Raw genomic sequence first — 57,671 nt, 5'->3', positions numbered from 1 at the left:
TCCCTGTGATTCCCTAACTCTATACGCGGGGCCAAAACCTCTATCTCGGGAATATTCCGCTTTAAGATCTCGGCATCCTCTATACGGAAGTTTATCCTTCTACCTCGTTCAAATCCTTTATAAGGTTCCGATGTAGAGCGGCTCCATACAAAAAGGCTATTTGAAGCGGTACCAGCGAAGACCTTATCAAAACCGTTGCTCATACCATTGGCAGACCCCAGTAGCAGCACCAGAATGATCATGGCGAAGATCACCCCCAGCATGGTCAGGAAAGTGCGAAACATGTTCTTCCCGAGGGTGTGAAAGATCTCAATCCATAAATCTCTGTCAAACAACCACATACTATCAGCTATTTATCACTTAATGCTACAATTGGTTTAACATTTGCCGCCTTTACCGCAGGGATCAGTCCTGCTAAAACTCCTGCAATGATGAGGATGATCGTCGCTGTCACCACGGTAGACAGGTCTACGGACGGATTACTAAAAGCCGGTAAATCAAAATTAGGTCCGATTATCGATAATAATATCCAAGCAAAGGTCAATCCGATAAATCCGGAAAGCGCGGTAATGAAGGTAGATTCCAGCAATACCAGGTTAATGATCTGGCTGGGCTTGGCGCCAAGTGCCTTCCGCACCCCTATTTCCTTAGTCCGCTCTTTAATAGTAAATACCATAATGTTACCAATACCTACTATCCCGGCGATAAGGATCAAAAAACCTACCGCGATACTTATGGTACTTAATACCGCGGAAAAACTACTGATATCGCTAAAGGCCTGGGCATAGTTCCAGACATTCAGCCCTGACTGATCTTCCGGGGAGATCTTAAGCCTTCTTTTCATGAGGTCTTCCAACCTGCCGGAGAACTCCAGGGCTTTGGTAAGATCGTACTCCGAATTATAGGTCATGGCGATCTGGTTCACCTTTTCTGTATTTCCGTAGATCTGCTGATAGGTAGAGATCGGGGCGTAAATTCGCCTTTCCGCATTGTCATCCCCCTCATCGGTAAATATTCCAATAACCCGGAAAGACAAGCCGTTCAATTCGACAAAATTCCCCAGAGGATCCTCGTTCTTAAAAAGGTCGTCACCAACTTTTCTACCGATCACGGCAACTTTGGCCTTATTGGCCTGGTCGGCTTCATTGAAATATCGACCGCTCAGTATAACCGTCTTTTCTATGATCTGGTGATCCGGATGAACCGCCTGTAACGAATAAGAACCGGTCTCACCCTTATAGTGCGCAGAAGCAGACGTAAAGTAGCGGCTGCTGATATGTTCTATGTCTTTTGGGAAGCTCTTGCGAATGTAGTCGTAGTCGTCGTTCTTAAGCTGTATTCTTCTTCCTGCCTCAAAGCCGGCATAGGCTTTGGACGTGGTCCCCGGCCGGATAAAGATGGAATTCGTGGCATCGTCATTGAACTGATTGGTAAACCCGTTCTGCATCCCATTTACAGACGCCAGTAACATTACCAAAATAAAGATAGCCCAGCCCACAGAGAAGCCCGTCAGGAACGTCCGAAGTTTGTTGTTCTTGAGTGTGTGAAAGATCTCTTGCCAGGTATCTCTATCAAACATTTTGTGTTACCCTTACTTGTTTTATCTTCTTGTCTTCTACGATCACCCCATCCTTAAGATGTACTATCCTTTTACACATATGCGCGATATCTTCCTCGTGAGTGACCACCAGGATGGTATTCCCCTGGTCGTTAATCTTCTGGATCAGATCCATTACTTCGTAGGAGGTGGTACTATCCAGGGCACCGGTAGGTTCATCTGCAAGCAGCACCTTGGGTTCCGCCGCCATTGCCCTTGCTATGGCCACCCTTTGTTTTTGTCCACCTGAAAGCTCACTTGGCAAGTGAGTGGCCCATTCTTTAAGGCCCACCTGTTCCAGGTACTTCATGGCCTTTTCCTGACGCTCCTTTCTACCTATTTTCTGATAGTACAGCGGCAAGGCCACGTTCTCCAGGGCACTTTTATAATTTATCAGGTTGAATGACTGAAATACGAATCCTAAAAACTGGTTTCTGTATTTGGCCGCTTTGGTTTCATTGAGGTCCTTGATCGGCACCCCGTCCAGGTAGTATTCCCCGGAGTCTGCCACATCCAACATCCCAAGGATATTGAGCAAGGTAGACTTCCCGGATCCCGAAGAACCCATAATAGCGACGAGTTCTCCTTCTTTGGCAGTAAAGTTGATGCCTTTCAGGACATGCAGGGAATTACTCCCCATTTGATAAGACTTGTGAAGCTCTTTTATTTCAATCATGGTCGGTGTCTCTTAAATAATTTGGATTTAGCTCCCGTTATAGGACTATTAAGTTGCAAAAATGTTACAAAAAGTGAGCACTTTTTGTGTTAAAAAGGGCTATGTCCCAACTTCGGGCTCTACTTCATTCCACACTTTTATGCTGTCTTCAGAATCGACTCCGGATTTTATCTCGACAAATATGCCATCGCTTATCCCGAGCTCCACATCCCGGCGTTCAAATTGCTGGTCTCCTGTGGACACCTCAACATAGGGCTTTTTGGTTTCAGGATCAAACTGCACAAGGGCTTCCTTAACGGCCAGCACGCTGTCTGCTCTCCCCAAAATAATGGAAGCATTCGCGCTGAGTCCGGCGCGGATAAATACGGTATCCTGTTTGGAAAGGGTACCCTTGATCTCAAACTGTATCGCTCCGTTTTCCTCATTTCCTTTTGGGGCGATGTAATCCAGCACTGCATCAAACACCTGGTCTTCTATGGCTCCTACTGTAATTTCAAGTGGCAGGTCTTCCTTGATCTTTCCAACCTCCGATTCGTCCACTTTACCTTCAAAGATCATTTTTTCCACATCAGCCACAGCAGCTATGGTTGTCCCTTCGTTGAAGTTATTGCTTTCAATTACCTGATTTCCCACTTCAACCGGCACTTCCAGCACCATTCCACTTACCGTGGAGCGGATAAGCGTATTAGCGGCATTCCTGTAGCCGCTGGTGGTTCCGGTTTTAACGATATCGTAGCGTTTGGTAGCCGCCTGATAGGCCTGCTTTGCCTGGTCATTGGTTACCTGGGCCCGTTCAAGATCCGCTTGAGAGATCACGCCTTTATTAAATAGAGCAAGTTGCCTTTCGTAGTTGCGTTGCTGGTCTGCCAGTGTGATCTTCGCATCGTCAATCGCGTTCTGGGCATCGTTAAGCGCATTGAGGTTAGGCACCACTTTGATCTTGGCGAGCAGGTCGCCTGATTTTACGTAATCTCCTCCCTCAACATACACCTCTTCTATTACACCGGAGATATTAGGTTTGATGAGAACCTCCTCCAGGGGTAGTATACTTCCGGTAGCTACTGTTTTCTTTATGATAGTCTTTTTTTCAGGCTTTTCCACCTCATAGACCACCGGGTCCTCCGCATTTTTCTGATAGAGGTAGAACATAGCTCCTCCAAAAGCCACGACTATGAATATTAGGATGATAATGGTTACCGATTTCTTCATTACTTATATGGTTTGTTTTGATTGATGTTCTATTTATTCTGTTCTAAGTGCGTCAATGGGTTTTACTTTGATAGCGCTCTGTGCGGGGATGAAACCTGCCAGTAAGCCCGAAATCATCAATATCATGAGGGCTCCGGCCACCACTCCAACACTTACACTGGGGTTCAGGAACATATCTACGGGCCCAACGGCTTCCAAAAGGGCATTAACCCCGTAAATAAAAAGTGCACCAAATACTATACCGATCATTCCCGAAATAATGGTCAGGAAGATGGATTCCATAAGTATTTGCTTTTTGATGGACCAGGGTTGCTCCCCCAGGGCCCGCCTTATTCCAATCTCCTTGGTACGCTCCTTTACCACGATCAGCATAATATTACTCACCCCGATAATCCCGGATAGGAGTACCATGATCCCTACGATATAGGCTACACCCTTGAGAGCGCCGAAGAGGCTCTCAACACGGTTGTACTGCTCATAAAGGTCAAAATACCCAATCGCCCGCTGATCTTCAGGATGTACTTTATGCTTGTTCTTCATGGTTTGTATGATACGTTCCTTTAAAACGGATATGGAACTGCCGTCATTCGCAGTTATGGCCATCCAACTTACGTCGTTCCCGGTGTTGAAGGCCTGAGAAAAAGAGGTGAAAGGAACAAAGATCTCTTTTTGTGCTTCCTCACCATCGCCATCATTGCTATTTTTCTTATAGGTCCCTACCACCATAAAATTCACTCCCTGGATCTTGATATAAGTACCTAATACCTCTTCTCCTTTATCGTAAAGGTCGCTTTTAACCCCTAGCCCGATAACGGCTATTTTTCGTTTCTCATTGATGTCATTCTGGTTCAGAAAACGTCCGGAAGTAACGGTCATCGGATCCTGGTTTATGATCTCGGGATAGTCTCCGTATACGTTATAGGCCCCAGTTTTTATTCCTCGTACAACATTACTGGCACTTCGGAACCCACCCAGTCGGTTTCGCGGCGAAACAAAGCGAAGGTTGGGCACGTTATCGCGAATGGTCTGTACATCTTCCAGCTTAAACTCGAAACTACGGCCCTTCGGAAGGCCCATATACGCTTTGGTGGTACTGCGGGTCCACATGAACATGGTATTGGTGGCAATATCGCCAAAATCCTTTTTGATACCGTTTTCCAATCCTTTCCCAGCAGCAAGAAGAATTATAAGAATATAGATCCCCCAGCACACTCCGAAGGCTGTAAGGAGGGTCCGCCAGACGTTACTGGTGAGTACCTCAAGAATCTCTTTCCATCGATCTCGATTAAACATGTTCCTTAAATTCTGTCTCTAGTATTAAGATAATGCTATCAATACATTCCGTGTTTGGTCACGGAAAAACCTTATTCATCTTTTAGGGCCTCAATGACCTGCACTTTGGCTGCCCTCCATGCCGGGAAGAATCCGGCCAACGCTCCGGCGATGATCAGTACAAAAACCATAGATATGGCAATGTTGAAATCTACCGAAGGGTTTACCACATAATCCACTTCCACATTTGGCCCAACGAGTTCCAGCAGTCCCATACTGAAAATGAAACCAGAGAAACCGGCTATAGTAGTAACAAAAATGGACTCCTGAAGGATCATTCCAACTATAGACCAGGGTTTGGCTCCAAGCGCTTTTCTTATCCCTATTTCCCGGGTTCGTTCCCGGACCACAATAAACATGATATTGCTTACTCCCACTACGCCGGCAACAATGGTGCAGATCCCGACGAACCAGAAGAATATTTTTATATTTCCAGTTAGGCCGTAATACCTTTTAGCCTCTTCCATCGCGCTCCAAACAAAGATTCCGCTGGTATCATCAGGGGCCACGATGTGTACCTGCTTGAGGTAACTTTCCAGTTCGTTCTTAAAATTCACTGCCTGGGCTACCGCCTCGTCAAAATTTTCCATCGGAGGCAAGGTATACGAAAGGTTGTTAAGCCGGTCAGCGCCGTTAAAAACACGCTGGGCTGTGGTAATGGGAATATATATGCGTTCCTCTTCCCTTTCTTCCTGTTCCCAGAATACGCCAATGATCTTAAATGGGATGCCGGAAATATCGATAAACTCCCCAATCGGAGTGTCTAGATCCCCAAAAACATCCTTCTTGATCTTATTCCCGATGATGGCCACCTTAGCCGTGCCGATCTCATCCTGGTAATTCAGGAAACGACCTTCCCGCATCTTGGCATTCTCAATGAATTGGAACTGGTATGAAACACCCTGAATTCCGTAAACCAAAGCTTCTTTTCCGTAATTGACGGTAACATCCCTGACAAAGATCCGTGGAGATTTGTATTCTATAAAGTCTGCCAGCATAGTGGCAGAGTTTTCGTAGTTCTCATTTCTAAGTTCAATCCTTCGTCCGGGATTGAGGCCTTTGTATTCTTTGGTAGTAGTGCCTGGCCAAACCCAAACACTGGTAGCGGCATCCTGTTCAAATTCTCTGGCAATACCGTTTTGCATACCGTTACCAAAGCCCAATAAAATCACAAGAATAAATATGCCGGATGCCACGGAAAGCCCGGTCAAAAAAGTCCTCAATTTGTTCTTTCGGATGGTATCAAAGATCTCTTGCCATCTTTCAATATCGAACATTGGGTTGGTTTTAAATGATTGATGAAATACGCAATGTATTACAATAAGACTTTAAAGGAAAGGTATTGTTACAGTTATACCTTTAAAAAAGTGTTAAAATTCCCGTAAATCAAGACTTCATCTTGCGATAGACGAAGTAGAAAAGCACTCCCACAAGGATATAGGGAATGGCCATCAAATAGACGATCCCGTTATTGATCCCTTCAGCGATCGTATTGTTGTCCTCACTTTCCAGGACCGCGCGGCACATGGCGCATTGGGCCGAACTGACCAGCGGTAGCAGGAACATTACAGAAAACGTTACGATTATTCTTCTCTTCATTTTATTATTCGGCTATGACAATTTAAACATCTTAGCTCCGGTTTCTCCCATCATAGCACGCACTAATGCGCATAATATGGGGATATCATCAGGTACACGATCACTCCCGAAATGGCTACATAGAGCCAGATGGGGAAGGTTATCTTTGCCAGTTTGCGGTGGCTCTCAAACTTCTTGAGGTAAGCCCGGGCATAAGTTTTTAAAACCAGGGGGATAATCACCACAGAAAGTATAATATGAGAAACCAGTATAAAGTAATAGATATATTTTATCGCTCCTTCTCCACCAAATGGGGTAGGGTCTGAACTCATATGGTAGGCAATATACATGACCAGGAAGACCAGGGAAAAAGCGATGCATGTCACCATGAGATTCTGATGCAACTTCTGTTTGCCGTTCTTTATAGCCCAAACAGCAATGATAAGGAAAACTGCCGTTAAGCCATTAATACTTGCATAAATAGGTGGCAAGAATCCCAGCGGTTCCATATTAGGTATGCGTACCCTGAATAGCGCCATCACCACAAGAGGAACAACAATAGAAATTACCGTAATAAGCCTGTTGAACTTTTTTTCTGCCAGTTGTATGGAATTCGTATCACTCATTTAGCAATTTTTTAATGTCTTCCTTGAGGATGCTGATCTGTTCCTGCTCTCCTTCACTATTGGCTCCCTGAGCCTCAGTTATGGCTCCGCGGTAATAGATGATGGGATTGCCAAAATCATCATATCTCGATCGTATATAACCTTGCTTATCGATAAGTGCAAACAGTCCTGAATGCTCAAAACCTCCGGGCACATCAGGAGCTTCCGTAGCAAATATATTGAAACCGACATTGGCCAGCTCATAAATGGAATCTCTGGGTCCGGTCATCAGGTGCCAGTCCATATCCGTGATCCCGTATTCTTCCGCATATTCTTTTAGCACCCTGGGGGTATCGTACTCCGGGTTAATGGTGAAGGAAGCCACCCCAAAGTTTTCAAATTCTTCAAACTCATTCTGCAGTTGAACCAGATTCATGCTCATTATCGGGCATATGCTGGGGCAGGTTGTAAAAAAGAATTCTGCCACGAAAACCTTTCCCAAATAGTCCTTATGGGTAATCAACAGGCTGTCCTGGTTGATCAGCGCAAATTCAGGGACCTTTCGTTTTTCTCCGTTTAGGGTGATGAAGGCCAGGGCGTCCGCGTTTTTGCTGACATTCATCCGACTGTCCTGAACTATACTGTTAGCCTTTACCCTGTCTACGATACGCGGAATGAATATGATCCCAAATACCAGGACCACCAGAGACACCCAAACGTATGTATACTTCCGTTTCATTGCTTATTCCTGCAAACCGTTGTTTTCCTTTAATGCAAGGCGGTATTCTGCCAGGATGATCTTTACATCATCCTCCATTTTGTTGTTGAGATCCGCAACCGAGCTGGTGTTAAAGCCATACTTCAGGCCTTCGTCCTCATCTTTCTTTCGCCCCCGGAGATTTCCTTTCTTGTCTACAATAAAAACGTAGGGCGTACTTAGGTCATCCTCCAGCTTAAGATCTGTTTTTAAAGCACTGAACAAGGCATTTATCTGCTCTTTTTCCAGAAAAACGAAACGCCACTTACTGATATCCGTAAATCCACTGAGTTCTGTCTTTAACTCTTCAACGCCGGCTTCGGTGCCTTTGGGCATGGCCATGATCATCTGGAAATCCCGGAACTCGTAAAAGCGCTTATAGATCTTTTGGTTCAGGTTAAAGGCATTTCCCTTTTTATTGGTGACATCTGAACCCAAGAACCCCAGTATAGTGATCTTATCCTTAAAGGTCTCTTCCGGAGCCAGGCTATTGATATCCAGGATATCTTCTGTTAAAGTAGGTAACCTTCCAAAATTGTTAACTCCTGATGCAAAGAACAGGTACGCCACTATGGGTAAGACAAAAAGTACGACTAAAACGAAGGTCTTTTTCATAAATAATTCCCTGTGCAAAAATAAAAAAGACGGTTTTGAAACCGTCTTTTAATATTGTTAATTTCGTCTTAGAAATTCCATTTCACGAAGCCGTCCTTAAAGACGTTGTAAATATAATCTGCCTCAAAAAGCAGTATAAACACCAGGTAAGCCACAAGGAAGATCGGGGTCCAAACCACCGCTCTTCTAAGGGAACTTCTCTCGTCCCTCAGGTGCATGAAATCCCAGGCGATATAGTATGCTTTAACCAGGGTCAGGATGATGAATATCCAGTTGAGCAACTTCATCCCGATGAAGTAGTTTTGAGTCAGGACTTCCGGTTTGGTAATCCCCAGTCCTACTTCAACTGCCGTTACAATAGTCAGGAAAATCAGAACACCCCATATTTTTTGAGTGTTGGACTTAAATTTCAGCAGTCCTCTGAATATTTCCAGTTTATGTTCGTGCGCCATATCTATTTTATTTTTTTAGCTGATCCGCAAATATTTTTATACGAGGTAAAAGAAGGTGAATACGAAAACCCACACCAAATCCACAAAGTGCCAGTAGAGCCCAACTTTCTCAACCATTTCGTAATGTCCTCTTTTTTCATAGGTTCCCAGGATCACATTAAAAAATATGATGATATTGATAATTACTCCTGAGAAAACGTGGAAGCCGTGGAAACCTGTGATAAAGAAAAAGAAATCGGCAAACAATCTGCTTCCGTATTCATTTCTTACCAGGTTAGCACCTTCAACAACCAAAGCACCATCCTTGATCTTACTTAGGGACTCTTCCCTTGTCAACAGGGTTTTCTCTCCGGTTTCCGTGATAGTTTCCGTACGGATAAGGATATTCGGGTTGGCCTTAAGGCCTTCGGTTACCTCTTTTAAAGAATAAGAAGGAAGGCTGGCTCCCTGGTTAAACCAAAGACCATCATTGCGTTCCAGTTCCTGCCGCTCAGAAGGAAGCGTTTTGGCAAAATCCGCAAGGGCGGCTCGCTCTCCGGTATCTGCTTTTACGAATTGTAAGATCCGACCTCCTTTGGTTTCTACTGCTCCGTAGTCTCCGGTGATGAATGTCGCCCATTCCCAGGCCTGTGAACCAACGAAGATGGCACCACCGATTATGGTAAGGAACATATACAGTATTACGCGGTTCTTCATCATTCTGTGGCCCGCATCAACAGCCAGTACCATAGTCACAGAAGACATGATAAGGATAAAGGTCATAAAGGCCACGTAGTACATGGGGAAATTCCCATGAAAAAAGGGAACGTGGGTAAACACCTCATCGGCGATGGGCCATGTCTCAATGAACTTAAACCTGGAAAAACCGTAAGAAGCCAGGAACCCGCTAAAGGTCAGAGCATCCGATACCAGGAAAAACCACATCATCAATTTGCCATAACTGGCATTCAGAGGTCTGTTTCCACCACCCCAGACATTTTCTTCAGAACCCGCAGTAACAGTAGAATCCATATAAAAATTATCGTGTTAAAATATTACTCGCAAATTTACATTTTTTTCAACTATACAAAAGCCGAAACCCTATCAAAACGCACTTTCTTATTATTTATATTCAATAGAAATAAAAAAACAGCACCAGATAGATCCAAAGCAGGTCTACAAAGTGCCAGAAAGTGGCGCCCATTTCCATTCCCAGCATCTCCCCAGCTGTATATTTTTGCTTCATTTGATTGATCAATACCACCAGAACCGTAACCAAGCCGGCAAGGACGTGCAGAATATGCACAGCCGCGATAACGTAGATAAACGACACTGTTATATTGCTGGTTGGACCTGTAAAATAATAGCCCTGGGCAACCATCTGTGAGAATCCAAAGATCTGCAACACAATAAAAGTGATACCAAGGACGAAAGTAGCCATAAGCCAGTTAGTGGCCATTTTTGGTTGATCTTGCTTAACGGCCCTTTGCGCCAGCATATAGGTCAGACTACTAAACAAGATGACCAACGTACTGTATAAAAATGCAGAGGGAAGCTCAAAATCCGCCAGCCAGTCCTCCCTGGAACTACTCACAATATAGGCGCTTGTCCATCCGGCAAATCCCATAATGAGGCTCACGATCCCGAACCACAACATCATTTTGCGGGCCCGTGCCTTTTTTTCTTTTTCGCTGATTTGGGTGATATCCATATCCTCTTATATAAATTTATCTACTACATAAACAATCTGCATCAGGCTGATATAACTAACGCTGGCAAGCATTAACTTTCGCGCCGTGGCATTGTCGCGTTTGATATACAGAGCGAAGGCAAAGCGCAACATTACCAGACCCATTAAGAATACGATAACGGCCGCCGGAATGGAAAGTTGAAGTTTCCCGGTAATCCCGAAAACAGGAATAACAGATATTACCAACATCCAGATGGTATACATGATAATCTGCAGGGCCGTACCACTGTCTTTCTTTCCTGTAGGCAGCATCTTAAACCCACCTTTCTTATAGTCATCATCCAACATCCAACCCAGGGCCCAAAAATGCGGGAACTGCCAGAAGAACTGTATCATGAAAAGGGTTCCCGGCTCAATACCGAATTCATTGGTCGCTGCCACCCAACCCAGCATAAAGGGAATAGCACCCGGAAAAGCACCCACAAAAACCGCCAGAGGCGTTTTGGTCTTAAGCGGTGTATAAACGCTGGTATATAGAAAAATGGAAATGGCTCCGAACATGGAGGTCTTGGGATTGAGCAGGTATAAACTGAACACCCCTAAAACCGTCAGGGTAATAGCCAGGGTCATGGCACTGTTTACAGACATTCTGCCTGAAGGTATTGGCCGGTTCCTGGTTCGCTTCATCAGGGCATCCAGATCCCTTTCTATTACCTGGTTATAGGCGTTGGATGCTCCAACCATACAATAGCCGCCAAATGCCAGCAAGCTTAGGGAAACCAGACTGATCTGATCCGCGCCCAGGAGGTATCCGGCAAGGGCAGAAAATACAACACTAACAGCGAGCCTGGCTTTGGTTATCTCTGTAAATTCTGAAAATAGTAACGTAAGTGTTCTTTGTTTTGCCGTACCAACCGCTGTCTTCATGAAGCCTGGATAAGGCTGCAAAGATACGCCTCAAGCTCATTTTTTGCAACGAAATAAGCTTCTTTGTGCCATCTTTGTTCGTTAAGTCGTAGACGCTTCAACAAAACAATCTAGCGACTTATACGCCCTGTCGGAAGAGCTAACCGCTAACCTTAAGCGTCAGGTCTTTAATAAGAGCCTCCAGGGAGAATAAACCCCTGGAAACTCCTTAGGCTGTTCTGTCTATTAGGGCCGTTTAGTCCTCCAGCACAAAATTGATCGGAATACTAAAGGGAACCCTGACAGGAACCCCTTGTTGCTTACCAGGTGTCATTTTTGGCAGTTTGGAGATAATCCTTTCGGCTTCCTTCTCCAACAGCTCTGACGGTCCGCGCAGTTGAATATCCCCTACCTGCCCTTCCTTATCGATCTTAAAGACCACACTCACCCTTCCTTGCTGTCCTAAAACCCTGGCCCTTTCCGGATACCTGAAATTCTTCCTGACATGCTTCCTTATTTGCTTTTCAAAACAAGCCTTTCGCTCCGATTTTGGCACTTCTTCGCAGCCTGGAAATATCGGTACTTCTTCTACCACTTCTATAGGGATCTCTTCCGGAACCTCGGGCTCGACGTAATCAATCTCACCCGGGTCCAGGTTGGAAGGCTCGTCCGGCGGAATGGCTATAAAGTCTTCGGGTGGTACCACATCAACATGGTTCGGAACAGCTTTGATCCTCGGGCTGGGCTTCTGTTTCGCTATAATTTTTGGTTTCTCCGGCCTGGCCAAAATCACATCCGGATCAAAGATCACTTCTTCGGGTATGTAGGGCTCAGGTGGCAGTTCTTTTTCTTTATTCATGCTAAAAGAAGCTTCCAGGCCGATGTATACCAGCAAAAGAGCCAGTATCAGGCCGATCTGAAAACGCAGAAAGCCTCCTTTTCGCAAATTGGTTTCGCGCTTCCCTCTTCTGGAGGAAGCATTGCTTTTCTTGCCAGAATTGCCATTATTGGCACTCCCGGAGCTTTGGTAATTATCCTTCATAATAGTTTTGTTTTCCCGCCTCAAATGACGTTTTGAGCAAACGGATGTTATTATGATGATAAATCACAAGAAGTATGCCGCCAGGCGGCAAATGAACCCAGATTGAGTGAAGGTAGCTGTTCAGTTAGGGAACGGACTCGCCCCGACGATGAATGTCGGGGTTGACTAGTGGAACAAGTAATCCCAATGCAATGAAAAACCCCGACGATAAATGTCAGGGTAGGCTTGTAGATTGGATGATCTCAGTGCCATAAAAAAGAAACCCCGACGATAATCGTCGGGGCCTGCTAATATTGCAATCAGTAATATTTTTACTGCAGCTTAAAGGTAATCGGAATACTGAAAGGTACCCTTACAGCTCTACCTCTTTGCTTACCAGGAGTCATTTTAGGAAGCTTCTTGATTATACGTAAAGCTTCGGCCTCCAAATTCTTATCCGGACCACGGTATCTGATATTGCCGATACTTCCGTCTTTCTGGATAGTGAACATCACGTTTACTCTCCCCTGTACTCCCATTTCCTGGGCAATCTCAGGATAGCGGAAATTCTTACGGATATGTTTTTGCATCATTTCATTGAAACAAGCCCTCTTATCGCTGGCTCCTTCACAACCTGGAAAAACAGGTACATCTTCAATTACAGCAAAAGGAACGTCTACATCCTCTTCAACTTCCTCCACTTCAACATCTTCTACTTCCATAACTTCCTCCTCCTGACTGGTTTCAGTAGATTCGATAACAGTTTCCTCTACTTCTTCCTCGTCTTCCACGACCTCGATCACTTCCGGAGCCGCAGGTGGCGGTGGAGGTGGGGGAGTCTTGATTTGCTCTGTCATCGGTACTTCCTCATCCAGATCATCTTCTACGTTAAGCGAAATGTCATAATCATTCGTTTTGTCGTAGGTCTTCCATTCCAATGCACCGTAAACCAATGCCATTACAAGCGCCAAGCCTAAAACGAAATAGAGACCACTATTTCTTCTAAGATCAGCTTTTGGATTCTTTTTAGGTTCCATAATCTATTGCTTTAATGAATGCTAATTTAACTAATTATATCAGAAAAAAGCAATTAAATCTTCCATTTTAACTGCCTTTTACCGGAAAATAGATAATTTATTATAACTCCTCCGGTAATTGCCCCTAAAGTGTTTGCAAGGGCATCGGAAAACTCCATACTTCTTTCGTCAGTAAATGCCTCTTGAACCACCTCAATAATCATACCATACAATACAAGGACAAATACCATGAGGAAGATCCCTTTAGACATCTTGATCTTACCTCCGGTCAGCTCTCGTAAAAAGAGGCATCCCAGGAAGGTGGAAACACAATAAAAGCTAAAGTGAACTACTTTATCTATGTAGGGAATATCCAGTTTCGGGCTGTCCAGGGAAGAAAAGGAGACTAAACTCAATACTGTGATGAGTATCATCCAGCCCGCGAAAAATAGCGTATAACCGTATTTTCTAAGCACCTATCAATTCCTTGTAGGCCGCGTCGTTCAGGAGGTCCTCAGCTTCCGAAGGATCGCTGATCTTGATACGGATCATCCATCCTGAACCGTAAGGATCTGAATTCACCTGCTCCGGTTCATCTTCAAGCGCCTCATTGAACTCGATGATCTCACCGCTAAGGGGAAGAAACAGATCGGATACGGTCTTTACCGCTTCCACGGTACCAAAAACCTCATCCTTATCCAAAGTCTCATCAAGGGTTTCCACTTCCACATAAACAATATCGCCCAACTCACCCTGGGCGAAGTCCGTTATGCCCACTGTGGCCACGTCTCCTTCTATCTTTACCCATTCATGGTCTTTGGTGTATTTCAATTCGGATGGTATATTCATCTTACCCGCATTTTAGTATGCCAGCAAATGTAACGGATTCTAACAATCTTATCAAAAAAAGTCTGCCGTATTTATCCACCGGATGGATGGGGTTATTACAATGGTAAATCCGGGCGGTTATCAGTTCCCGAAGTTATACCTCAGCGTAAATCCTGTATTGATAGTGGTCTGCGGAAATGCTGTAGATACGGCGAATTGTGAGAAGGAATGATCGTAGAAGAACAAAGCGTTTAGATTCTTGCTCAGAGCGTAATCCGCGGTAAATTTGATAGAAAGAAGATTTTGCCCGGAGGTAATTTGGTTATTGTCAATATCCAGGTTTCTGATGATCGTAATATTATCCCTTAGGGTCACATCCGCCTTCAGGTTAAGGTCGCCTTTCAATCGTTGTTTCTGCCCCCCGATATTGGTCACGAACTTCACATCTTTAAAGCGGTATCCGAGCCCAAGCGTATACTCCTTTCCGTTGATCTCCGTTAGCAGATTATTGTCAAAACTCAGAGAGAGTGAACGATCCGTTCGAACTTCCGCCAGCACGCTCAGGGAATTCTTCATTTCAAAATCAACGCGCATCAGCGGATTGAACTGATCGGTTAGCACCACATTGTTAAAGATGGTCTCAGGTAACAAATCCTGTGTTTCGGGATCGAAAATGATGTTCTGACCATCGTCTCCTGTCTGTTGCAGGGTGAGGTTGGTCTGAAAAGAATTAATACTGTATGCCGCCCTGTACCCGTGGGTAAGGGAAAAGCGTTTGAATTTCTTTTTAAACCATTTATTCTTCATCAAACCGGTGTACTTGATATTCCAGTTCGGAATAGGGATCTCCCGGAAAGCGTCCAGATTCACCCGGTTTACATCCTGGCCGGTATAGGCTGCAAAAAAGGCGGGAAGCAGTACGTCCTGGCTGGTCTTTCCGTAACGCAGCGGAAAGCCATCCGCGTCTACCCCCTCGTCTGCTCCTCCTCTGTCGGACAGCAGCCGGTTCGCAATGGTAATACGGTTCGCTTTAAACTCCTCAAATACCTCGGAGCTCACCTCGTCACTTTTGCTAAAAGCCGTACCTATCATCATGGTGGAAATACTAAAATTCCCAAAAGTATTCGGTGTCTGCGGTATATAGGGTTCAGCGGCATTCGGATCTATCCTGAAATTCTCCTGCAGGCTACTGGAAAACTGCCGGTTGGCCGTAAGGTCTATGGTCAGATCCTGAACAGGCTGTGCCGTAGCCGTAATATCGAGCTGCCTGTTCGTTCTCCTAATGAACTGCTCGTTAAAGCCTTCAAAGGCCGTAAGCCAGCCATTACGGGCCGCTTCAAAGCGCACGTCCGCCTGACTTCCGAAAACGAAACCAAGCGTGGGCCTGCTGGTTCCAATAAACCCTATGGACTGAGTGTATCCCGGGAGAACAGTACCGTTATTCTCGCTGTAATTTACATTCAACCTCTTTACCATGGTTACGATATCTACAACGGTATTAAAGAGTTTACTTGTCTTTTTAGGCGTCTTTTCCCCAGAAGCCGGATTCCCTGCCTTATCCACTCTGGTAGGCGCGGCTGTGGTTCCCTTACCATCTATTTTTTTCAGCCCGATCTGGTCGTAAAACCGCTGCATGCTCATAGTAGCCGTAAGGCTGTGCGTATTGGCATTTTGTACGGTATTGATATTATCTCCGGTTGCCTGCCTTATCGCATCACCTCCCCTTTGCCAATCAAAATTACTGGTATAGGTATACTGTGCATTGATAAAGTCCAGGATGGGGATCTTGTTCAGCGGCAACTCGTAGTTCAACTGCATCTGCTGGGAATGACGGTTGGGCTCCCCTATATCAAAGAATCCGTCCCAGATGTCCAGGTCCGGATTGATCAGGTCTATGCCCTCAGCGTTCTGTTCCCCGGTAAGGTAGTTCCTGACGATATTGTTGTTGGAAGTGGTCAGGTTCAACCTAAGGGATTTGGTAATACTGTAGTTGAGCGCGTATTGCCAGTTAAAGAGGTAATTCCGCTGTTGCAGTACCGGCAATTCCAGTCTGTCCACTCCAGGTTCCAGTACGTCACGGAACCGTTGTTGATTGAATTGCCTGTTGATATCCGATTGCAGCGATATACTCGTAGGAAGCAAATTGAAATTCAGTTCTTTGAGCCATTGCCAATACTTTCCTCTGAAGATGGAGTCGTTCTTGGCAAAGGGGGCAACGGATGCCGGTTTGAAATTGTGGTTGTAAACAAAGCCCGTCTGTATGTTCTGATCCCTCAGCGAGGCGATCTCAAAATCCCGGTGGTCTGTTTCGTTATAGGAGTAGTTAAAGGTAAAGTTCTCGATGTCATAGAAATTGGCATCCGCCTCTTCTCCCCTGTTCTTCCTTACGCCTATGAAGTTAATGCTGGTCCGTTTGGTATAATCCTCCGCCTGCTCCCTGATCTCGTCCGCTTCTTCCGCTGTATTTGCGGCGGCTATACGGTCGTCCAGCTTCAGATCGTCATAAACCGGATCAAATTCCGGGGTGATCAGCTGTTCTGAAAAACCGAAGTTAAAGGGTATTTGCAGGTTCCACTTTTTAGGGAATAACTGTCCTATTTCCACATTCGTAACTACATCGTAGGCCACCGCATCTTCCCGGGCTCGCTCGTTGGGCATCTGGTCTATCGCCCCAAAACCGGACGTACTGGTACTGCCCGTGGCAGAAATGTTCGCAAAATCCGCCATATTCGCATCAATAGCGGCCACTGCGGCCCATCCGCCATTGTTATCCAGGCCGGCAAGCCGAAGTTCATTGAACCATACCTCTCCTCGTGCAGGGATATCGTCAATATTCTTTACCCCTACCATCATGCTGCGCACACTTCCAAGAGATGGGTTTCCTCTAATCCCTATCCGCATTTGTCCGGGTGTTCGAGGAGCAAATTCGTCTACTGGGATCACTTCACCATTTACCACTTCATAAAAGCTTATCGCGCCCAGGGTCTCATTTGCAATACCCACGGATTTAACCTTGGTCAGGTCGTTCAGGGCTATGTCTAACTCGTTTACAGCCGGCCAGATCTCCTCCTCACTTGTGGCTGTAAATGGAGTAAACTGCAAGGGGACCTCTATTTGATAAAAGTTCTCTGAAAAATCCGTTCCAATCCTCAAAAACCCTACCAGGGGAACGTCGTCGTCGAGATAATCTGAATCCAGGATCTTTTCGGCATGTAAGAACATTTTAATACGTTCGTACTGCCTCATATCCATATTTACATTCTTGAATACCCCCCGGGAATCCTCGGATTCCAGATTTTCTACCACAAAGGAGAGGGATTGCTCATTCTGGCGGACAATGGTATTGTTATTGTTCAGTTGTTCCCTGAATACTCCCGGAGGTAATACGTAAGGAATAGGTATCCTTCCGCTGTTTTCTTCGATATTCACCGTATTGACATCCACGATTGTGCCGTCGTCTATAGGATCATCATTATTGGTTTGCAGGGTTTTGGTGTAATTCCTCCAATCTCCACGTACGAGATCTAAAGTGGCAAATCGCAGGACCACGTTATCCGTAAAGCCCGTAAGGTACATCCGCATAAAGCTAACCGATCTGAAATCAGAGATACCGCCCACTGCCTCGGTAAAATCGCTCAGGGGGATCTTGTACTGAATCCATCGCCTGTTGAGCTGTCCACCGTTGGGCAATTCCGGTGTTACCCCCTCCTTGATGTCAGTAACATACTGATCATCAATAGTTGTATTTGGCCTAATCTGGATGCGATACTCGTAGTAACTTTCAATGGTGTTCATGGTGAGGTCCCTGTCTATGTCTTCCACATCTGGCAAAGTCGTGGAACCCCTGTTCGTGTTGGTTACCTCTACAGGGGAGTTCCCCTGAAGGTTGTTAAAATCCAGGTAACGCTCCAGGATATTCCCTTCGCGATTCAGGTAGTAGGTGTAATTATCTAGCGCAGGGTCATCTCCCGGACCGTAAATGGCTACCTCATCTTCATCGTTAAGCCCGTCCAGACCTATATCCTGCAGGCTCCTGTTGGTTTCATCAGCATCGAAGGCGTAGACGAGGGACTGGGTGGATGGCACCTCTCCCCAGACCGTGGTTGTGGTCAGGTCATTACTGTTCAGTCCCGGCAGGCCATTTTCGTACTGCTTTCTTCCGTCCTTCAGGATATCTTCTGAAATGTTACCCAGGTTGAGCACCAATTCTCCGGGGCCGGTCGCGATTCCGTCTACATAGGGATCCAATACCCAGAATTGTACGAATTCCACGTTAGACTGCTCAAAATTGGTACTGCTTAAAGATCTCATGATACCCGCCCACTTTTGTTCAGGGGCCAGGTTTTCAAAACTGTCGTTGGCGTTATAAGGTCCTTTGGCATTCGGATAATACGCCAAATCCAGGGTGTTTTGCACCTGGGTCTGCCCCTGGGCGATATCAATGGTCGGGAAGATCTCATCGATGAATACCCTACGGGTTTCATTCGTAGAAATATCGTTATCGCTAATAGTTGAAGGTCGCTGGCTGGTAAAGAAAATAGGGTCTATGGTGTACCAAGCCATTTTAGCACGGCCAAATCCAGTCTGGAAATTAGAGCCATCACCTACAGACAGGGCATCATCTACAGGTGTACTGGCCAGGGTCCATCCCAGGGAAGAACGGATATCGATCAGGGCCTGGGCCCCTTCAAAATCGTCGAGATAGGTTGTGGTCTCTCCACGGAAATCGGCATTCCTGGGTGAATTTGGCCTCAAAAACGCCACCTCACCTCGAACGGAGAGGTTCGATGGGGCATCTGTATCTATATTCGGGAGCTTATTCGCCAGTCTTGTCAGGAAAGGGATCTCGGTGGAAAAATTCCCGTTTAATCCGAAAATAGTGTTATTTACAGGTTCCAACCCAAAGTTGGCTTTTTGAGTCAAGGGTCGTTCGTTCAGGTTGAGCAGGGTAGCGCCCAAAAGGAACTCTTCATTGAAACGATGTTCGACATTTACCCCGGTAAACCTACGGGTCTGCTGTCCGAAAACCGCGTTGTTCTCAACCGAAATGTTGATTGGGGTATTAGAGGCCTGGAGGCTGGGGTCCAGAATTTGTACGGTACCAGCCTGGTAATTCACCGTATAGTCTATACCTTCCTGCAGTTGTCTTCCTCCTGCGGTAACTCTTACGGAGCCCCTGGGGACATTAAAAGCCCCAATAGGTATACACCGCCACTGCCTTCAGATTTGTAACGTCCTTTTAGTCGGAATCTGTTTTTCTCCGCGTCCTGCAAGGATGCGGCCTTTGTCAGGGCGTACATATTCCGGAAAACATACTTTTGCTGGTTCTCGTTATAACCCTGGTCATTGTCTACATCGTAGACTCCACCACCGAGGACATCAAACAAAAACTCCCCGAAAGGTTCTACCTTGGTAAAAATGATCTGTCCGTTCTGGGTATCTACGGTGAGTCCTGGAATAAAATCAAAAAATCCATCCCCTCCTGGCTGAATATCGTTATAAATATTTAGTCTATCCAGGTTAAAGACATCGATCAGTATCCTTTCCTGAAGGCCGTCCGGCCATCCGCTTCCCGGTCCTTCTACAACAGGAGTTATATAGTTTCTCGGAGTAGATTCCGTATAAAGGATGTTCAGTTTGAAATCCTCCTGGCTCAGCTGAAAGGCTCCTGTGGCATAAATGTTCTTCATCATAAGATCCCATATCGGATCTTCCACATTGGTAATATTACTTTTTAGAAGCTTAAGAACCAGGGTATTGTTGTTGATCTCCGGCGAATCTACCCCCGGGGCAATGGTGGTAGCGTCCAGGCCTCCGTTCGCGAATTCACCAACCTGGTATACCTCTCCGTCTATGGTGTATTGAAAGGCCACCGCAAGCACCTCGTCATTGCTCAGGCGCTGGTTCAGGGATATGTATCCCAACTGCTGGTTGAAGCTATAATCCCGTCCCTGGTCTAATTTGCGGGCATTTTCGAGTATGGCATAGTCAAATCCCTGGTTCACCTGGTATCCTGTACCAATGTCAAAGCCGTTGTCCACTGTGGCGATATCCCTGATCTCCTGGGTAAGTACTCCTCCACCGGTCGTGATCAGGGCCGGATCGAAATCGTTGGCATTGTTCCTTGGCAGGGCATTATTGGTCGCGTTGGTGTTGAAAAAGTTTGCCGGCTGTCCGTTCAATCGCCCGATTCTGGTATCATCCGCATTGAACTCTCCCAAATCCTGAATGGCGACTACGTTACGTACATTCAGGGTTTGCTGGCTGCGGTTGGTCACCCAAACCTCCAGTCGGGTAATCTGTATCTGGCTGTTTACAAAAGGATAGAACTCCAAAGCCCGATCGTACTGATCCCTGAAGAACTGTGCCAGGAAAAAGTGCCGGTCTTCGTCATAGTCCAGGGCCGTAAGTTCAAATTCATTTAGCGTCCCGCCACCCTGAGCTACAACGGTGTTGTTCTGGGAGCGTTGCTCTGAGAATACCGCGGTAACGGTGGTCTTACCAAACTGCAGTTGTGTTTTTACCCCAAATAAGCTTTGTGCACCTGTGATCAGTGAGCTGTTCAACGGCATATTCACATTACCTATTTCGATACTTCGGAGAATGTCGTCTTCAGTGGGCGTATATTCCAGCTTTACGAGGTTCTGAAAATCAAAGGTGGCTTCCGTATCGTAGTTTGCGGTAACCTGCAGCCGTTCTCCGATCTTACCCAGCATGCTGAGGCTTATGCGCTGATCAAAATCAAAGGAGAGGTTGGTACGGTTCCTGGGTGAAAGCGCTGGATTGTCATTTTTCTGCCATATCACACCCAGGTCCATGGCTACGGACCCTTGAGGAATTACTTCTATGGTATTCCCTCCGAAGATGGACTCAAAGAAACTGCTGTTTACGTAAAAATTGGGCAATAAATTCTTACGCGCTTCCTCACTCCCTTCTTTCTTACCCGAGAAGGCGTCTATTTTCTCTTTGAAATAGGATTTCATCCCTTCCCTGCGAACCAGTTCCAGGTATTGCTCAGGAGTTAGGATAATAGGGTAACTGATATCAAAATCGCCCACCGTTTCGGAATAGATGTAGCGATCAAGTTTGGGATCGTAGGTATATTTTGAAACGATACTTTCCGGGTTTTCCAGCAGTATCCTACCCAGTGCGAAGCCCGTTTGCACTGAATCCGTTGCCTGCTCATTCGTATCCTGGGCCCAGCTCAATTGAACTGTTCCGAGCAAAATAATGGATAGGAAAAAGAACTTAAATACGTGTGATTTAAGTATAGAAATTGCCCCTGTTTTCAAACTTCGTTACAAATTTTTCAGCGCGAGTTTTATAATCGCCTCAACGCCTAGCGTAGGATCCTGGGTCACAACCTTGTCTACAGCCTTCTCAGCCTGCTTTCTGACAAATCCCAGAACCTCTAAAGCAGATAACGCTTCTTCTTTACTTGTATTGTTTGAATTGATGGAAACTTCGTCAATATCATAGATTTTGAGAATCTTATCTTTAAGATCCAAAATTACCCTTTGGGCGGTCTTGGCTCCTATACCCTTCACACCCTGTATTATATGTACTTCCCCGGTGGCAATAGCATCCCTTAATTGTTCCGGGCTTAATGAAGATAACATCGTCCTTGCGGTACTGGCTCCGATGCCTGAAACCGAAATCAGCAGGCGGAAAATTTCCCGCTCCTGTTTTTCCGCAAAACCGAAGAGTGTATGCGCGTCCTCCCTGACCTGCAAATGAGTAAAAAGCAGGATGTTTTCAGCATCCGGGATAAGGGAAAAAGTGTGCAATGAAATATTTACAAAATAACCCACTCCTCCACATTCTATGATGACATGGGTGGGGTACTTCTCTACCAGCTTACCTTTTAGATGGTTGATCATATGCTAAAGCTTGTCTGTTTTCCGGATCAGGGGGTCTGATTATCGTTTTTTGTTTTGAGCACTTTTGGCCTTTTTCCTTTTCTCACGTTCCTGGGCATCAATCACGGCCACTGCCGTCATATTTACCATTTCCTCGACTGTGGCTCCCAGTTGCAATATATGTACAGCTCTGCGAAGGCCAAGCATTATGGGGCCCACGGAATCTGCAGCATGCAGTTCCTTTAATAACTTATAGGTAATATTGGCCGATTCCAGATTCGGAAATATCAGGGTATTCACCTTTTTTCCGGCCAGCTTGGAGAACGGGAATTGGCTTTGGTGCAATTCTGTATTTAAGGCGAAATCCGTCTGGATCTCCCCATCCACTTCCAGGTCGGGGTTTTCCGTGTGCAGGATATTAACAGCCTCACGGACTTTAGTGGCGTGGGGGTGGTTTGAGGAGCCGAAATTGGCGTAAGATAAGAGTGCCAGTACGGGTTTGAAGCCAAAAGCGGTGCCCAGATTGGCGGTCATTTGCGCGATTTCTGCCAATTCCTCTGCCGTCGGGTCAATATTTATTGAAGTATCTGCCAGGATCAGCGGTCCCCTGCTAGTGATCATAATGTGGGCCGTTGCCGCTTTTCTGACATTGGAGGCGCGTCCTACAACTTCGAAAATGGGTTTTACTACGCGGGGATAAGCCCTGGAATGTCCTGAGATCATTCCATCCGCGTCCCCTTCCAGTACCATCATCGCCCCAAAGTAATTTCGTTCGTGCATAGTAGATTGGGCATTGTACATGGTAGAACCGCTACGTCTCCGGTTTTGCCAGTACTTTTTGGCGTAGTGATTACGCTTTTCTTTGGCTTCGTTAGATATGGGGTCGATTATGGGAACATCAGCATCGAATTCCAGTTCTTTCTTGAGTTCAAGTATAGTTTCTTTATTTCCCAATAAAATGGGATGTGCGAAGCCTTCTTCATGGACGATCTGAGCGGCTTTCAGTACATCGATATGGTCTGCCTCCGCAAATACGATCCTTTTCGGATCCATCTTGGCACGGTTCATCAGCAGGCGCATCACCTTGTTGTCATCTCCCGACCGTTGCAGTAGTTCTTCCTTATAATGTTCCCAGTCCGTTATGGGCTCTTTGGCTACCCCACTTTCCATGGCTGCCTGGGCGACGGCAGGTGGTATCTCAGCAATCAATCTGGGATCGAAGGGTTTTGGGATGATGTAATCCTTTCCAAAGGTCAGCCTGGTCTCACCATAAGCAATATTCACCTGTTCCGGCACCGGTTCTTTTGCCAGCCTTGCCAGGGCCTTTACGGCTGCCATCTTCATAGCCTCGTTGATGCTTGTAGCACGAACGTCCAGGGCTCCTCTGAAGATAAACGGAAAGCCAAGTACGTTGTTTACCTGATTCGGATGGTCTGAACGTCCGGTGGCCATGATGATATCATCGCGGGTCTTACAGGCTAAAGCGTAGCTGATCTCGGGATCCGGATTGGCCATAGCGAAAACTATAGGGTTTTTAGTCATGGATCTGAGCATTTCAGGTGTAACGATATCCGCGATGGACAGGCCGATAAAGACATCGGCTTTTTCCATGGCTTCCTCCAGAGTGTCTATCTTCCTGTCTGAGGCAAACTCCAGTTTTTCAGTGGAAAGTCCTTCCCGGTCTTTGCGGATGACCCCTTTGCTGTCCAGCATCACAATATTTTCCCCCTTAGCTCCAAAGGCTTTGTAAAGTCGTGTACAGGAAACGGCTGCCGCGCCTGCTCCACTAATTACGATACGCACTTTGGCAATGTCTTTACCGGTAAGTTCCAGTGCATTCAGTAGTGCCGCCGCCGAAATGATTGCCGTACCGTGCTGGTCGTCATGCATTACAGGAATATCCAGTTCTTCCTTTAACCTTCGCTCGATCTCAAAAGCTTCCGGCGCTTTAATATCTTCCAGATTGATCCCGCCAAAGGTGGGTGCTATGATCTTTACGGTCTCCACGAACTTATCCACATCTTTGGTATCCAGTTCAATATCAATCCCGTCTATATCGGCAAAGATCTTGAACAACAGGCTTTTTCCTTCCATTACGGGTTTAGAGGCCTCCGGACCAATGTCTCCCAAACCGAGAACCGCTGTACCGTTGGAAATTATCGCCACGATATTTCCCTTAGCCGTATACCGGTAGACCTTATCGTTATCTTTTTTGATCTCCAGGCAGGGCTCCGCCACCCCCGGTGAGTAGGCAAGTGCAAGATCCCTTTGGGTAGCGTAGGGTTTGGTAGGGACCACTTTGATCTTCCCGGGCTGAGGTTTCGAATGGTAATTCAACGCATCTTTTCGCGTCTTTTCTTTGCTCATATAGTGGATTTGAAAAGCAAATTTAAGGGTATTCTCCTAAAAAAGCGGAGCAAAATGTCGGCTTAAGGAAAGCCTGTATAAAAAAGCACCGACAAAAGTCAGTGCTTTTTTGGGGAACAGCAATGGGCGACCTACAGGAATGAACCTACCACCAGCGCGGTAATGACCAATAGAATAATGGCCAGGTACCTGTAGTTTTTGTACCAGGGCAACACCTTGAGTTCTTCAGTTTCTTCTGTAAATAGTCTTTTCTTGTATGTGTATTCGGCGACTTTCTGGCTGTCCGGCAGACCTGAAGCCAGGCTAACCACAATATGTACCAGAAGGCTTAGTACAAAAAGTAAATTCGCCTTGGCCAGAAAATGAAATTCGTTTATGGCCGGGGAAATGTCGTATGCTGCCGACAATATCATAAATATAGCAAAAGCTCCACCTACCAGTAGGCTTACAAAGGCACCTGTACCATTGGCTCGTTTCCAGAAAAGGCCCAGGAGGAAGGCTGATACCACAGGTGGACTGGTAAATGCGATAACCAACTGCAGATAGCTCCAAAGGGAGTCGCTTACCTGTTCAATAAAAGGCACCCACATTGAGGCCAAAACAACCAATACCAGGGTTGCGATCTGACCGGCACGAACCAACTGCTTGCTGGTCATTTGCGGCCTGAGCTGTTTTACAAAATCCATGGTGATCAGTGTGGAGGCGGAATTGAAAGTCGCGGATACTGAAGACATCATAGCCGCGAGTAGTCCGGCCACTACCAGGCCGAGTACACCTGTTGGCAATAACTGAAACAGGAGTACAGGATAAGTCAAATTCGGACAGTCTGCAAGATTCTCACAATTACCTCCGTCCGCAAGTGGGTAATTCAGTCCTGAGATGTCCAAAGAGCTAAAAAGAATTAGAGCCAGAACTCCAGGTACCACCATGATAAAGACCACAGGTAATTTGAGAAGACCGGCAAAAAGCGCGCCCCACCTACCGTGATTCAGGTCTTTTGCACCAAGTACCCGTTGTACCATAAACTGGTTGTTCGCCCAGAAATAGAATCCGAGCAGTGGTACACCGGTCAGTAGCCCCCACCAGGGCATGAATTCATCATTATCAGGCCTTACCAGGCTAAACACTTCTCCGGAGTTGGCTGGGATAAATTTGCCTTCCGCCGCCCGGTCTCCAAAGTTCACTTCGCCTGCGGCCAGCATACCGTCCAGTTTAGACATCATGGCATTCCATCCGCCACCGAGTTGTTCAAATGCGAAATAGGTCAGCAAACAGGATCCAATAATCAGTAGTACTGCTTGTATCACCTCGGTCTGTATCACGGAATTCAATCCTCCGGGGATGGTATAGGCAGCCGCTGCAACGGCTAGCATGATTATGATATAGGTTGAACTAATATCCGGAAACAAAAGCTTTAAGACGATACTTCCAACATACAATCCGGCTGCGGTATCCACCAATACATTTCCGAGGATGGTTATGAATGAAAAATAGTATCGGGAGCGCTTGTCGTATCTCCGCTCTATAAATTCCGGCATGGTATATACTCCTGACCTAAGGTAAAATGGTAGGAAGAAGATCGCGAAGAATATGAGGATTACTACGGCAAACCATTCGTAGTTATACACGTTAACGTTCGTTTGGAAACCATCCGAAGCGAGTCCTACCAGGGTAGAGCTGGAAATGTTGGCAGAAAAGAGTGCGATCCCTACAATGGGCCAGGTCATCGTCCTTCCTCCTAAGAAGTAATCTTCAGAACTGCTTCGTTTAGATTTGGATATTCCGTAAATGATAATCCCGACCAGATATACGAGTATGACAACGATATCCAGAGTTTGCAATCCGCCCATAATTCAGAAGTTTAGTTAGTTTAGTTTTTTAGGTGAAATACTTCGAAATTTCCAAAAGACACTCCTTCAAATTCAGCAATAAACAAGTTTTGGCAATGAATCCTAGGAAATTCTCAATACCCAACCAAGTCCGAATATAGGATTTTTGCCGATTTCTTAAAAAATTCTTAAATAGAAAATAGGAAAATTTAACACCGCAAACGTTATAGTGATTGCCGGGATTCCATCAGGAATTCAATATTGCGTTTAAGTCCGGAAAACTTGGTGCGTTTCACGGCCGACTTCTGAAAAACCTTGCGAAAAACCTCTTCGGTAATTTCCTCCCAATCTCCTTTGCCCATGGAGAGTAATTCCGGCTTTGGCTCAAACAGGGGTTCCCGGTGCGGTTTGGAAAACCTGTTCCAGGGGCATACGTCCTGGCAAATATCACAGCCGAACATCCAATCCTCAAATTGACCGCTTAGTCCGGCAGGAATCTCGTTCTTTAGCTCAATGGTAAAATACGAAATACACTTGCTGCCGTCTACAAGGTAAGGTTCCACTATGGCTTCCGTGGGGCAGGCATCGATACAGGCAGTACAAGTGCCGCAGTGGTCAGTTACCGGAGTATCGTATTCCAGGTCCAGGTCCACGATGAGTTCCGCGATAAAGTAAAAGGAACCGACCTGTTGGGTGAGCAAATTGCTGTGTTTTCCCATCCATCCCAATCCCGAACGGGCGGCCCAGGCTTTATCCAGAACCGGTGCGGAATCTACAAACCCACGACCACCTACCTCGCCGATCTCTTCAGAAATGAAGCGCATCAAATTTCTGAGTTTTGCCTTGATCACATGATGATAATCCTGGCCATAGGCATATTTGGAAAGCTTGTAACTCTCTTTGTTTTGGGTGGCTGAAGGATAATAGTTCAAAAGCAGGGAGATCACGGATTTGGCCCCGTCTACCAATAAGCGGGGATTCAGGCGTTTGTCGAAGTGGTTCTCCATATAGGCCATTTCTCCATGCATTCCCTTTTTAAGCCATGCTTCAAGGCGAGGAGCTTCTTCTTCCAGGAAATCTGCCCTGGATATTCCACACGACAAAAAACCGAGGCGTTTTGCTTCGGTTTTTATCATTTGGGTATGTTTTTGTGCCTGGCTCAATATTATTTTCGGAATTGAGCTAATTTACGAATCTAAAATTTCAATTGGTAAGAACCGCTTTGGAATCTAATCGGGATCCAGCACATCTCCCTGGCATATTACCTTATCCGGAACTATATCGATATCCGTAGTACCGCCATAGGCCGGATCCATATCGCAAATGCACTGCGGAAGCACATCCAGATCCGGATTTCCCCCGAGCAACAGCTGCTCGAGATTGCTTTTGCATTCTACAATAAGTCCGGAACTAATCAGGGGTAAATTTAGCGGATTACTCAGTTGATTGGCTCCCAGGTTTAAGTACTTGAGGTTCTTCAAATTGGCAAATTCCGCTGGCAGATACGTTAAATCGTTAAAGGCCAAATTAAGATGCTCTAATTTTTTTAGACTGCCAATTTCGGCTGGAAGTTCTGTCAAATCGTTGTCTCGTATTGTTAGTATCTCAAGATTCTCCAGCATAGAAATTTCAGGGGGTAGAGCTTTAAAATTGTTTTGCGACAAATGCAATTCTTTCAACTTCGAAAGCTCCCCCAAAACCGAAGGCATTTCCTGAATTCTATTATAGCTTAAATCTAAATATTCCAGGGATGGTATCCTCCACAGATCCTCTGGAACATTCTCCAGTCGATTGGAAGTCAATCTTAATTCTACAAGCTTTTCCAGTTGCCCGATCGTCGAAGGAATCTCAACTATTTTATTTCGGTGAAGATTCAAAATTGTGAGGTTATTTAGCTCCCCAATGGCATCCGGGAGGACCGTTAACTGATTATCTGTGAGAATAAGTTTTTCCAGATATTTCAGGCCTCTTATTTCCTCAGGGAGCAAAGTAATACGGCGGCCTCTGGATTCAATATAATCAAAGAATTCCAACTCGATAATATTGCCATTATCGTCCAAAGTCACCCCGTCCCAATTACCTATATCCTCACTTTCATCCCAATCAAGGGTATGCAACGGATTCAGCTCTAAAATTCTCAACAGGATCTCCTTCTGACTCAGGGGTACCTCAACCGTCGCGAGATAGGAAACAGAACTTCCATTTTCTGCAGTCACCGTATATTCAACGGCTTCCGTAAAATCCTGTGGCCCTGTGGGTACTACCGTAGCGCCGGGTGAAACCTCCAGTTGTGGTTCCAGAGATGTAACCTGCGTACCAATAGGTAGTTCCGCAAATACCGATAGATTCTCCTGATCGATCTCCGCTGAAACATCCACTGTAACACCCTCTGCCTCCAGCCCGGGGAACTTGAAACTGGTAATTTGCTTTTCAGCACTCTTCGATTCCGGTTCGGGAGTTGGATTCTCCGGAACGGACTCAACCATCTGGACCTCAGATCCTGAATCGTCCTTGCTACAGGCAAATACAAGGAGTCCCAGTAACAGTACAATAATTGATCTTGCTGTACTTTTCATGATAGATGTTTTTGAATTATTAAAATTCCCCGGACAGCTAAATATTAGTCTTTAGCCGTATCCGGGCTGATCTTGTTAGCCATTTCCGAGATTGCATTCACAGGAAATCCGCCTTTTCTGGCATGTTCCTTTAGCAATTCTTCGTTTTCAGCTCTGTAGACGCAGTATACTTTGTTGTCTGTTACATAGCTGTGTAACCATTGGATCCCCGGGCCCATTTCTTCGAGTACCGCATTGGAGGATTTGGAAATTCCTTTCAATTCTTCCGGCGATAGTTTTCCCGCTTCGGGTATCTCCCGTTCAATTACATAGGTTTTCATAGTTTCTTTTTTGTCCATCATGTCTTTGTTCATTTCAGCTTTAATGGCGGCCTGATCCTGGGAAAAAGCCGTAAAACACATCAGTAATCCGATCAAAATCGTACAAAAGGTGATCTTTGTTTTCATCATTTTTCTATTTTAAAGATTAACACTTCAAAACTAGGCGCAGCGATTTCGGAACACTTCAAAAAATGATTCAAAAAATGGTAAAGTTGGTTCAGTCCTGCCCGGTCAATAGCGCACTGGGCCCAGGCTAAGACATGGTTTTCTAAAGCAAAAAAGTCAAAATGGAAACCTTAGATCTTTACGTAGGTCATGGGCTGTAGTCCAAATCGCTGTTGAAAGCATTTTGTAAAGTAGGAAGGACTGGTAAAGCCACAATCAAAAGTGGTTTGAGAAATATTCCTGTCTGTCCTGAGCAGTTCCAGGGATCTTTGCAGACGGTATTCTCTAAGCAATTCATTAGGGGAATGGGCGGTGAGTTCGGTACTTTTTCTATAGAGTTTGGATTTGCTCATCGACATTTTTTCACAGAAATCGGAAACTCCGAATTGCGGGTTATTCCAATGATCCGCAAGTGTATCCAGGAGCAGTTGCAGAAAGTTCTCATCTACAGGATCCATCCAATAGAACAAAGGTTTGTCATTCCTGCCTTTGCGCCCTTCATCCTTATAGATCTCACGGATAATAGATGCCATGCGGATCTGAGGACCAGTGCCATACGCACAGAGATACCTGGCCATTTTAACGGTATCTCCAAAGAGTTCAGGGCTTTTGTTCACCGGCATCCCGGCATTCAAACCCAATTTAAGTTCAATCAATTCTCCGGCAACGTGCAGGTCTTGTTGTACCGCTACCGCACAATCAACCGCCTGGGTCACTGAAACGAAAGAAGCCACAATATCCTCACCCTTAAGTTCTACCTCCCTGCCTTCGTGTACGGCCAACTGCTTACGTACAATCTCCCGAAAAAGGGCCGTTAGTTGCTTTGCCTTATCCTTTCCCAGACTGTTTTTAAGAAGCCGGTTGTCCTTAGCTTTGGCGATTAGAATTATGCGAAATGCAGGATCATTGAAGATCTTCAGGTCCGGATCCTGAGGATCGGTATAGCCTTCAGGGTCCGCAATTCTACCCAGGAAAGCTTCTACCACATTGCTGTTTACCTGCACGATCTCATGAGGCATCAGTCCATGCGCTCTGTCGTGCATTTTCTTTACAGATTCCATATCCGGAGCATCTATTAGGCAAAAGGCACTGCCTCTTTCTTCGTCCACCCAATAGGTCATACAGCGACATCCGTACTCATCCTGGATCTTGAGATCTTCCCGATGTGCCTCAGCAGCGTGCTTAGCCTCTATTCCAGGGACTATATGTCTATCCATGTAAATGGGCATGCGTATTGGGTTTTATGAATTGGCCTACTATAACAAACTGTTCATCAAAACAGTCAATAGCTTAAAGTAAGCCATCTTTCTCATCAAAAAATATAAAAAATAGATCAAATTTTAGAAGAAATAGATCAGGATTAGCTGGAAATCTGCACTTTAACTACGGAAATCAAGCGGGCCTTCTGCTAAATTCAACAGAAACACCAAGCGGTTTCAAAGTGATAAGGGGATTGACTTTTACATCCTTCATCCCCGTAGTCAGCTGATAGTGTTTAATCAGGTAAGATACCGCAAGAACCATTTCGTAAACTGCAAAACCCATTCCTATGCACATGCGGGGTCCTGCTCCAAAAGGATAGTAAATTCCTGCGGTCTTTTTTTTATGATCCCCCAGAAAACGCTCAGGCCAAAAAAGATCCGGTTTTTCCCAATACTCGGGATGGCGATGCAATTCGTAAAAAGAGACTCCAACGAGGGTATCTTTCCGTATATAATATTCCCCCATCTGGTCGTCTTCCAGGTTTTCCCTATCGGTTATCCAGGCCGGTGGGTATAGTCGCATGGCCTCGTCAATCACAGCCCTGGTGTATTTTAATTGCTGAATTCTTTCCAGGGATGAATGGCTGTTCTTTTCCACTTCCCTGATCTCCTCTAACACTTTCTCCTGAACTTCCGGATGCCGGGCCAATAAGTGAGAGGTAAAGGTGAGCGCATTGGCCGTGGTTTCATGCCCTGCAACAAAAAGTATGGAAATCTCGTCTATCAATTGCTGAGTGCTCATCGGCTCGCCACTATCCTCATAGCGTGTGTCAAGAAGCATATCCAAAAGGTCTGAGTGCTCTTCCCCGGAGTTTTTTCTTTCTTCAATGATGCTGCGAATGATCTGCTGACTTTCTGCCGCCAGTTCACGATGTTTTTTCACCTGACCGCTCAGCCGGAACCACCAGCCCTTATGAGGTAAGCGGACTTCCTTAACCAAAAATACCTGGACCTTTTCAATGATCCGCTGAAGCCGTGAAAGTTTCTCTTCATCAACAGAAAGGTGAAACAAGGATTTGGCGACCACCTTAAAGGCCAATTCATTCATAACCGGAAATACAGGGATCTCAACCGTACTATCCAGGTTCGCGAGTTGAGAAGCTATATTGTGTTCCATCCTGTCAATCAGCTGTACCATTTTGTCTTTGTGGAAGGCTGGCTGGATCAGCCTGCGCTGCTTAAGCCAGAAGTCGCCGTTTGAGGTAAGCAAACCATTCCCCAGGTACTTGGAAAGGTAGTTGGTCTGAATGGAGGATTTGTAGTAGTTCTTGTGGTTTTTCTGGAGGATGTGTTGCACCACTTCCTTATCCCTGGATAACATCAGGTGTTTCTTCCTCCCGATCTTGACGGAAAAAGTATCCCCATAGGTTTCAAAAAAACGGCGATGAAAGGGAATCGGATTTTTTCTTATCGCTTCGGCTTTAAGGAAAAAGTTAAGTAGGGGCAGTTTCTTTGGATAGCTATATGTTTTAGGGGCAGCCATAACTATCGTTCAAAAAAGTCCGCCCTGGGTGCCTCCTTTTAGTTTTCCGAGATGTTTGTAAGCCAGTTCCGTTACCTCACGCCCCCTTGGGGTTCGCATGATAAATCCCTGTTGTATGAGGAAGGGTTCGTATACCTCTTCTATAGTCTCAGCATTCTCAGAAACCGCGGTAGCAAGGGTGGTGATCCCTACCGGTCCGCCCTTGAATTTTTCAATGATCGTAGCCAGTATTTTGTTGTCCATCTCGTCCAGCCCATGGGTATCCACGTTCAGGGCTTTTAAGCCATATCGCGATATCTCAATATCTATATTCCCATTGCCTTTTATCTGGGCAAAATCCCGTACACGGCGTAAGAGTGCATTACTGATACGTGGCGTTCCCCGGCTCCTTCCCGCGATCTCTATGGCCGCTTCCTGGGTGATAGGAACTTTGAGGATGTCCGCACTTCTTTCCACGATAGTAGACAGTAATTCGGTAGTGTAATATTCCAGCCTGCTGGTTATTCCAAAACGCGCCCGCATTGGGGCGGTGAGAAGACCTGATCGGGTTGTAGCCCCAACCAGGGTAAAGGGATGCAGGTTTATTTGCACGGATCGGGCATTGGGCCCGGTTTCGATCATAATATCGATCTTATAATCTTCCATGGCGGAATAGAGGTACTCTTCTACTATGGGAGAAAGGCGATGAATCTCATCAATGAAGAGCACGTCCCGTTCTTCGAGGTTGGTAAGCAAACCGGCAAGGTCTCCCGGCTTGTCCAACACAGGACCGGAAGTAACTTTAATACCTACCCCCAATTCATTGGCCAGAATATGGGCCAGGGTAGTTTTTCCCAACCCGGGGGGTCCGTGAAATAAGGTGTGGTCTAAAGCTTCATTGCGCAGATTAGCCGCTTCTACGAAGACTTTCAGGTTTTCCAAAACCTGTGCCTGCCCCGTAAAATCATCAAAAGTTACCGGTCTTAAGGCTCTTTCAATATCTAATTCTTCCTGGGAAAAATTCTCGGCTGAAGGATCTAAGTGCTCGTTCATCTTCAAACAAAGATAGTAAAAAGAAATGCTGTTAAGGCTCGTGAACCATGGGATTGAACATGATAATTATCATCTTTTTTACAAAGATTTATCCCATACTTTGCACTGTATTAATAAGGCACTTTTAACTTTTAAGGTATTAATGTTCAACTCTCAAAACAGCAATTCAATGACAACTACTTTTAACCTTAAACAATACGGAATCAATACGGAAACCATTTACAGAAATAGCAGTGTACCAGTGTTGTACGAGCTAGGTTTGCGCCTGGAAAAGGGTACGGCCATCTCTGATGTAGGGGCTTTAATGACCTACTCAGGCCACAAGACCGGACGTAGTCCTAAAGATAAAAGGGTAGTAAAACATCCAGACTCTGAAAAACACATTGATTGGGGAGATATCAATATCGCATTGGACGAGCATACCTTTATGGTAAACCACGAAAGAGCGATAGATTACCTGAATATTTGTGATCACCTATATGTTGTGGATGCTTTCGCAGGATGGGATCCCAAATATCGCCTCAAAATACGGATCATATGTACCAGGGCCTATCACGCTTTGTTCATGCAGAACATGCTGATCATGCCAACTGCCGAGGAACTTGCCAATTTTGGTGAACCTGATTACGTAGTACTGAACGGTGGAGGTTTTCCTGCAAACCAGTACACTTCCAATATGACATCCAAAACCAGTATTGACGTAAACCTAGAACGCAAAGAGATCGTAATTCTGGGGACACAGTACGCCGGAGAAATGAAAAAAGGTGTTTTCTCTATCATGAATTACCTCATGCCACTGGAAAATGTACTTCCAATGCACTGTTCTGCCAACGTAGGAGAAAATGACGATGTGACCATACTTTTCGGGCTTTCAGGAACCGGAAAAACTACCTTAAGTGCAGATCCTAAGCGTAAACTCATCGGGGATGATGAGCACTGCTGGACAGACGACGGTACTTTCAATATAGAAGGTGGATGCTACGCGAAAGCTATCAATCTTTCAGAAGAAAACGAGCCGGACATCTATAACGCGATCCGCTTCGGAACCGTACTGGAGAACGTGGTTTACGACAAGAATACCAGAAAGGTGGATTACACGGATACTTCCATTACACAGAATACCAGGGCATCTTACCCAATTGACTTCATTGACAATATTCAAATGCCTTGTATTGCAGGACATCCGGAAAACATCATTTTCCTTACCTGTGATGCCTTTGGTGTATTACCTCCGGTAAGTAAGCTTACTCCGGAACAAGCCAGTTACCACTTTATCTCCGGTTATACGGCAAAAGTTGCCGGTACTGAAATGGGGGTAACCGAGCCACAGGCCACCTTTAGCGCTTGTTTTGGAGCTGCCTTTATGATGTGGCACCCTAACCGCTACGCGGAACTACTCGCCGAGAAAATCAAAGAACACAAGGCAACAGCCTGGTTGGTAAATACCGGATGGACAGGCGGTGCTTATGGTGTGGGCTCAAGGATGAAGTTGAAGTATACCAGGGCCATGATAGATGCCATTCACAACAAGGATTTTGAAAATGTTGAATTTGTACGAGACGAAGAATTCGGATTCCAGATCCCAACAACATGTCCTAATGTACCTTCTGAGGTCCTTATCCCAAAAAATACCTGGGAAGACAAGGAGGCCTACACAGAGGTAAAAAAGAAACTCGTCAATTTGTTTGTAGAGAATTTCAAACAATTTGAAGCCGGCGTAAATGAAGAAATCGTCAAAGCCGGTCCCGAGGTAGATATGTCACTACAGGTTTAGCTAGCTGCTAATCCATTTCTTAGGGAAACCCTGTCCAGAGTGGGCAGGGTTTTCTTTTGCATTCTTTATCTTTAAAGAGAAAACCTGAAAGACAAAAGATGCAGCATACGGATTATTCCCCCGGAGTACTTCAATACATTCCTTTCTTTTACGTGATCTGGTCCGATGACCTCTTGTCCGCCTCAGAGGTCTCCGTAATAAAAACTGCCGTTGCCGGAGATAAAACCTTAGAGGTAGAAGATCGAAAGTTGCTAAATAATTGGCTAAATCGCGGCAATCCACCACTGAACGGAGAGCTGAAAAACTGGCAACGCACCATTTCAAATTCCGGTATTGCCCTGGTGGAGAGTGATACCTATCCTTTGAGTACCTTCAGTCAAAAGATCGTATGCCATTACAATGCTGAATGCCCTTTTAATGACTACCTCAAGGATATTGAATTGAATCTGGGAATACAACCCAACCACTACAACCATCTTTTCGATGTGGAGGTGGTACACGAAAGAAGTTCAGGCTATTTCGATCCTAATGAGCTGGACAAAATCTTAAAAGGAGATTATTCCAGGGAGATCGACACTTTCCGCAATACCCTGGCGGATCCTTTGTTCCAATGGCAGATCTACAGGGACAAGGAGAAATTCCGGCCAAATGTGCTGTTGCAGTTAAAGCATCTGGCCAAAAAAGGATATGGTGCAAGGGCCTACCCCAGGGAATACGGAGGTATAGGCGATATAAACACCTATGCCGCGATTTTTGAGAACCTGATGTTTGCAGATGGCAGCCTGGCCGTAAAATTCGGGGTACAATTCGGCCTGTTCGGCGGAAGTATCCAAAAGCTGGGTACCAGACTGCATCATGACCGCTATCTGGCCCAGACCGCAAAGGGTGAATTACTCGGCTGTTTTGCCATGACAGAGACCGGTCACGGTTCCAATGTCCGCGGCGTAAAGACCACAGCCACTTACGAGCAGGAGACAGATACCATCGTAATAAACACCCCCGGAAAGAATGACAACAAGGAGTATATCGGTAACGCACTACACGCCAGTATGGCTACGGTATTTGCCCAACTGATCGTCAATGGAAAGAACGAAGGTGTGCATGCGGTCCTGGTTCCTTTAAGAGATCAATCCCATCAGGTACTGGAAGGTATCACCATTGAGGACAACGGATACAAACTTGGTCTTAACGGTGTGGACAATGGAAAAATCTGGTTTAGACAGGTTAGGGTCCCAAGGGAAAACCTGCTCAATAAATATGGGGAAATCACTGACGAGGGAACATATTACTCCAGTATCAAGAACCCGAACAAACGGTTTTTTACGATGCTGGGGACGTTGGTAGGTGGTAGGATATGTGTTGCCAAAGGAGCGTTGAGCGGTGCGAAAATGGCATTGGCCATAGCCGTAAAATACGGACTGAGGCGGAGGCAGTTCAATGACAATGTAAAGGTGCAGGAAGATCTGATCATGGACTACCCGAGTCATCAGCTCAGGCTTACCCCTGCGGTTGCCAAGTCATACGTATATCATATCTCCCTCGCCAGGCTCATGAAAGAGTACAGTGATGAGGGAAATTCCGATATGCGTAAGATAGAGACACAGGTAGCGGGCCTCAAAGCGGTAGTGACCTGGTTTGCAACGGAAACCATACAGGAGTGCAGGGAAGCCTGCGGTGGCAAAGGTTACCTCATAGAAAACCGTATTCCGGATATTAAGGGGGATACAGATATATTTACGACGTTCGAGGGAGACAATACGGTACTGATGCAGCTTGCCGCCAAAGGTGTGCTGTCTGATTTCAAGGCAGAATTCAACAGCGCCGGTTTCGCATCTGTTCTGAAACTTCTGGGGTCTCAGATCGGTGCAAAGCTCGCTGCCATCAATCCGGTTTATACCAATAAGGTAGACAAGGAGCACCTGTATAATCCGGAATTTCATCAGCACGCCTTTAACTACCGCACCAAAAGGCTAACCTATACCCTTGCCATGCGTATACGGGATTATATCAAAAGAGGAATGCCCTCATACCAGGCTTTTCTTAAGGTACAAACTCATCTGCTGGCCCTGGGAAAGGCCTATAGTTGTCAACTGGCGTACGAGCACTTTGTAGAATACAGCAGGGGAATGGAAGATGAAAAATACCGCTTGTTGTTCCAAAAGTTGGGAACGCTATACGCATTGCACGAGATCAGAACGGATGCCAGCTGGTACCTGGAACAGGGGTATTTAGGCAGCACAAAATCCAAAGCGATCAGACAGCGTGTAGAAAGGCTTTGTACGGAGCTCAGACCACATATTGAATCCCTGGTTGACGGTTTTGGTATACCGCAATCATGTCTTACGGCTCCAATCGCGAATTAATCGTTCCGTTTGTACAGTTCCGCGGTATCCAGGAATTCGTTGATGGATATTTTAGGGTCTCCGTAGAGATAAACCTTTGGAGAGCCCTTGGCAGAGAGTTCCAGGTTCTTATAAGCGTAAATTCGGGCACTGGATGTTTCTTCCAAACTTGCGTGAACCACTGCGGCTTCATAAGACTTTCCCTTAAAGTTGGAGCTTTCGTATAATTTCAGGTCCAGGGTATCCATAGTCCCTTCCATACGGGCAGAGGCATTCTTATGCATCTCGAGCCGGTTCTTCTCGCCTACCACATAAATGCTGGCATCTACGCGATCTTTTAGCACAACATTTAGGGAGTCAGTGTCCAGGTTAAGATCAGCCGAACTTATTCCCTCCATATTGAGATGGGTAACTATTGCACTGGCATTTAGTTGTAGCCTGGACGCGCCATAGGTATTGATGAAAAGGTCTTCCGTAGACAACATATCCTCATTACGCAGTATACCTTCTTTAAGGGTTATTCCACTCAATTCTGTGTATTGAATGGTAATTTCAAGCTTTTTCTTTGAGGTAACCTTATAAAAAGAACTGATGATCAGTGTACCGTCTTCCACTTTGAACTTTAGAATATCAATAAGGTTATCGTCCGCGGTAATAAGGTAACCAGGCGCAGTAGACTTCTGCAGGTCTACTTCAAGGTCGTCTTCAAGTTCAATGGCGTTAAAGGGTGGTAATGCCTCCTGTACTTCAATAACGCTACGGTTTCCTTTGATCTTGGGCTTGCGTTGGGCATTAACCAGGGTCAACCCCATTATGAGCATTGCTAGAGTTATACATTTCATTTTCATAAGTCTGGTGTTTAGATCTATAACGGAAAAAGCTGTACCTAAATATAAGACACAATGGAAAAATAAATGTCACTAAATTCCGCCTATAAAAAAAGCCCATCAAAAGATGGGCCATTTTATATGTTTTGAGAGCGACCTTAATGGTGCAATTCTTCCTCATCTTCCTGTAGCGGAAGGGTTTGAGGCACGAAATCCTGACCTTCAATGATGTATTCCCCATTTTCATAGGTCTTACTGTAGTCGTAAGGCCAGCGATGTACGTGCGGGATGGCACCAGCCCAGTTTCCGTGGAAGTGTTCCTGTGGCGCCGTCCATTCCAGGGTAGTAGCGTTCCATGGGTTCTGAGGTCCTCGTTTGCCGTAGAATATGCTACGTACAAAGTTATAGGCGAAAACCAATTGGGCCGCTGCTGTGATCAATGCAAAGACAGTCATCAGCACCTGAACATCCGTAAGTTCATCGAACATTGGGAATGCCGTATTTTCATAATATCTACGAGGTACACCCGCCATCCCGACAAAGTGCATTGGGAAAAATATTCCATAGGATCCTACCGCCGTCACCCAGAAGTGGATATAACTCAGATTCTTATTCATCATTCTGCCCTGGAACATTTTAGGGAACCAGTGGTAGACTCCCGCGAATAGACCATACAAGGCGGAGATACCCATAACAAGGTGGAAGTGTGCCACTACGAAATAAGTATCGTGAACGTTAATATCCAGCGTACTATCTCCAAGTATGATTCCCGTCAATCCTCCGGTAATGAAGGTAGAAACCATACCAATGGAAAAGAGCATGCCGGCATTGAGTTGCAGGTTCCCTTTCCAAAGCGTCGTAATCCAGTTGAAAGCTTTAACCGCAGATGGGATCGCGATCAGCAAAGTTGTAAATGTAAATACTGAGCCCAGGAAAGGATTCATCCCGGAAATAAACATATGGTGACCCCATACTATGGTAGACAGAAATGCAATCGCCAGGATGGAGGCTATCATCGCCCGGTAACCAAAGATTGGTTTCCGCGCGTTTACTGACATCACCTCAGATACCATCCCCATTGCAGGTAAAATAACGATATATACCTCGGGGTGTCCTAAGAACCAGAACAGGTGTTCAAAAAGTACCGGAGAACCACCCTGGTAGTGCAATACCTCTCCCTGGATAAATATATCCGATAAGAAGAAAGAGGTACCAAAACTTCTGTCCATGATCAGCAACAAGGCAGCGGAAAGAAGTACCGGGAAAGAAATAACCCCGATTATCGCGGTAACCAGGAAAGCCCAGATAGTAAGCGGTAATCTGGTCATAGACATTCCTTTGGTCCTCAGGTTGATTACCGTTACTATATAGTTTAGTGATCCCAATAAGGAGGAGGCAATAAATACCGCCATGGATACCAGCCAGAGTGTCATCCCCATACCGGAACCCGGCTGCGCCATAGGTAAGGCACTGAGCGGAGGGTATATGGTCCAACCCGCGGCAGCAGGCCCTGCCTCAACGAAGAGGGAAATTACCATGATCACACTTGAAAGGAAGAACATCCAATAGGATAACATATTCAAGAAGCCAGAAGCCATATCGCGAGCTCCGATCTGCAATGGTATCAGGAGGTTACTAAATGTACCAGACAAACCTGCTGTCAATACAAAGAATACCATGATAGTACCGTGTATGGTTACCAATGCCAGATAAACATCCGCATCCATAACCCCATCTGGCGCCCATCTTCCTAAAACCGCCTCAAAAATCGGGAAGGATTCTCCAGGCCAGGCCAACTGCATCCGGAACAACAGGGACATGGCTATACCTATGAAGCCCATGATCAGACCGGTAATCAGGTACTGCTTTGAGATCATTTTATGATCCTGGCTGAAGATGTATTTCGTAATAAAGGTTTCCTTGTGGTGGTGATGATCGTGGTCGTCTGCGTGATCATCCGCGTGATGCGCCACTTGTGCCTCTGCAATTGTAGACATAATCCTTTCTTTAATTTATTATTTTTCTTTTTATAGCCATTTTATTATTCAGCAGGTGCCATGGTTTGGCTAAAAGTCTGCTGACTTTCCATCCATGCATTGTATTCCTCTTCGGTCTCTACGATGATCTTCATCTGCATATTGTAATGCGATTTACCACAGATCTTATTACACAGTAATACATAGTCAAACTCCCATGGATCGGAGTTGGGTTCACCGTTCGCGGCTCTTTCCGCCCTTATTTTATTCGTCCGCTTCACCTTGTCTACCACATCAGGGTTCAGCCTCATTTGTTCTGTTGTTATAGTGGGGGTAAATGAAAACTCCGTTGTCATACCGGGTACACAGTTCATCTGTGCCCTGAAGTGCGGCATATAAGCTGAGTGCAGCACATCCTGAGAGCGGAATTTAAAGTTAACCTTGCGACCAACAGGCAGGTGAAGTTCCTTTACAATCACGTCATCCGAAGCGTTCGGGTCAGATTCATCCAATCCAAGAACATTCGCCCTGTTAATATCTATCATCCGTACGTTCGCCAGTCCAAGTACATTGTCTTCCCCACCGTAACGGGCGGTCCAGTTGAATTGTTGGGCGTATAGTTCTACGATAAGGGGATCGTCTTCATCATTGACATCCATGATATTCGTCCAGGTATACAGACCCCAAAGGATAAGACCGGCAAGTACGATAACCGGAATAATTGTCCAAATGAATTCCAGCCTATCATTGTCGGCAAAGAAAAGCGCTTTTTTACCTTTTTCTCCCCTGTACTTATAAGCGTAATAATGAAGTAACGCCTGGGTAAGGGTCTGCACGAAGAAGATAATCACAAACGAGATCAGCATCAGGTAATCATAATCCCCGCCATGGGCTGAGGCCGCCTCCGGAAGCAGTACTTTTCCGTATTTCCAAAAACTAAAAATAGTGATCCCGTAGATAAAGATCAGAAAAGCGAACATCAGATAGCCATTGTACTTGTTATCCGTATCGTTTGCTATTTCCGTTTGCGCTGTTTTTAACTGTGACAATTCGAACATTTTGGTCATCTGCCAAATTGCAATCGCCACTAGGACTAAAACAGTTATGGTCAATAATACAGTCATCTCGTAAAGCTGATATTAAACTTTTTACTTATTAATAATGAAATTGCCTACTTTCTTCAATAAAGGGGTTTCGCTTCGGTTGCAATGGTGCCAGGGTCAGTTCTCTAAAGACTATGAAAATGAACAGTCCGCTAAAGAAAAGTATAGAACCGATTTCCGGTAATCCAATATACCACTGATCCCCAACTGTTGCGGGCATGATCATATTAAATACATCCAAATAATGTCCGCAAAGGATCACGATTCCCGTCATTACTACAAACCAGTTAACACGCTTGTAATCACTATTCATCAAAAGCAGAAGTGGGAAAATAAAGTTCATCGCGAGCATCCCGAAGAAAGGCAATTTGTAATCCTCGATCCTGGTTACAAAATATGTTACCTCTTCCGGAATGTTTGCATACCAAATAAGCATAAACTGTCCGAACCACAGGTAAGTCCAGAAAATACTAATGGCGAACATGAACTTGGCCAGATCGTGAATATGGCTGTCATTTACATCGGGCAGGTAACCTTTGGATTTCAGATAAATGGTGATCATGGCTATAACCGTGATACCAGACACGAACATACTGGCAAATACATACCAGCCAAAAAGCGTACTGAACCAGTGTGGATCTACGCTCATGATCCAATCCCATGACATCATGGATTCGGTTACGAGATAGAACACCAGGAATCCGGCAGACCACCTGAAATTCTTTTTAAAGTTTGAGTTGTCATCAGACTCGTCCTGAGCCAGCGAAAGCTTTCTGGAATACTGACGATAAAATATCCATCCTCCCAGGAACAAAGCAGCTCTGATGAGGAAGAAAACAGGATTCAGATAACCTGATTTATTTTGTAGTAATTCGTCGTGGGCCACAACATCCGCATCCATCCAGGTGAACATATGATTCATGTGCATCACAGAAAGCACGAGTATCACAAAAACGATGATACCTCCAGGCACCAAATAGGCGGTTATTCCCTCCATAACACGGAATAACAAGGGAGACCATCCCGCCTGAGCCGCACGTTGTACCGCATAAAAAGCCAACACGCCCAAAGCGATCATAAAGAAAAAGAAGGCAGCAACATAAACGGCCGCCCAGGGACGGTTTTGCAGTTGGTGAAGTACATGCTCATCATGGGCGGCATCATGACCTTCACCGTGAGCCGCAGCGGCTCCTTGTTCCTCGGTCATTGCGTGTGTGGTGTCTTCTCCGTGAGCACCACCATGCCCGTCATCGTGAGCAGCAGCTACAATAGCTTTTGCTTCTTCAACCGTGCCAGGGGCGTTAACAAAGCCGATGCCTATCCCCAGTATTCCCAGGGCCATCAGGATGAAAGACCCTATCCTTAGTCGGTTTGAAAATGTGTACATATTCTAAACGGTATCTATTTAGTTAAGTCTTGTTTGAGTTTCATCACGTATTCGGAAACCTGCCAACGTTCAGTATAGTCGAGTTGACCAGCATACGAACCCATGGAGTTCAAACCGTAATAAATCACGTGATAGGTGCTTCCTACTGTTATATTTCGCGCAACATCGTCATAGCTGGGAACACCAAGTATCTTTTCTCTTTTCACCAAAGTACCCTGGCCCTTTCCCTGGTTTCCGTGGCAGATGGCACAGTAGATGCCATAAAGTTCCTTGCCTTTGGCCAGATTAGCCTCTGTTTGCAAAGAATCCAATGGGCTTGGTTCCAGTCTTGCCAGGTCTTTGCCTTCCAGATCGTTAGCAAACTTGTAGGGTACCCATCCTCTCGGGATGGTATTATCTGCCGGTTCAAGAGCCTCAATTCCTCCCGGATGAAACTGCATTTCGCCATAGGTCTCGTAGCCAACAGGCTCATACATATTGGGCATATACTGATAATTTGGGCGGTTGCTGTCCGCACAGGCAGCAAGGGCAATAAGTGCTCCAAAAACCAGGCTTAATTTTACAATATATCTCATTCCTAGTGGCTGTTTTTGATAATATTCAGTTCAACGGCACCTGTATCCAGCAGAAGTTCTTTTAGCTCCGCTTCATTGTCGTGCACTTCGATCTCCATCACAAATTGGTCGTCTGTAGTCTTAGGATCCGGATTCTCTGATTTCTTGAAAGGCCATAGTCTACTTCTGAGGTAAAAGGTGATCACCATGAGGTGAGCTGCGAAAAACACGGTCATCTCAAACATTATCGGAACAAAAGCCGGCATATTTTCCATATAGCTGAAACTTGGCTTACCTCCGATGTCCTGAGGCCAATCCGCTATCATGATGTAGTTCATCATGACGATGGCAACGGTCAACCCAAGACATCCGTACATAAAAGAGGTAATGGCAATCCGCGTTGGCGCCAGCCCCATGGCCTTGTCCAGTCCGTGAACCGGAAAAGGACAATACACTTCTTCTATATGGTGTTTTGCAGCTTTTACTTTTTTAACGGCATGCATTAGCACATCGTCGTCATCGTAATAGGCGTGTATAACTGTCGATGCCATGTCTCTACTTATCTTTGTTTAAAAACATTCTCGCCTGTCCGGCCCAGTCATCCCGCTGAGCTCTTCCGGGGAATTCCCCTGTCAGGTTATCCAATAGGTCGTATTCTGTCTTGGTCATTTTGCTCACCTGCAGGAAGCTAAAAATTCCCAATTTGTTTAGTGCTTTTTCCATCATTGGGCCTATCCCCTTAACCTTTTTCAGATCGTCCGGGGTATCCCTGTTTGTATCAAAACTACCAAGGGCACTGATCAGGCTCATCGCCGGAGCCGCCCCTGCGGGTACTGCTTCTTCTTCAACAGCTTCTTCTTCCTCCACCATGGTTTCTCTTACTGTGCCATTCTTGTTAATGGTATAAAGCGGCTTTCCGGCATCCCGAAGCAATTTGTATCGCTCTCCGGATGACTTTAGTATGGATTTTACCTCTGCCTGAGCAATAACCGGGAAGGTCCTTGAATACAAGAGGAAGAGTACAAAGAAGAATCCAATGGTACCAATAAAGATCCCGATATCTACAAAAGTTGGAGAGAACATGGTCCAGGAAGATGGCAAATAATCCCTGTGCAGCGAGGTTACGATGATCACGAAACGCTCAAACCACATTCCTACATTCACAACTATGGAAATAATGAATGAAACCAATATACTGGTACGTACTTTTTTAAACCACATCACCTGTGGGGATACCACGTTACAGGTCATCATCAACAGATAAGACCACCAGTAAGGTCCGGTCGCACGATTCAGGAAGGCGTATTGCTCATATTCCACTCCGGAATACCAGGCGATGAACAGCTCGGTGATATAGGCACAACCTACTATGGAACCGGTAATCATAATAATGATGTTCATCAACTCTATGTGCTGTACCGTAATATAGGCTTCCAGGTTACAGACCTTCCTCATGATGATCAGGAGGGTTTGTACCATTGCGAAACCAGAAAATATCGCGCCCGCAACAAAGTAAGGTGGGAATATGGTGGTGTGCCATCCCGGGATTACCGATGTCGCGAAGTCAAAAGATACGATGGTATGTACCGAAAGTACCAGAGGTGTTGCCAATCCGGCCAAAACCAGGGAAACTTCCTCAAAGCGCTGCCAGTCCTTGGCCCTACCTGACCAACCGAAACTAACCAGGCTGTAAATTTTCTTCTGGAAGGGCTTAACGGCCCTGTCCCTGATCATCGCGAAATCCGGCAGCAGTCCTGTCCACCAGAATACCAGGGAAACAGAGAGATAAGTGGAGATCGCGAAAACGTCCCAAAGCAAGGGAGAATTGAAGTTTACCCAGAGGGAACCGAACTGGTTTGGAATGGGGAGTACCCAATACCCCAACCAGGGTCTTCCCATGTGAATGATAGGGAAGAGTCCGGCCTGAATAACCGAAAAGATGGTCATAGCTTCTGCAGACCGGTTAATCGCCATTCTCCATTTCTGCCTGAAAAGCAAAAGTACCGCGGAGATAAGCGTACCGGCGTGCCCGATACCTACCCACCAAACAAAGTTGGTGATATCCCAGGCCCATCCTACTGTCTTATTCAATCCCCAGGTTCCTATACCTGTGGATATGGTGTAGACTATACAACCAACCCCCCAAAGAAAAGCGGCAAGGGCAATGGAGAAGACAATCCACCACTGCTTGTTAGCCCTTCCTTCTACGGGAGCTGCAATGTCTACCGATACCTCATGGTAGCCTTTATCTCCTAGTACTAAGGGTTTTCGTATTGGTGCTTCGTAATGCGACGCCATAAACTATTGTATTGATACGTTCTTTATTCTTGATTAAGCTTCGTCTGTGTTTCTAACTTTCACGTGATAGAAAACATTGGGTTTTGTCCCTACGCTTTCCAGAAGGTGATACATTCGATCGCTCTCTTTCAGTTCGGATACCTGGCTTTCCTCGTCATTGATATCTCCAAAGACAATGGCTCCCGTGCTACATGCACTTGAACAAGCCGTCTGGAATTCGCCATCCTTTATGGTTCTTCCTTCTCTTTTCGCATCCAAAATGGTCTTCTGAGTCATCTGAATACACATGGAGCACTTCTCCATGACACCTCGTGAGCGAACGTTTACATCCGGGTTGATCACCATTTTACCCAGGTCGTTGTTCATATAGAAATCAAACTCCTCGTTATTGTTGTACAGGAACCAGTTAAAGCGCCTTACTTTGTAAGGACAGTTGTTTGCACAATAACGCGTACCTACACAGCGGTTGTAGGCCATGTGGTTCTGACCCTGGCGACTGTGCGAAGTCGCGGCAACCGGACATACGGTTTCACAAGGTGCGTGGTTACAATGCTGGCACATTACAGGTTGAAAAGCTACCTGTGGATTTGCAGACGGATCCTCCATTTCCTCGAAGCCTGCTTTAGAACCAAAGGCCCCTGAAAGTCCATCTTTCTTTTCGTTATCCCCTTCAAAAGTATCTTCGGAAGAATAGTAGCGGTCTATTCTGAGCCAGTGCATATCCCTGGACAGCCTCACTTCTTGTTTCCCTACCACAGGAACGTTGTTCTCGGCGTGGCAGGCAATAACACAGGCCCCACATCCCGTACAGGCGTTGAGGTCTATAGACATATTGAAATGGTGCCCGATAGAGCGGTCAAATCCTTCCCATAGATCCACCGTAGTTGCCGGAACTTCCTGGTGGTCCAGGGAGACTACCGGTACCTTATTCCATTCCGCGTGATCTTTGGTATTGAATATCTCCAGGGTGGTTTCCTTGATGATATCACCCCTACCCATGAGCGTTTTGTGTAACTGTACACAGGCGAACTCGTGATTTCCCGAACTCTTTTCTATCTGAACACTTTGAGTGGAAGAGAAATTCTGATACAGAGGATAGGCGTTTACACCCACCTGCATCTCTTCTTTCATTCCAGTGGTCTTTCCATAACCAAAGGACAAACCAACCGTACCCAAAGCCTGGCCCGGCTGAATGATCACCGGCACCTTATCTATACTTACGCCGTTAACGGTAAGCTTGGCATAACTGCCGTCTAAACCACCGTTGGCTACATTCTTATTGATCAAACCTAAACTGGCTGCATCCTGTTTGGAAACGGAAACGTAGTTATCCCAGGAAACCCGGCTGATCGGATCAGGGAATTCCTGCAACCATGGGTTGCCCGACTGCTGCCCGTCACCCATTCCCACCTTGGAGTACAAGGTGAGCTCTATTCCTTCGCTACTGGAAGATGCAAGGCTTCTCACCGCATTGGATACCGAAGTAACATCAGCTTCGGCTGCGGTCTCATCTCCATCTTCTTCTTTATCCGTTTGAGCTGCAGCAACCGCCACAGGGTCATCAGCACCTTCTTCCATAGTATCTGAGGATGGAACAAACACTCCGTCGTGCAAGGCCTGATTCCAATCAGATCCACCTAAAATAAAGGTACTCCAGGTCTCTTTGATATACTCGTAATAGCTTTTGTCATTCCCCATCCAGGTCAGTAGCGCCGCTTGAAACTGTCGGGTATCAAACAACTCCTTGATGGTAGGCTGCATCAGGCTATAATGTCCTTTTTGAAATTGCGCATCTCCCCATGACTCCAGGAAATGATTGGCTGCTGCAGTATAGGTAGCCACAGCAGTGGTATCGTTCCAGTTCGTAGAGAACGCAATGGAAAGATCTACATTTTCAATTCCCTCTTTGAAATCAGCTGCATTGGGCAAAGTGTACATTGGGTTAACCCCATCCATGATCAGAGCCCCAACTCTCCCGGATTTCATATCTGAGATCAACTGGTTTACCTCAGCGTTATTACCCTGTCTGGTATAACGTGGAGATGTGGGCTCAAAAGCTTCGCTACCCAACATTTCGTTTATTGCCAGGGCCACTGCCTGCGCATTTACATCATCCAGGCCGGTAAGCACTACAGCTTTATTACCCGCTTTGCGGATCGCGGCGGCAATTCCATCGATCGCCTGGCTCAATCCATCTCCCAGGTCTACGGAGACATTACTGTTATTTAGTTTTCCGAACAAGGCAGCAAGCGCTTTTTTCTGCTCGCTGGGTTTAAGAGGTATTCTTTTATCGGCATTGGCCCCGGTAAGAGACATATTAGCCTCTAATTGAATATGCCTGGACATCTTTCCATTTTTAGGAACCCTGCCTTTGGAGTATCCCACATCAAAGCCTCCACCCTGCCAGTCTGCAAGGAAATCAGCTGCAAAGGAAACGATTACATCTGCCTTGGAAAGATCGTAATTTGGCAAAGCGCGTTCTCCGTACCTCGCCTCAAAAGCTGAAAGGGCAGCATCTTCGGAAATGGCATCATAGGTAACGTGCTTTATACCACCGAAGGCAGCGCCGAATTCACCAATCAGACGATCCGTAGATGGGCTGGCATAGGTTTGTGTAAGCAGCACGATTTGTTTACCCGATCCGTTTAGCGAACCTAGTTTTGCTTTCGCGGCTGCATCCAGCACATTCCATTCCACCGGCTCTCCATTGGCCAGCGGCCCTTGAATTCTTGTGCTGTCATAAAGAGAAAGCACAGAAGCCTGAACCCGGGCATTAGCACTTCCCCCGACCTTGGCATCTGTATTGTTCTCAACTTTTATCGGTCGTCCTTCTCGGGTCTTGATCAGGATACTGGCAAAATCAAATCCATCCGCAATTGTGGTGGCGTAGTAATTGGCTACTCCGGGAATGATCTGCTCAGGTTTTACCACATAGGGAATGGACTTACGTACCGGACCCTCACAAGCAGCCAGAGAAGCCGCCGCGGTGCTAAAACCTACGTATTTTAAAAAGTCCCTTCTGTTGGTATTACCTGAAGAGAGGTTTTCCTTATCACCAAGGAAATCGTCTACAGGAATTTCCTCCGGAAACTCATTCTGTCTTAGCGTCTCAACAATGGAATCGTTCGGATTTAGCTCCGCTTCACTCTTCCAGTATTTTTTGTTTGATGCCATACGTTATATCTGAATATTAGCTTGTATTAATAGTGACACTTACCGCATTCCAAACCACCCATTTGAGCCGCCGTCAATTGCTCGACCCCATATTTTTTGGACAGTTCCGCATGTATCTTTTCGTAGTAAGCATTGTCAGCTACGTTGACGTTGGTTTCTCTGTGACAGTCTATACACCATCCCATGGTCAGTGGAGAGTACTGATACATAATCTCCATCTCTTCAACAGGACCATGACAGGTCTGACATTCCACACCAGCCACAGTGACGTGCTGTGAGTGATTGAAGTAGGCAAAATCAGGCAGGTTGTGTATCCTTACCCATTCTACGGGCTCTGAGTCTCCAGTGTAGCGCTGGTTCTCTTCATCCCATCCGACAGCCTTGTAAAGTTTTTTGATCTCCCCGGTGTAGAATTCGTTGGTATAACCGTTTGCAATATCCTCTGCGCTGGGTCCTTCCGGATTCCCTTTGTACTCGTAAATGGATTTGTGACAGTTCATACAAACATTCAGCGATGGGATACCGGAATGCTTTGAAACACGCGCAGATGAGTGGCAATACTTACACTCGATCTTGTTATCACCAGCGTGAATTTTATGCGAGTAGTGGATGGGTTGGATAGGGGCGTAACCCTGATCCACACCAATTTGCATCATCCATCCATATGCGTAGTATCCCGCAGCCAGAATGAGGAATATGGAAGTCACCAAAACCAGGAATTGGTTTTTGGCGAAAGCCTTCCAGATTGGCATGCCCTTTTCGGCTTTTTCTCTTTCGAGATCAACGCCATTAGCCTCAGCGATCCTGCGAAGTGTTTTATTGACCAGGAAGAGCATGATTACCAGCAAACCAAAAACTACTGCCAGGGCACCGAGAATAAGCTCATTCGAAATTCCTGAAGATTCCGCTGGCGCACCTGTAGCCGCTGCTGTACCCGCCGGAGTAACAGGAGCAGGTGGAGGTGCCGCAGTATATGCCAGAATATCATCAATATCCTGATTGGAAAGTGTTGGAAAGGCTGTCATCGCAGCCTGGTTGTATTCCGCGTAGATCTTGTTAGCGTACGCATCCCCGGACGCTATCATTCCGGCACTGTTCTTGATCCAGGCATAGAGCCATTCTTTGTCAAGACCCTCTTCCTCTGCCAGGCGTGTCTCCACATTGGCCAGAGCCGGACCGGTCATCTTTCTGTTCAGCGCGTGACAAGCAGCGCAATTCTGATTGAACAGTTGTTTTCCTTTTGCCACATCTCCCCCCGCTGCAGCACCGGCATCAGCAACAGCCTCAGCCTCCTGAGGAGCAGCGTCTTCTTGTGCGATAAGTGGGGTGGAAAGGAGTAGGAAAACTACTAAACTTAATTCAAAAATTTTAGAAATTCGATGGCGGTACGGAACCTTTTTCATATTCAAAATATTTCTATCGAAATCTTGGCACGATAATTACGGTTAGAATAGGGTGATAAAGGTAATTTATCGGCGCACAAATTGACGACAAAAATACGACATAGACTTTATTTTGTAAATGTTAAGGGTTTGATAATTTCTAATTTATATCAATTCTAAATAAAGTGAAAAAGCCCGTATTTACTCGCCAAAAAATTACATTTGCAATAGCCTGAAAAAATGAACGTTAAAGAAGTAATGAAATCAATAATTCTCCCTCTAATAGCCATGTGCTTTTGTGTAGCGGTGACTGCCCAGAAAGGCACTGTTATTATTGAGCAGGACCAGAAAATATCCCAGTTGGTAGAACTCTATAGATCTGTGAATTCCACGGACAATTTTTACACCATCCAGGTTGGTTTTGGCACCTACAATACTGCTGAAGAATTGAAATCTGAAGTGGACGTGGATTTCCCTAATTGGAGTTCCAAAATCGTATTCGATTCTCCTACCTACAGAGTGCAGATCGGGAAGTTTAAGACCAAGCTTGAAGCGGAGCGTAAATTCCTGGAAGTTCGGGAAAAATATCCCGCTGCCTTACTTCTAAAACCCGACAAGAAAAACTAAGGCGAAGCCTTGATAAGACCTCGCCTTTCTATCTTCTGAAAAGTCTTGATTTCTCTTGATTGCCCTTGAACTATAGGGTCTTTTTAACTGCTACTTCCTGGAAGGCCTCCACAATATCATTTTCCTTGATATCATTGTAGTTTTTGATCTGCAATCCACAGTCGTACCCCTTGGATACTTCCTTCACATCGTCCTTAAATCGCTTTAAGGAAGCCAGTTCTCCGGTAAAGATCACCACCCCATCCCGAATGAGACGGATGCTTGAATTTCTGAAGATCTTCCCGCTGGTCACCATACAACCGGCAATTGTACCGATCTTGGAGATCTTGAAGGTTTCGCGGATCTCTGCAGTTCCCGTAATCTCTTCTTTCATCTCCGGGGAAAGCATTCCCTCCATCGCATCTTTCAGGTCGTTGATCGCATCGTAAATAATGGAGTACATCCTGATGTCAATTTCTTCCTTATCAGCAATATCCCGGGCGTTACCCATAGGTCTTACGTTAAACCCGATAACGATCGCATCGGAAGCGGAGGCAAGGAGTACATCAGATTCGGTTATAGCTCCAACACCTTTGTGTATGATGTTTACCTGGATCTCATCCGTAGATAATTTCTGGAAGGAATCCGTCAGGGCCTCTACAGAACCGTCCACATCTCCTTTCAGGATAATGTTGAGCTCTTTAAAGTCGCCCAGGGCAATTCGCCTGCCGATCTCATCCAGGGTAATATGCCGCTGGGTTCTGACAGTTTGTTCTCTAAGCAACTGGCTTCTTTTGGCTGCGATCTGTTTCGCTTCCCGCTCGTCCTCAAGAACATTGAACTTATCTCCTGCCTGTGGCGCTCCGTCCAGCCCGAGTATGGATATAGGTGTGGAGGGACCTGCCACTTTAAGTGGCTTACCACGCTCATCCTGCATGGCCTTAACTTTTCCGCTACAGGTACCGGCTAGTACATAATCCCCGATATTCAGGGTCCCTGCCTGTACCAATATAGTAGATACATATCCCCTTCCTTTGTCCAGGAAGGCTTCTACTACCGTACCGTTTGCCAGTTTTTCAGGATTTGCTTTTAGCTCCAGTAATTCGGCTTCAAGCAGTACTTTTTCCAATAGCTCGTTTACCCCTTCACCGGTTTTTGCCGATATGTCGTGAGACTGGATCTTACCTCCCCAATCTTCTACCAGCAGGTTCATATTGGCCAAACCTTCCTTGATCTTGTCCGGGTTTGCTGTTGGACGGTCTATTTTATTGATCGCGAACACTATGGGTACACCTGCCGCCTGGGCATGACTTATTGCCTCCTTGGTCTGTGGCATGATGTCATCGTCCGCAGCGATCACAATGATGGCGATATCGGTTACCTGGGCTCCTCTTGCACGCATAGCTGTAAACGCCTCGTGACCCGGGGTATCCAAAAAGGTGATCTTTTGTCCTCCATCCAACATAACACCATAGGCGCCGATGTGCTGGGTGATACCACCACTTTCTCCGGCGATCACATTTTCCTCCCTGATATAATCCAGCAAGGAGGTCTTACCGTGATCCACATGTCCCATGACCGTCACGATTGGTGCTCTTGGCTTAAGATCTTCCGGAGCATCTGCTTCTTCTTCTATGGCATCCTCTATCTCAGCGGTAACGAACTCTACTTCGTATCCGAATTCTTCAGCTACAATAGAAAGGGTCTCTGCATCAAGGCGCTGGTTCATGGTTACCATGATACCCAGCGACATACAAGCCGAGATGATATCCGTGGTGGGTACATCCATCATGGCCGCAACCTCTCCCGCTGTAACGAATTCCGTCACTTTGAGGATCTTGCTTTCCAGTTCCTGCTGCTCCAGATCCTTTTCGGTCTGTTGCCTGTGCTGGTCTCGCTTATCGCGACGATATTTTGCCCCTTTTCCTTTCTTGGATTTACCCTGAAGTTTCTCCAGGGTCTCCCGTACCTGCTTTTGAACTTCTTCTTCCGTAGGTTCTACCTTAGGAGTAGAAGAGAATCGTTGATTCTTCTTTCCTGCTGTTCTTCCACGGCCACCAGCCTGGGCACCGTTACTGCTAACGATCCGCTTTCTCTTTTTCCTTCTGTCCGTGGATTCTTCCTGCTTAGGGGCCTCTTTTTTCTTCTTGGGTTTATCGAACTTGGAGAGATCTATCTTATCTCCCATGATCTTTGGCCCTGAAAGCTTCTGGTACTGAGTTTCAATGGATTTAGGCTCTTCGCGAACCTCAGGCGTAGCTGCCTTAGCCACCTTCTTTTCTACAGGAGCTGCTTCAGGTTCCGGCTTTTCCTCAACCTTGGGTTCCTCAACTTTCTTGGGGGCCAGATCAATCTTACCCACTTGCTTAGGACCGGAGAGCTCTGCCTTGGCCTTGACTACTTCTTTGGCTGCAGCCCGTTGTTCCCTGGCAATTCTTTTCTCCTCCTGCTCTTGCTCCAGCTGTATACGAAGCGCCTCTTTTTCCTTGCGCTTTTCTTCCCCGACTTCCTGTGATGCAACTTTCTTGCTCATGTCCGTCTGGAACTCGTCCAAGAGAACCTGGTAGACCTCGTTAGAGATCTTCGTAGTAGGGCGTGCCTCTACCTTATGACCCTTGGAGGCCAGGAAGTCTACCGCCCTATCCAGCGAAATATTAAGTTCTCTTAAGACCTTATTAAGCCTTATGGTTGCATTATCTGCCATAAATCTGTATTCCTATTGTATATTAAATACGTTGCTAATATATAGCTTAATCTTCAAACTCCTCTTTTAGGATACGAACAACCTCCAAAATAGTCTCCTCTTCGAGATCGGTTCTTTTTACCAGGTCGTTAACGTCTTGTTCCAAAACACTTCTGGCCGTATCCATTCCAATTTTCTTTAATTCATCGATGATCCAGCTGTCTATTTCATCAGAAAACTCTGTAAGCTCCACATCTTCTTCCACACCTTCCCTGAACACATCGATCTCATATCCTGTAAGCTGACCTGCAAGTCGGATATTATGTCCACCCCGGCCTATTGCCTTGGAAACTTCCTCCGGCTTTAAGTACACCTGAGCGGTCATTTTCTCATCGTTCAGCTTTACCGAGGAAACCCTCGCTGGACTAAGAGCCCGGGTTACCATAAGCTGCGGATTGTTGGTCCAATTGATCACATCAATATTCTCATTACCCAGTTCGCGTACGATACCGTGTATCCGGGAACCTTTCATTCCCACACAAGCTCCTACCGGGTCGATTCGATCGTCATATGAATCCACAGCCACCTTCGCTTTTTCACCAGGGATACGAACCGCTTTTTTAATGGTGATCAAACCGTCAAAGACCTCGGGTATCTCCTGGAAGAACAATTGCTCCAGGAATACAGGGGATGTCCTTGACATAATGATCATGGGCTTGTTCCCTTTCAACTCCACACTTTCTATGATCCCTCTAACATTGTCACCTTTTCTAAAAAAGTCTGAGGGGATCTGCTTGTCTTTCGGCAAGATGATCTCGTTCCCTTCATCATCCAGCAATATAATAGCCTTATGTCTTATATGATGCACCTCCGCGGTGTAGATCTCCCCTTCGAGATCCTTGAATTGTTTGTAAATGGTGGTATTGTCGTGCTCGTGGATCTTGGAGATCAGGTTCTGACGCAAGGCCAGGATAGCCCTTCTTCCCAGATCAACCAACTTCACTTCCTCGGATACGTCCTCACCCACTTCAAAATCGGGCTCTATCTTACGGGCTTCGGCCAATGAGATCTCTTCGTTCGGATCTTCTACCTCACCATCTTCAACAACAACCCTGTTCCTCCATATCTCAAGGTCACCCTTATCCGGGTTGATAATGATATCAAAGTTATCATCAGAACCAAATTTACGTTTTAAGGCACTTCGGAAAACTTCTTCCAAAATAGCCATCAGCGTTACCCTGTCTATGAATTTATCATCTTTAAATTCCGAGAAAGATTCGATCAACGCAATATTTTCCATTTTACCAATCGATTAAAATTTTAATACAACTTTTGCTTCTTTAATGTCTGCAATGGAGATTTCCTGTCGCTTTTGAACTGTGACTTTACCCTTACCTACTGGTTTAGGTTCTCTTGTTTTCCATTCCAGTACGATGGATTCCTCCCCGGCTGCGGTGAGGTTGCCTTCGTAATTATGGTCTTCGGTGATTACCTTGAGTTTTCTACCGATATTCTTTTTGTACTGTCTGGCCAAAATAATAGGGGAGGTTGCCCCGGCAGAGGTTACCTCTAATGAGAAGTCTTCCTCCTCCCTGTCCAGCTTGTGTTCTATGGCCCTACTTACAGCCATGCAATCCTGAAGGCTAACTCCCTGATCTCCATCGATAACCACCTTGATCGTATGATCTGAAGAGACCGAAAAATCGATCAAAAAAAGTGATTCGTTTTCTGCCAGCGCCTGTTCCAACAGTACTCTGGCCTTTTCCTTCAACATAATTTCAAGTAATAAAAGAGGGGACAATTTGTCCCCTCATGAATACCTATATATCCTTTCAGTGGTGCAAATATACAACTTTTTTATTTGCGGCAGATCTGCCTGATACTTAAATATTAGCATCTGGCTTCGAAGCAATTAATTCGTACTTTTATAAGGACTTTTACTTCGGACCACCAAACCAATACTCATGGATATTTTTTCCTCTTACAACCTGATCATCGAAGCTTCGGTGATCCTGATCCTTTCATTCCTATTTAATGGAATTGCAAAGCGCACCAACATTCCTTCGGTACTATTACTGATATTCCTGGGGGTAATACTGCAGTTTGTATTGAAGTATATGACCTCCGAATCCGTTGACTTTTTCCCCGCTTTGGAGATCCTTGGGATCATAGGGCTTATTATGATCGTTCTTGAAGCTGCGTTGGAACTGGAACTTAAAAGAGAAAAGCTAGTCCCTATCCTGAAATCCATGGCCATTGCCCTTATAGGCCTGATTGCTTCGGCCTGGGTCGCTGCTGTTGTATTACATAATTTTATTCCGGGAATGCCTATGGCTTCAGCATGGCTGTACGCCACCCCACTCTCTATTCTTTCCAGTGCCATAATCATCCCTAGTGTAAGTGGCCTGAAAGCTGAAAAGAAGGAATTCCATATTTACGAAAGCACTTTTTCGGACATTATGGGAATTATGATGTTTTACTACCTGGCGGGGCAGATCAACCCTTCTGAGGCGAGCAGCGCCGGTGGTTTTGCGCTGAATATCCTCCTTACTATCGTAATATCGGTCATCGCCAGCTATGCGATCATACTTATCTTTCAACAAATAAAAAGTCAAGCCAAGCTTTTTCTACTGTTGGCCGTACTGCTTTTATTATACGCTATAGGAAAACAACTACATCTTTCATCCTTATTGATCATACTCATTTTTGGTCTCGTAATCGCGAATATGAAGCTTTTCTTTTCAGGTAAGCTGGCGCATTTCCTGGAGTACGATAAGGCCCATCGGATCTACCACGAATTGCATATTGTTACCCTTGAAACCGCCTTTGTGGTTCGGACCTTCTTTTTTGTCATTTTCGGGCTTACCATAGTTATTGCTTCTTTATTCAGTGTGAGCGTGGCACTAATAAGTATAATGATCATTGCCTCAATCTATGTGATCCGCTTCGTGGTCCTCCGCACCTTTATAGGTAGCGATATACTACCGCAATTGTTTATTGCACCAAGAGGTTTGATAACCATACTACTTTTCTACGCAATCCCCACAGAGGCCCAGATCAGTAATTTCCAACCTGGCATACTGCTTTTTGTGATCATTGGTACCAGCCTGATCATGACCTGGGCGATGATAAAAGATAAGAAGAAAATGAAAACAATTTTGGATCAGGTGGATGAGGAATACGAAGAGTTGGCCAATACAGAAATAGAGCAACTCTCCGAAGAATCGCCTGCGGACAACATGGATAAGGACGAGCAAATCGATCCCGAAACTGAACCACCGGATGAGCTCAGTGCGCAGTAAACAGTGGGCAGTGGACAGTGGGCAGTGGGCAGTTTGCAGGGAACAGTTCTCCCGAGGATAGTTGATCGTTAATAGTTGACCGTTGATGGTCTGTTTGGAGCGTATAGTGCAAAGCGCAAGACGGATATACGATGTACGATATTGGCTTTTAAACGTATTTAGCAAATAATTCAAGAATTCGTCTAATCATCCAATAGTCGAATTCTACAATTCCCCGATTTTACAGTTTTACAATTCTTCAAATCCTCAAATTGCCACATTTTCAAATTAATATTTCTTCTTCCTGCTTTTAAAATACAGCGCCAACAACCAAATTTAAACTGGGGTGGGGTTAGGTACCCCAGTTTCAGTAACCAGTAAACCATGACCAGTAACTAGTGGGCAGTTGGCAGTTGACAGTGGGCAATGGACAGTTTGCAGTCCCGATAGCTATCGGGAGTAAACAGTGAACATTCGGCACTAAACTGTATCTCACGCGAACTCAAAACTCCCAACTTAAACCCTTATACTTATACTTATACTTGAACTTGAGCTTATGCCTATTACATCAGTTTCACAGTTTCACAATTTTACAAATCCATATTCACACATTTTCCACCCCTTATCGGTTCAGATAGACAACCCCCTGGACCGGTGGTGTTGCACCATCCCCAAAATCTATGGTGTAGTAGTACACGCCGTTGGGCAGTTTACCGTCTCCCAGAATGATTCCCCGGTCCGCGCTGCCATCCCAGTCCGGTGAGCTGATGTTCCCTTCGTACACCAGGGAACCATTGCGATCATAGACAGACATTCTGTAGTTAGGGTAGTCATTCCTCAGCCAGGAAATCGAAAAAGTATCATTGACGCCGTCACCGTTTGGAGAAAAGCCTAGTCTATCTGCCTCAGGTATTTCTTCACAACCCTGCATGTTGATCCTTACCACAACTTCGACCCGTTCGGAGATACAGCCGTTGTCGTCTTCCAATACCCCGTAATATAAGGTGCCATCTTCCAGAGCGGTATCGCTCGCCAGTTCCGCTGTGCTGTCCGCGTCCTCGTACCAGCGTACGATGCCATTGCCCGTGGCTGAAAGATCGGATACCCTGGGGGCTTCCAAAATACAGAAC

General features: G+C 45.7%; 44 protein-coding genes and 1 pseudogene (1 of these 45 running past the window's edge). 4 read left to right on the top strand and 41 right to left on the bottom strand.

Features of this window, described 5'->3' with window-relative positions:
• The 28 genes and pseudogenes from GTQ38_RS17390 to ruvB form a co-directional block, all read right to left on the bottom strand.
• Positions 1–341, bottom strand: the 5' end (the start) of a protein-coding gene (locus tag GTQ38_RS17390; protein WP_161436847.1) for an ABC transporter permease. The gene continues 916 nt to the left of window position 1, outside the view; 341 of the gene's 1,257 nt are visible here — the first part of the coding sequence; its start codon is at positions 339–341; the stop codon falls past the left edge of the window.
• Positions 342–349: 8 nt separating this feature from the next.
• Entirely contained in the window at positions 350–1,579 is a 1,230-nt protein-coding gene (locus GTQ38_RS17385) for an ABC transporter permease (RefSeq protein WP_161436846.1), read from the bottom strand.
• Positions 1,572–2,273 (bottom strand): ABC transporter ATP-binding protein, encoded by a 702-nt coding sequence (locus GTQ38_RS17380; protein WP_161436845.1) that lies wholly within the window; start codon positions 2,271–2,273, stop codon positions 1,572–1,574. Before GTQ38_RS17380 ends, GTQ38_RS17385 begins: the two co-directional genes overlap by 8 nt.
• Before the next feature lie 99 nt (positions 2,274–2,372).
• On the bottom strand, positions 2,373–3,482 hold the full coding sequence (locus GTQ38_RS17375; protein WP_161436844.1) for an efflux RND transporter periplasmic adaptor subunit: 1,110 nt from the start codon (positions 3,480–3,482) through the stop codon (positions 2,373–2,375).
• Positions 3,483–3,515: 33 nt separating this feature from the next.
• Positions 3,516–4,775, bottom strand: a complete 1,260-nt coding sequence (locus tag GTQ38_RS17370) for an ABC transporter permease (RefSeq protein WP_161436843.1) — start codon at positions 4,773–4,775, stop codon at positions 3,516–3,518.
• 71 nt (positions 4,776–4,846) lie between these two features.
• Complete coding sequence (locus GTQ38_RS17365) at positions 4,847–6,091, bottom strand: ABC transporter permease (protein WP_161436842.1); 1,245 nt, start codon at positions 6,089–6,091, stop codon at positions 4,847–4,849.
• 109 nt (positions 6,092–6,200) lie between these two features.
• Complete coding sequence (locus GTQ38_RS17360) at positions 6,201–6,413, bottom strand: hypothetical protein (RefSeq protein WP_238858007.1); 213 nt, start codon at positions 6,411–6,413, stop codon at positions 6,201–6,203.
• Between the two features lie 62 nt (positions 6,414–6,475).
• Entirely contained in the window at positions 6,476–7,018 is a 543-nt protein-coding gene (locus GTQ38_RS17355) for a DUF420 domain-containing protein (protein ID WP_161436841.1), read from the bottom strand.
• Positions 7,011–7,736 carry an SCO family protein gene (locus tag GTQ38_RS17350; protein WP_161436840.1) on the bottom strand — a complete coding sequence of 242 codons (726 nt, stop codon included), beginning with the start codon at positions 7,734–7,736 and terminating at the stop codon, positions 7,011–7,013. The genes GTQ38_RS17355 and GTQ38_RS17350 overlap by 8 nt, the downstream gene beginning before the upstream one ends.
• A 3-nt stretch (positions 7,737–7,739) precedes the next feature.
• Positions 7,740–8,369 carry a hypothetical protein gene (locus GTQ38_RS17345; RefSeq protein ID WP_161436839.1) on the bottom strand — a complete coding sequence of 210 codons (630 nt, stop codon included), beginning with the start codon at positions 8,367–8,369 and terminating at the stop codon, positions 7,740–7,742.
• Between the two features lie 68 nt (positions 8,370–8,437).
• Positions 8,438–8,821, bottom strand: coding sequence for a cytochrome C oxidase subunit IV family protein (locus GTQ38_RS17340; protein ID WP_161436838.1), 384 nt, complete (start codon positions 8,819–8,821; stop codon positions 8,438–8,440).
• A gap of 36 nt (positions 8,822–8,857) precedes the next feature.
• Positions 8,858–9,832 carry a cytochrome c oxidase subunit 3 gene (locus GTQ38_RS17335; RefSeq protein ID WP_161436837.1) on the bottom strand — a complete coding sequence of 325 codons (975 nt, stop codon included), beginning with the start codon at positions 9,830–9,832 and terminating at the stop codon, positions 8,858–8,860.
• Positions 9,833–9,932: 100 nt separating this feature from the next.
• On the bottom strand, positions 9,933–10,511 hold the full coding sequence (locus GTQ38_RS17330; RefSeq protein ID WP_161436836.1) for a cytochrome c oxidase subunit 3: 579 nt from the start codon (positions 10,509–10,511) through the stop codon (positions 9,933–9,935).
• Between the two features lie 6 nt (positions 10,512–10,517).
• Positions 10,518–11,417 (bottom strand): heme o synthase, encoded by a 900-nt coding sequence (gene cyoE / locus GTQ38_RS17325; protein WP_161436835.1) that lies wholly within the window; start codon positions 11,415–11,417, stop codon positions 10,518–10,520.
• Between the two features lie 235 nt (positions 11,418–11,652).
• On the bottom strand, positions 11,653–12,438 hold the full coding sequence (locus GTQ38_RS17320) for an energy transducer TonB (protein WP_161436834.1): 786 nt from the start codon (positions 12,436–12,438) through the stop codon (positions 11,653–11,655).
• Positions 12,439–12,749: 311 nt separating this feature from the next.
• The gene (locus GTQ38_RS17315; protein WP_161436833.1) at positions 12,750–13,454 is read right to left on the bottom strand and encodes an energy transducer TonB; all 705 of its coding nucleotides are present in this window, start codon (positions 13,452–13,454) and stop codon (positions 12,750–12,752) included.
• Between the two features lie 53 nt (positions 13,455–13,507).
• Positions 13,508–13,909, bottom strand: coding sequence for a VanZ family protein (locus GTQ38_RS17310; protein ID WP_161436832.1), 402 nt, complete (start codon positions 13,907–13,909; stop codon positions 13,508–13,510).
• On the bottom strand, positions 13,902–14,282 hold the full coding sequence (gcvH, locus tag GTQ38_RS17305; RefSeq protein WP_161436831.1) for a glycine cleavage system protein GcvH: 381 nt from the start codon (positions 14,280–14,282) through the stop codon (positions 13,902–13,904). Before gcvH ends, GTQ38_RS17310 begins: the two co-directional genes overlap by 8 nt.
• A gap of 120 nt (positions 14,283–14,402) precedes the next feature.
• A pseudogene (gene sov / locus GTQ38_RS17300) lies at positions 14,403–21,553 on the bottom strand (T9SS outer membrane translocon Sov/SprA).
• A gap of 6 nt (positions 21,554–21,559) precedes the next feature.
• On the bottom strand, positions 21,560–22,141 hold the full coding sequence (ruvA, locus tag GTQ38_RS17295; protein WP_161436830.1) for a Holliday junction branch migration protein RuvA: 582 nt from the start codon (positions 22,139–22,141) through the stop codon (positions 21,560–21,562).
• A 39-nt stretch (positions 22,142–22,180) separates the two neighbouring features.
• Positions 22,181–24,487 carry an NADP-dependent malic enzyme gene (locus tag GTQ38_RS17290; RefSeq protein WP_161436829.1) on the bottom strand — a complete coding sequence of 769 codons (2,307 nt, stop codon included), beginning with the start codon at positions 24,485–24,487 and terminating at the stop codon, positions 22,181–22,183.
• Positions 24,488–24,618: 131 nt separating this feature from the next.
• Positions 24,619–26,337, bottom strand: coding sequence for a sodium:solute symporter (locus tag GTQ38_RS17285; protein WP_161436828.1), 1,719 nt, complete (start codon positions 26,335–26,337; stop codon positions 24,619–24,621).
• A 203-nt stretch (positions 26,338–26,540) separates the two neighbouring features.
• A complete protein-coding gene (gene queG, locus GTQ38_RS17280; protein WP_394350972.1) occupies positions 26,541–27,452 on the bottom strand; it encodes a tRNA epoxyqueuosine(34) reductase QueG in 912 nt (303 codons plus the stop codon).
• Between the two features lie 93 nt (positions 27,453–27,545).
• Positions 27,546–28,892 carry a leucine-rich repeat domain-containing protein gene (locus GTQ38_RS17275; RefSeq protein ID WP_161436826.1) on the bottom strand — a complete coding sequence of 449 codons (1,347 nt, stop codon included), beginning with the start codon at positions 28,890–28,892 and terminating at the stop codon, positions 27,546–27,548.
• A gap of 44 nt (positions 28,893–28,936) precedes the next feature.
• A complete protein-coding gene (locus tag GTQ38_RS17270; protein ID WP_238858006.1) occupies positions 28,937–29,341 on the bottom strand; it encodes a DUF4242 domain-containing protein in 405 nt (134 codons plus the stop codon).
• A gap of 167 nt (positions 29,342–29,508) precedes the next feature.
• Positions 29,509–30,606 (bottom strand): nickel-binding protein, encoded by a 1,098-nt coding sequence (locus GTQ38_RS17265; RefSeq protein WP_161436825.1) that lies wholly within the window; start codon positions 30,604–30,606, stop codon positions 29,509–29,511.
• Between the two features lie 163 nt (positions 30,607–30,769).
• Positions 30,770–32,122, bottom strand: coding sequence for a cytochrome P450 (locus GTQ38_RS17260; RefSeq protein WP_161436824.1), 1,353 nt, complete (start codon positions 32,120–32,122; stop codon positions 30,770–30,772).
• A 9-nt stretch (positions 32,123–32,131) separates the two neighbouring features.
• Positions 32,132–33,154 (bottom strand): Holliday junction branch migration DNA helicase RuvB, encoded by a 1,023-nt coding sequence (gene ruvB / locus GTQ38_RS17255; protein WP_161436823.1) that lies wholly within the window; start codon positions 33,152–33,154, stop codon positions 32,132–32,134.
• Between the two features lie 169 nt (positions 33,155–33,323).
• Between ruvB and pckA the strand changes: the two genes are divergently transcribed.
• Both pckA and GTQ38_RS17245 read left to right on the top strand, forming a co-directional pair.
• Positions 33,324–34,928, top strand: a complete 1,605-nt coding sequence (gene pckA / locus GTQ38_RS17250; protein ID WP_161436822.1) for a phosphoenolpyruvate carboxykinase (ATP) — start codon at positions 33,324–33,326, stop codon at positions 34,926–34,928.
• Positions 34,929–35,026: 98 nt separating this feature from the next.
• A complete protein-coding gene (locus GTQ38_RS17245) occupies positions 35,027–37,291 on the top strand; it encodes an acyl-CoA dehydrogenase family protein (RefSeq protein WP_161436821.1) in 2,265 nt (754 codons plus the stop codon).
• Here GTQ38_RS17245 and GTQ38_RS17240 read toward each other — a convergent pair.
• The 9 genes from GTQ38_RS17240 to GTQ38_RS17200 form a co-directional block, all read right to left on the bottom strand.
• Complete coding sequence (locus GTQ38_RS17240; RefSeq protein ID WP_238858005.1) at positions 37,288–38,118, bottom strand: GIN domain-containing protein; 831 nt, start codon at positions 38,116–38,118, stop codon at positions 37,288–37,290. The two genes, GTQ38_RS17245 and GTQ38_RS17240, sit on opposite strands and share 4 nt — an antisense overlap.
• Before the next feature lie 137 nt (positions 38,119–38,255).
• Positions 38,256–40,094 carry a cytochrome c oxidase subunit I gene (locus tag GTQ38_RS17235; RefSeq protein ID WP_161436820.1) on the bottom strand — a complete coding sequence of 613 codons (1,839 nt, stop codon included), beginning with the start codon at positions 40,092–40,094 and terminating at the stop codon, positions 38,256–38,258.
• 44 nt (positions 40,095–40,138) lie between these two features.
• Complete coding sequence (locus GTQ38_RS17230) at positions 40,139–41,197, bottom strand: cytochrome c oxidase subunit II (protein WP_161436819.1); 1,059 nt, start codon at positions 41,195–41,197, stop codon at positions 40,139–40,141.
• Between the two features lie 31 nt (positions 41,198–41,228).
• Positions 41,229–42,563 (bottom strand): quinol:cytochrome C oxidoreductase, encoded by a 1,335-nt coding sequence (locus GTQ38_RS17225; protein WP_161436818.1) that lies wholly within the window; start codon positions 42,561–42,563, stop codon positions 41,229–41,231.
• A gap of 14 nt (positions 42,564–42,577) precedes the next feature.
• Positions 42,578–43,138 (bottom strand): c-type cytochrome, encoded by a 561-nt coding sequence (locus GTQ38_RS17220; RefSeq protein WP_161436817.1) that lies wholly within the window; start codon positions 43,136–43,138, stop codon positions 42,578–42,580.
• Between the two features lie 2 nt (positions 43,139–43,140).
• Complete coding sequence (locus GTQ38_RS17215) at positions 43,141–43,668, bottom strand: DUF3341 domain-containing protein (protein WP_161436816.1); 528 nt, start codon at positions 43,666–43,668, stop codon at positions 43,141–43,143.
• 4 nt (positions 43,669–43,672) lie between these two features.
• Positions 43,673–45,415, bottom strand: coding sequence for an NrfD/PsrC family molybdoenzyme membrane anchor subunit (gene nrfD, locus GTQ38_RS17210; protein ID WP_161436815.1), 1,743 nt, complete (start codon positions 45,413–45,415; stop codon positions 43,673–43,675).
• 33 nt (positions 45,416–45,448) lie between these two features.
• Positions 45,449–48,589 carry a TAT-variant-translocated molybdopterin oxidoreductase gene (locus tag GTQ38_RS17205; RefSeq protein WP_161436814.1) on the bottom strand — a complete coding sequence of 1,047 codons (3,141 nt, stop codon included), beginning with the start codon at positions 48,587–48,589 and terminating at the stop codon, positions 45,449–45,451.
• Between the two features lie 26 nt (positions 48,590–48,615).
• Positions 48,616–49,992, bottom strand: a complete 1,377-nt coding sequence (locus tag GTQ38_RS17200; protein WP_161436813.1) for a c-type cytochrome — start codon at positions 49,990–49,992, stop codon at positions 48,616–48,618.
• A 237-nt stretch (positions 49,993–50,229) separates the two neighbouring features.
• On the opposite strand from GTQ38_RS17200, the gene GTQ38_RS17195 reads away from it, so the two are divergent.
• Positions 50,230–50,598 carry an SPOR domain-containing protein gene (locus GTQ38_RS17195; protein WP_161436812.1) on the top strand — a complete coding sequence of 123 codons (369 nt, stop codon included), beginning with the start codon at positions 50,230–50,232 and terminating at the stop codon, positions 50,596–50,598.
• Positions 50,599–50,668: 70 nt separating this feature from the next.
• On the opposite strand, the gene infB is transcribed toward GTQ38_RS17195, so the two are convergent.
• Genes infB through rimP form a run of 3 tightly spaced genes read right to left on the bottom strand, consistent with a single transcriptional unit; the run spans position 50,669 to position 55,034 of the window.
• Entirely contained in the window at positions 50,669–53,281 is a 2,613-nt protein-coding gene (gene infB, locus GTQ38_RS17190; protein ID WP_161436811.1) for a translation initiation factor IF-2, read from the bottom strand.
• Between the two features lie 46 nt (positions 53,282–53,327).
• The gene (nusA, locus tag GTQ38_RS17185; protein WP_161436810.1) at positions 53,328–54,560 is read right to left on the bottom strand and encodes a transcription termination factor NusA; all 1,233 of its coding nucleotides are present in this window, start codon (positions 54,558–54,560) and stop codon (positions 53,328–53,330) included.
• Positions 54,561–54,572: 12 nt separating this feature from the next.
• A complete protein-coding gene (gene rimP / locus GTQ38_RS17180; RefSeq protein WP_161436809.1) occupies positions 54,573–55,034 on the bottom strand; it encodes a ribosome assembly cofactor RimP in 462 nt (153 codons plus the stop codon).
• Between the two features lie 190 nt (positions 55,035–55,224).
• On the opposite strand from rimP, the gene GTQ38_RS17175 reads away from it, so the two are divergent.
• Positions 55,225–56,562 (top strand): cation:proton antiporter domain-containing protein, encoded by a 1,338-nt coding sequence (locus GTQ38_RS17175; RefSeq protein ID WP_161436808.1) that lies wholly within the window; start codon positions 55,225–55,227, stop codon positions 56,560–56,562.
• Between the two features lie 601 nt (positions 56,563–57,163).
• Here the strand turns inward: GTQ38_RS17175 and GTQ38_RS17170 are convergent.
• The coding region (locus GTQ38_RS17170; RefSeq protein WP_161436807.1) for a gliding motility-associated C-terminal domain-containing protein at positions 57,164–57,671 on the bottom strand (508 nt) is incomplete at its 5' end.

The organism is Poritiphilus flavus (genome assembly GCF_009901585.1).
In the GTDB taxonomy this organism is placed as follows: domain Bacteria; phylum Bacteroidota; class Bacteroidia; order Flavobacteriales; family Flavobacteriaceae; genus Poritiphilus; species Poritiphilus flavus.
Note: the sequence above shows the minus strand (reverse complement) of the source record. Positions and strands in the feature narration are given on the sequence as shown.

Bases quoted from the DNA above. Each gene is read 5' to 3' on its own strand.
- GTQ38_RS17385 (WP_161436846.1), bottom strand. From the start codon at position 1,579: ATGTTTGATAGAGATACCTGGCAAGAGATCTTTCACACACTCAAGAAC.
- GTQ38_RS17380 (WP_161436845.1), bottom strand. From the start codon at position 2,273: ATGATTGAAATAAAAGAGCTTCACAAGTCTTATCAAATGGGGAGTAAT.
- GTQ38_RS17375 (WP_161436844.1), bottom strand. From the start codon at position 3,482: ATGAAGAAATCGGTAACCATTATCATCCTAATATTCATAGTCGTGGCT.
- GTQ38_RS17370 (WP_161436843.1), bottom strand. From the start codon at position 4,775: ATGTTTAATCGAGATCGATGGAAAGAGATTCTTGAGGTACTCACCAGT.
- GTQ38_RS17365 (WP_161436842.1), bottom strand. From the start codon at position 6,091: ATGTTCGATATTGAAAGATGGCAAGAGATCTTTGATACCATCCGAAAG.
- GTQ38_RS17360 (WP_238858007.1), bottom strand. From the start codon at position 6,413: ATGAAGAGAAGAATAATCGTAACGTTTTCTGTAATGTTCCTGCTACCG.
- GTQ38_RS17355 (WP_161436841.1), bottom strand. From the start codon at position 7,018: ATGAGTGATACGAATTCCATACAACTGGCAGAAAAAAAGTTCAACAGG.
- GTQ38_RS17350 (WP_161436840.1), bottom strand. From the start codon at position 7,736: ATGAAACGGAAGTATACATACGTTTGGGTGTCTCTGGTGGTCCTGGTA.
- GTQ38_RS17345 (WP_161436839.1), bottom strand. From the start codon at position 8,369: ATGAAAAAGACCTTCGTTTTAGTCGTACTTTTTGTCTTACCCATAGTG.
- GTQ38_RS17340 (WP_161436838.1), bottom strand. From the start codon at position 8,821: ATGGCGCACGAACATAAACTGGAAATATTCAGAGGACTGCTGAAATTT.
- GTQ38_RS17335 (WP_161436837.1), bottom strand. From the start codon at position 9,832: ATGGATTCTACTGTTACTGCGGGTTCTGAAGAAAATGTCTGGGGTGGT.
- GTQ38_RS17330 (WP_161436836.1), bottom strand. From the start codon at position 10,511: ATGGATATCACCCAAATCAGCGAAAAAGAAAAAAAGGCACGGGCCCGC.
- cyoE (WP_161436835.1), bottom strand. From the start codon at position 11,417: ATGAAGACAGCGGTTGGTACGGCAAAACAAAGAACACTTACGTTACTA.
- GTQ38_RS17320 (WP_161436834.1), bottom strand. From the start codon at position 12,438: ATGAAGGATAATTACCAAAGCTCCGGGAGTGCCAATAATGGCAATTCT.
- GTQ38_RS17315 (WP_161436833.1), bottom strand. From the start codon at position 13,454: ATGGAACCTAAAAAGAATCCAAAAGCTGATCTTAGAAGAAATAGTGGT.
- gcvH (WP_161436831.1), bottom strand. From the start codon at position 14,282: ATGAATATACCATCCGAATTGAAATACACCAAAGACCATGAATGGGTA.
- ruvA (WP_161436830.1), bottom strand. From the start codon at position 22,141: ATGATCAACCATCTAAAAGGTAAGCTGGTAGAGAAGTACCCCACCCAT.
- GTQ38_RS17290 (WP_161436829.1), bottom strand. From the start codon at position 24,487: ATGAGCAAAGAAAAGACGCGAAAAGATGCGTTGAATTACCATTCGAAA.
- GTQ38_RS17285 (WP_161436828.1), bottom strand. From the start codon at position 26,337: ATGGGCGGATTGCAAACTCTGGATATCGTTGTCATACTCGTATATCTG.
- queG (WP_394350972.1), bottom strand. From the start codon at position 27,452: ATGATAAAAACCGAAGCAAAACGCCTCGGTTTTTTGTCGTGTGGAATA.
- GTQ38_RS17275 (WP_161436826.1), bottom strand. From the start codon at position 28,892: ATGAAAAGTACAGCAAGATCAATTATTGTACTGTTACTGGGACTCCTT.
- GTQ38_RS17270 (WP_238858006.1), bottom strand. From the start codon at position 29,341: ATGATGAAAACAAAGATCACCTTTTGTACGATTTTGATCGGATTACTG.
- GTQ38_RS17265 (WP_161436825.1), bottom strand. From the start codon at position 30,606: ATGCCCATTTACATGGATAGACATATAGTCCCTGGAATAGAGGCTAAG.
- GTQ38_RS17260 (WP_161436824.1), bottom strand. From the start codon at position 32,122: ATGGCTGCCCCTAAAACATATAGCTATCCAAAGAAACTGCCCCTACTT.
- ruvB (WP_161436823.1), bottom strand. From the start codon at position 33,154: ATGAACGAGCACTTAGATCCTTCAGCCGAGAATTTTTCCCAGGAAGAA.
- pckA (WP_161436822.1), top strand. From the start codon at position 33,324: ATGACAACTACTTTTAACCTTAAACAATACGGAATCAATACGGAAACC.
- GTQ38_RS17245 (WP_161436821.1), top strand. From the start codon at position 35,027: ATGCAGCATACGGATTATTCCCCCGGAGTACTTCAATACATTCCTTTC.
- GTQ38_RS17240 (WP_238858005.1), bottom strand. From the start codon at position 38,118: ATGAAAATGAAATGTATAACTCTAGCAATGCTCATAATGGGGTTGACC.
- GTQ38_RS17235 (WP_161436820.1), bottom strand. From the start codon at position 40,094: ATGTCTACAATTGCAGAGGCACAAGTGGCGCATCACGCGGATGATCAC.
- GTQ38_RS17230 (WP_161436819.1), bottom strand. From the start codon at position 41,197: ATGACTGTATTATTGACCATAACTGTTTTAGTCCTAGTGGCGATTGCA.
- GTQ38_RS17225 (WP_161436818.1), bottom strand. From the start codon at position 42,563: ATGTACACATTTTCAAACCGACTAAGGATAGGGTCTTTCATCCTGATG.
- GTQ38_RS17220 (WP_161436817.1), bottom strand. From the start codon at position 43,138: ATGAGATATATTGTAAAATTAAGCCTGGTTTTTGGAGCACTTATTGCC.
- GTQ38_RS17215 (WP_161436816.1), bottom strand. From the start codon at position 43,668: ATGGCATCGACAGTTATACACGCCTATTACGATGACGACGATGTGCTA.
- nrfD (WP_161436815.1), bottom strand. From the start codon at position 45,415: ATGGCGTCGCATTACGAAGCACCAATACGAAAACCCTTAGTACTAGGA.
- GTQ38_RS17205 (WP_161436814.1), bottom strand. From the start codon at position 48,589: ATGGCATCAAACAAAAAATACTGGAAGAGTGAAGCGGAGCTAAATCCG.
- GTQ38_RS17200 (WP_161436813.1), bottom strand. From the start codon at position 49,992: ATGAAAAAGGTTCCGTACCGCCATCGAATTTCTAAAATTTTTGAATTA.
- GTQ38_RS17195 (WP_161436812.1), top strand. From the start codon at position 50,230: ATGAAATCAATAATTCTCCCTCTAATAGCCATGTGCTTTTGTGTAGCG.
- infB (WP_161436811.1), bottom strand. From the start codon at position 53,281: ATGGCAGATAATGCAACCATAAGGCTTAATAAGGTCTTAAGAGAACTT.
- nusA (WP_161436810.1), bottom strand. From the start codon at position 54,560: ATGGAAAATATTGCGTTGATCGAATCTTTCTCGGAATTTAAAGATGAT.
- rimP (WP_161436809.1), bottom strand. From the start codon at position 55,034: ATGTTGAAGGAAAAGGCCAGAGTACTGTTGGAACAGGCGCTGGCAGAA.
- GTQ38_RS17175 (WP_161436808.1), top strand. From the start codon at position 55,225: ATGGATATTTTTTCCTCTTACAACCTGATCATCGAAGCTTCGGTGATC.